Raw genomic sequence first — 43,019 nt, 5'->3', positions numbered from 1 at the left:
GGAGTTCGACCCGGTCACCGAACGCGCGTTGGGCAACCACCCGCAGGCCTACTCGCATCTGGGCCTGATCCGCTGCGCCCAACTCCTGGACCGGTAACCTCGGGGCGTCCCGCGTATCGGGGCGTCCAGTCCCGGTCCCCGTCCCCCAGGAGACTTGTGTCCGCCCCCCGCAAGGCCCTGATCGTCACCGTCGCCCTGACCCTGTCCGTCATCGGTCTGAAGTTCCTGGTGCCGTTGGTGGCCCCGATCATTCCGGCCGACCGCCCCCACGAGTTCGCCAACGGCCTGGGCATACGGCTCTTGAGCATCGGGCACGAGGGGAATCGCGTGACCTGGTACAACGAGATCCGCAACGGCACGGGTTCCGACATCACCCTGAACCTGACCTCCACCTGCCGTCACGGCCGACCACCACAGGAATCGGGCCCCTCCGGTACCTCCCTGGAAGGTGCGGAGAGCATCGTTATCCCCTGGGGGCAAACCCACGGTTGGTCGGAGTCCTGTCCCTCCCCGGACTCGGGACGCTGGTGGATGTACACGATGCGTTTGAGCGACCCGACCGGTGAACACCGCTTTCCACCGCTGACTCTGGCCGGCCGCGCCCATTGAGGGTCTGCCTGGGGGATTGGTGCTGTGGGTGGGGCGCCTGGGGTCGGGAGCCCTGGGGTTGTCGGGCGTTCCTCGGGTCTCTTGTGTGGCGCCTGAGCTGGGGAGCCCTGGGGTTGTCGGGCGGGGAAGGAGGGAGAACCCACCCCCACCCCGCCCAACAACCTCAAGGTTCTCTAGCCGAGGCGCCCTACCAACACACCCGCCACACACCCGAACGCCGGCAGGCCCTACCTAGGTTCCCGCCTTCGCCCCGCCCCGTTCGGTCCCATCCAGTCCCATCCCATCCAGTCCGGTTCCGCTTCTCCCTGTCCAACCCCCAGCCCCCAAGCTCTCAAGCCCTCACCTCAACCTGAGCGGCGCAGACGCCAGGCCAGCGGTTGCTCCTCGTCGTGGTCCGCCCCCAATTCAGCGAATCGGGAACGCACCCGCGCACCACCCAACTTGCCGCGTTCCAGATGAATGGTCCCGCCGGTGGTCTCCACCGCGTGGCGCACGATGTCCAGGCCCAGCCCGGTCGAACCACCCCCACTGCTGCCGCGTCGCAACGCCGCGGTCGGATCGCCAAAGCCCGGTCCGGCGTCCTCCACCAGCAACGAAACCCATCCCGCGTGCCCCACCACGGTCACCGCGAACGGGCTTCCGGCCGGGGTGTAGCGGAACACGTTGCCCACCAGGGCGTCCAGCACCGCGACGCCTTCCTCCCTTCCGAGGGCGACCCGAGTCGGGTGCGGTGGCAGGTCCACCTCCACCTCGCGCTCCTGGTCCTCGGCCAGCACCGACCAGAACCCCATCCGGTCGAGGACGACCTCTGACAGGTCGCACTCGGCCACTCCCGCTCCGGCCCCCGTCGCCTCACCCTCGGCTCCAACCCCGCCTTCCGTGTCCTCCTCGACCTCCCTCGGGCGCACGTTGCGGATGATCTCGTCCACGTCGCGTTCCATGACGGCCACGGCCCCGCGAATGCGTTCGCCCTCCGCGCCGGGTAGGGACTCGGTGTCCAGGCGCAGCGCCGTCAACGGGGTGCGGAGTCGGTGCGAGACGTCCGCTGCCATCTCGCGTTCCTTGGCCAGCAGGTCCTGCACCCGCTCGCCGATCGAGTTGATGGACTCTCCCAGCACCACGAGGTCGCGCGGGCCGCTCACCCTGATGCGGGCGTTCAATCGCCCGTGCCCGATCGCCACCGCGGTTCGCGCCAGTTCGCGTAGCGCCCGACGTGAGGGGGCGCTCAGCCGGTCGGTCAGCGCCACCGCGCCGATGACCACCAGCGCCGCCACCGGCACCGACCACCCCAGGCTTCGTCCGAGGGCGGCGGCCACCTCACCACCGGGCCGGAACACCTCCACCACCGCCGGTTCGCCCTCCGGTGTCCGAGTGCCCACCAGGAGGGCCCGGCCACCCTCGACCCGGACCTCCCGAACCCGCTCGGAAACGGCGCCCTCGCCGGCTCCGACGCCTCCGCCCCCGAGAGCCGCCACGTCCTCGTCCCCCGCCCGGCTGGCTCCCACCGTGTCCCCTCCGGGCAGGTGCACCGCCAGGTGTCCCTCGGCCCCGGCCGGGGTGGAGGCCACCAGTTCGCGCAATACCTCGGGTTCGGCGTCGACCGTGACCACGGCCGCCACCAGGTCCGCCTGGGTGCGCGCCTCCACCGCCGAGCGGTCGGCGGTCTCCTGCCACGCCCACAACGCGGCACCGGCCAACACTCCCGACGCCACCAGTGACGCCACCAGAGCGGCGGTCCGTGCCAGCAGTCCTCTCACCGGGGAGCCTCCAGCTTCAGCCCCACTCCGCGCACGGTGTGCAGGTACCGGGGCCGGCTCGCGCTCTCCCCGAGTTTGCGGCGCAGCCAGGACATGTGCACGTCGATGGTCTGGTCGTGGCCCACGTAGGGGTGTTCGTGCCAGACGGCCTCCACGAGTTCGCGCCGGGTCACCACCCGCCCCTGGTGTTCGGCCAGGTAGGCGAGCAGGTCGAACTCGCGCCGGGACAGCGCCAAGGTCTTCCCCGCCAGGGTCGCCCGACGTTGGGCCAGGCTGATGCACAGCTCGCCCACGGTCAGTTCGCTCTGCTCGGCAGCGTCGGCCCCGCCCCGGGAGGTACGTCGCAGCAGCGCGTTCATCCGGGCCGCCAACTGGGCGCTGGAGAAGGGTTTGACCACGTAGTCGTCGGCCCCGTCGTTGAGCAGCCGCACGATCGAGGGTTCGTCGGCGCGCGCGGTCGCCACGATCACCGGAACGTCACTGTGGCCGCGCAGCATGCGCAACGCCGAGGCCCCGTCCAGGTCGGGCAGGCCAAGGTCCAGGATGACCAGGTCGGGTTCGTGTTCGGCGGCCTGCCTGAGCGCGTCCAAGGCGGTGCCGACCGGGAACACCACGTGTCCCAGTCCGCGCAGCGCCCGCACCAGGGCGTCACGCACCATCCGGTCGTCCTCGACCAGCAACACGGTTGCCATGCGGACACGGTAACGAACGGGAAAGACCGCCGCGACGGTCCGAGACCACCTGGACCCCGAATCGAGATGAGGAGGAAGCGGAGTTGAGGCTTCCTTGGGCGGAGGTCCCATTACTGTCTTGGCAGACGGCCGGCGGTGGCCCGCGTCACATCCCATCGGCCCGGCCCTGACCCACAGGGGGCGTCGATCGGGCGCCCGTCGTTCGGAGGTGTCGTGGCGGAGATCGTGATCGAGGGCCTGGGCAAGGTCTACCCGGACGGAACCCGCGCCGTGGACGACCTCTCCCTGGAGGTCCAGGATGGGGAGTTCCTGGTGTTGGTGGGTCCCTCCGGCTGTGGCAAGACCACCGCTCTGCGCATGCTCGCCGGCCTGGAGAGCGTCTCCGAGGGCACGATCCGTATCGGCGGCCGTGTCGTCGACGACGTGCCCGCCCGTGACCGAGACGTCGCCATGGTCTTTCAGTCCTACGCCCTCTACCCGCACCTGAACGTCTACGAGAACATCGCCTTCGGGTTGCGACTGCGCAAGGTCCCCAAGGCGGAGATCGATCGTCTGGTGCGCGAGGTCGCCGAGGTCCTGCGGCTGGAGGAGCACCTCACCCGCAAACCCGGAAACCTCTCCGGCGGTCAGCGCCAGCGCGTGGCCATGGGCCGCGCCATCGTCCGTGAACCCAGGGCCTTCCTCATGGACGAGCCCCTCTCCAACCTGGACGCCAAGCTCCGCGTGCAGGTGCGCGCCCAGATCGCCCGCATCCAGCGCGATCTCGGTGTCACCACCGTCTACGTCACCCACGACCAGACCGAGGCGATGACCCTCGGCGACCGGGTCGCGGTGATGAAGCGCGGCGTCCTACAGCAGGTCGGTCCGCCCCAGGAGCTCTACGATCACCCCGACAACCTGTTCGTCGCCGGTTTCGTGGGTTCTCCCGGCATGAACCTGATGTGCGTGGAACTCACCGAGGACGACGGCCGGTTCCGCGTTCACATCGGCGATCAGACCCTCGACCTCCCCGACGCCCTGCTGCATCGCCGCCCGGCCCTGCGCGATCACGCGAACCAGAAGGTGGTCGTGGGCATCCGACCCGAGGACATGGAGGACGCCGGGATCGTCGGCGCCGCCGCGGGGGCCACCCTCACCTCCGTCGCCGACCTCGTGGAGGCCATGGGCTCCGACGTCCTGGTGCACTTTCCCCTGGACGCGCCGCCCATGGTCTCCGAGGACACCCGTGAACTCGCCCGCGACGCCGGTGTCGACGAGACCCTCCCCGCCGTCGATCACGGCGTCGTGTGCGTGGGCCGCTTCAGCCCTCGCACCCACGTGTTCGAGGGGCAGGTCATCACCGTCGCCGTGGACACCGACCGCATCCACTTCTTCGACCCGGTCACGGGCATCGCGATCGACCACTCCTAGAGGAGTATCCCCTATGCGCCCCCCAACCCCCCGCCCCTCAAACCCCCGTCCCCGCTCTCGACCCCTCACCCGCACCGCCACGGCCCTGCTCACCCTCGGCCTGACCACCACCGCCTGTAGCGACGGCGGGGGCCTCCCCGCCGACTCCGACCTGGCCGGGCAACACCTGGAGATCGTGGGCCCCTGGGCGGGCGACGAACAGCGGGCCTTCGAACGCGTCCTCGCCGTCTTCGAGGAACGAACCGGTGTCACGGTCTCCTACAGCGGCGCCGGCGACGACCTCCAGACCCTCCTACAGACCCGCATCCAGGGCGGCGACGAACCGGACGTCGCGCTCATCCCACAGGCCGGCCTCATCGAACACTTCGCCGACGAAGGGGCGCTCGTCCCCCTCACCACCGACGTCGTCGACACCCTCGATGCGAACATGGCCGGCGCCTGGACCGGGTTCGGCTCGGTGGACGGCACCCCCTACGGCGTCTACCTCAAGATCGCCGACAAATCCCTGGTCTGGTACAACGACGCGCTCTTCACCGAGATCGGCGCCGTGCCCCCTCGGACCTGGGACGAGTTCCTCGAACTCTCCAACGACCTCGCCGACATCGGCGTCAGCCCGCTGTCCATCGCCGGCGCCGACGGCTGGGTGCTCACCGACTGGTTCGAGAACGTCTACCTGCGCACCGCCGGCCCCCGGATGTACGACCGGCTCGGCCGACACGAGATCCCCTGGACCGACCCCAGCGTGGAGGTCGCCCTGGAGACCCTGGCCCAGGTCTGGGGCCAGGACCGCCTGATGTCGGGCGGCCGCGGCGGCGCGCTCCAGACCGACTTCCCCACCTCGGTGGTGGACGTCTACAGCGACGACCCCGACGCCGCCATGGTGGCGGGCGCCGACTTCATCGGCGGGGTGGTCACCGCGGGCACCAACGCCACCGTCGGCGACGACGCCCGGGTCTTCCCCTTCCCTCCCATGGAAGAGGGGGACGACTCCGTGGTCGTGGCCGGTGACGCCGCCGTGGCCATGAACGATCGCGCGGCCACCATGGAACTACTGCGTTTCCTGGCCGGCGCCGACGCCTCGGGGGAGTGGGCCGCCATCGGCGGGTTCGTCTCGCCCAACCGGCACCTGACCGCTGACGACTACGCCGACCCGGTCACCGGCCAAGTCGCCGAGCGGGTCGTCCGGGCCGGTGACGGTGTGCGCTTCGACCTGTCGGACCAACAGCCCACCGTGTTCGGTGCCACCGTCGGCGACGGCATGTGGCAGACCCTCCAGGACTTCCTACGCGACCCCTCCGACGTGGAGGGGACCATGTCGCGCCTGGAAGAGGAGGCCACCCACGCGTACGGCGAAGGATGAGCATGCCCCACGACCTCCCCCCGGACCCTGCCGACCACCGCGCCTCCCGGCCGCGCCGCGTCTTGGGTCCGGCGATCCTGTTCCTGCTGCCCGCGCTGCTGTTCCTCGCCGTGTTCCTGCTCTACCCGGCCGCGTACTCGGTGGTGCGCAGCCTCTACGACGCCTCCGGCGCACGGTTCGTCGGGCTCGACAACTACGCCCACATGTTCACCGACGACCGCACGCTCACCGCGATCCGCAACACCGGGATCTGGGTGCTGGTCGCCCCCGCCCTGGTCACCGGGCTGGGGCTGATCCTCGCCGTCCTCACCGAACGCGTGCGCTGGGCGACCGCCTTCCGGGTCCTGCTGTTCATGCCCATGGCGATCTCCCTGTTCGCCTCCGGCATCGTCTTCCGGCTCGTCTACGACGAGAACCCCGACCGTGGCGTGGTGAACGCGGCGATGGTGAGCGTGCACGACGCCTTCACCTCACCTTCGGAGTACCCCGGCGCCGAACCGCGCGAGGCCTCCCTACGCCCCGACACCGCGCTCGGCGGCTTCACCGGCGCCCACACCCACGAACCCGGTCGGGTCGTCGAACTGCCCATGGTGGGGGTGCGCCCCGGCGACCTGCCCGAACAGGCCTCCCCGGCCTCCGTCCCCGAACCCGCCGACAGCGCGGTGCGGGGCGTGGTCTGGTTGGACGTGGCCCTGGACGGCGAGCCCGGCGCCCTCGACGACGGTGAGTACGGCATGCCCCGCATGACCGTGCAGGTGGTTCAGGACGGCCGGGTGGTCGCCTCCACCACCACCGGCGACGACGGCCGCTTCACCCTGCCCGAGACACCACCCGGCGAGTACACGATCCACCTGGCCGCCGACAACTTCACCGAACCCTTCCGCGGCCTGACCTGGCTGGGTCCCGCCCTGGTCACACCGGTGCTCATCTCCTCCTGGGTGTGGATCATGACCGGGTTCGCGGTCACCTTCATCGCCGCCGGACTGGCCGCCATCCCGCGCGACGCCCTCGAAGCCGCCCGGGTCGACGGGGCCACCGAATGGCAGGTGTTCCGCAAGGTCACCCTGCCGCTCCTGGGCCCCCTGCTGCTCGTGGTGTTCGTGACCCTGACGATCAACGTGCTGAAGATCTTCGACCTGGTGTTCGTCATCGTGCCCGGATCGGTGCAATCGGACGCCGGCGTCATCGCCCTGCGCATGTGGCAGGTCTCCTTCGGCGCGGGCGGCGACCAAGGCGTGGGCAGCGCACTCGTGGTCCTGCTCATGGTCCTGGTCCTGCCGATCATGTACTTCAACATCCGCCGGTTCCGGCGGGAGCGCCCATGACCACCCCGGCCAAGAAGTCGCCCTCGGTCGTCGAGGTATCCGTCACCGGCGCCCAGCGTCGCGGCCCGGCCGCGCGTCTGGTCGGTGCCCTGGGATCGGGCGCCCTGCGATTCCTCCTGATCATCGTGGCGCTGTTCTGGATGGTCCCTCTCTTGGGCCTGTCCCTGGTGTCACTGCGCTCGGGGGCCGACAACACCAACAGCGGCTGGTGGACGGCCCTGGTCAAGCCCACCGAACTGACCCTGGCCAACTACCAGGGTCTGGTCCAGGACGGCGTCGTCCTCCGCTCGTTCCTCAACACCGTCTACATCTCGGTGCCGTCCACCCTCCTGGTCGTGGGGATCGGCGCGATGGCCGCCTACGCCCTGGTGTGGTTGGACTTCCCCGGACGCGACTGGATCATGGTCGCCGTCGTGGGCCTGCTGGTGCTGCCGGTCCAGGCGGCCCTGATCCCCATCTCCCGGCTCTACGGGGCCCTGGGCGTCTTCGGTTCCATCACCGGCGCCGTCCTGTTCCACGTGGCCTTCGGACTGCCCTTCGCGGTGTTCCTACTGCGCAACTTCTTCGTGGGCATCCCCCGCGACCTGCTCGAAGCGGCCCGTATGGACGGGGCCCGCGAGTGGCGGATCTTCCGCAAGGTGGTCCTGCCGGTGTCCCGGCCCGCCCTGGCCTCCCTCGCGGTCTTCCAGTTCCTGTGGGTGTGGAACGACATGCTCGTCGCCCTGGTGCTCACCAGTCCGGATTCGGCACCGCTGACCGTGGCGCTGCGCTCCGATCTGCGCCAGTTCGGCACCAACGTCGACGTCCTGGCCTCGGGCGCGCTCTTGTCCATGCTGGTGCCACTGCTGGTCTTCTTCGTCTTCCAACGTCACTTCGTGCAGGGCGCGTTCGCCGCCTCCCCCAGATGAGGCCGCCTCAGAAGAGGCCGCGCCGAAGTCAGGGTGGTGGTGGCTCCGGGGCGCGTTCGCCGGCCATCCACAGGCCCAGGGCGTGCCGGTCCACCAGGACCATCCCGTCGCCGGCCTCGCTCACCGCCTCCGCGGTGAACCCGTTCGAGGCGACGAACATCCCTAGGTAGCCGCGGTGGCTTCCGGCCAGCGCGCCCAGGAACGCCCGCACCTCGTTGGGTGGAACCGGTTTGCGCCAACGCTTGCACTGCACGGCCAACGCCCTACCGTCGGGGGTCTGCGCGCGCAGGTCCACTCCACCGTCTGAGGCTCCACCGACCACCGTCACCCGGGTGTACCCGTGAGTGCGCAGCAGCCGCGCCACGTACCGCTCGAACTCGATCCCCGACATCGTGTCGATCCCGGCGATCGCGGTGCGCGAGACGATCCACCGTTCCCGGGCCAGGCGCAGCCGCGACCACACCCACCAGCCCGCCGCGGTCGCCGCGAGCAGGGCCACCACACCGACGAACAGCCACACGAGTGGGCGATCGGCGTTGTCCCGCAACCACCCCAGCCCCAGCAGGAGCACCACCAGCGCCAGTGGCAGCGAACCACGCACCCACCGGACCCACCGTCGTCCGCGCACGCGCCGCCCGCGTCGACTCCGTCGTACGGTCACGTTCCTCCCAGGGGGTGGGGACAAGGGTGGCAGACATAGCGGGGCACATCCTCGCACGGGGCGCCGACATTTCCGGGGCGGGCCCCAAGGACGCGGGACCGGACCGTCCCCGCGCACTGCCACAATGGCCCAGGCGTGGTGTTCGCACACGGGGGTGCGGACCGCGAGCCACGAGACACGGGGGTGGAAGCTGTGGTCGAACGCGCGGCGCTGGATCTGGACGCGCTCGCCGTCAGCGACCGCTTCCGCCTGTTCAACTTCACCCGGCGCGACGACCACGTCACCTACCTGTGGGTCCTGCGCGCCGTGGACCGGCGCCGCGAGGTCCACCAGGTCCAGGTCGGCGCGCACGAGGTCGAGTCGACCCTACGCGAGCTCGCCGCGCACCACCCCGACGCCCCCGTCATGGACGCCCCCGGTCTGCGCCGCCGTCTCGACGAACTCGCCACCGACGGCGTCGTGCACCGGTTCGACGACGCCTCCCGCGCCGGCAGCCTGGCCGGCTACCGCAACCGCCAGTCCGTCTACCAGTTCAGCGAACTCGGCTACCGCGCCTACCGGGCCGTCGAAGGGGTCCTGGGCGCGCGCGTGGAGGATGTCAACCTCTCCCGCCTGGTCTTCTCCGACGTGCTGGAGGACCTCGGCGCCCTGTCAGAGGCCAACCGCACCGGCCGTGTCGAGGACGTCTACCGTCGCCTGTCCCGCCTGGACTCGGTCATGGAGGACATGGGGCGCCGCTCCGCCCAGTTCCACGTCACCCTGGGGGAGATCCTGCGCTCCACGGAGGCCTCGCCCGAGGTCTTCCTGCGCCACAAGAACGCCCTGCTCGTCCACATGTCCGACTTCATGGCCGAACTGGATCGCTACCTGCCCCGTCTGGACCAAGCCGTCCACGAGGTCGAGGCCACCGGCCTGATCACCCTGCTCTCCCGCGCCGCCGACGCCGACGAACGCCTGTTCATGGACCGTTCCGAACGCCTGGAGGACTGGCACCGCCGCTGGCGGGCCCTGCGCGCCTGGTTCGCCACCGAGGGCGGGACGCCCACCCGGGCCGCCGAACTCGGGCAGGCCACCCGCTCGGCCGTCTCCGGTGTGGTCGCGCTCCTGCGCCAGATCACCGAGGCCCAACGCGGCGGCGTCAACCGCTCCACCCAACTGCGCCACCTGGCCGCCTGGGTGTTCGACACCCCCGACGACGGCGCCGCCCACGCCCTCATGGGCGCCGCCTTCAACACCCGCTCCGCCCGCCACCTGGGCGTGGCCCACGAGGACGGCGACGAGTTCTCCCCCTCCGACTCCTGGCACGACGCCGCCGGGGTGGAGGTCTCGGTCACCCTGTTCCGCAACGACCGCTCGCCCTCCCCGGGCGTGCCCAAACCGGTCCGCCGGGACCGGGGCGCCCGCACCGAACTGCGCCGCCGCCAACGCGAGGACCGCGAGACCGAACGCGCCTCCGCGCGACGCCTGGTCGAGGACGGCGCGCACGAGCGCGTCCTGGACGACAGCGACACCCGCGTCCTGCTGCGCCTGGTCACCAAGGCCCTGGAATCCCGGTCCGTGGTCGCCGGACGCCTGAGTTCGGCCACCGGAGACGACGCCGGAACCCTCGTGCGGCTCGTGCCCAGCGACCAGGGCGCCACCGTGCGCACCGTCCAGGGCGACCTCCACCTGCCCGGGTTCCGCCTCGAACTCGCCACCAGGAGGGGGAAGTGATGGCCAAGGCCACCCGCCCGCGCGTTCCGGACGTGGACCTGGGCACCTACCAACAGGCCGTGCGCCGCGTCCTGACCTGCGACGTCATCACCGCCGCCCGACCGCGCCCCGGCGTGCTCGACCAGGTCCTGTTCTGGGCCGACCAGATGGCCGAGGACCTGCGCGTCCTGTTCGGCTACCGGCTCATCGCCACCACCGACCACGTGCGGCTGGTACGCGAACTCGACCTGCTCGACCCCACCCAGCGCCAGGTCTTCGCGCGCAAGGGCAAGCCCTTCGACCGTCGACGCCTGGCCTACCTGTGCCTGGTCCTGGCCTCCTTCCAACGCTCGCAGGTCGAGATCAGCCTGGGTGACCTGGTCCGCCGCTTCACCCCCTCGGCCAACGACATCCAGGGCCTGGGCTACGACCCCACCGACTCCACCCACAAGGCCGCGCTGGTCGACGTGGCCCACTGGCTGCTGGAACGCGGCGCCCTGCACCTGTCCGACGGTTCGGTGGAGGCCTGGGCGCGTGGTGGCGAACACGCCGACGCCCTGTTCGACATCGATCATGAGATCTGCGAGATCCTCTTCCGCCCCAGCCGGCCGGTCCAGCACCTGCACAGCGCCGCCGGGCTCCTCGACGACCCCCTCGGCCCGGACGCCGCCCCCGAACGCGTGGCCCGGCGCGCCCGCCGCCTGCTGGTGGAGTACCCGGTGGTCTACTACTCCGACGTCGAACCCGAGGTCGCCGCCGCCCTGCGCACCAAGGGCCTGGTCACGGAGGTGGCGCGCCTGACCGGCCTCCAACCCGAACGCCGCGCCGAGGGCGTGCTGCTGGCCGACCCCACCGGGACCTTCACCGACCGCGCCTTCCCCGGCAGGGGAGGGGCGGTGACCCGCGCGTCCGGTCTGCTCCTGGCCCAGATCGCCGACCACTTCGAGGAGTCGTGGGCCGCCCTGACCCACCTGCCGGCGCCCGGGCCGCTGCACGAGCAGGTCGACCTGGTCGGTCGGGTCGACTCCGGGGTGCCGCGGGACGCGGTCGTGGCTGAACTCGCCTGGGACCGCTCCGAGGACCTGCCACACCCGGGCGAACCCGCCCCGGCGCCCCTGGTGGAGCGCGAACGCCTGGAGGAGATGGTCGCCGACCTGTTCGAGGAGTTCGGCGCCGCCTCCTTCACCGTCGCCTGGCAGCGCGACCCCCACGGTCTGCTCGACGCGGCGCTGGACCTGCTGTCCGCCTTGTCGCTGGTGCGTCCGGTCCCGGGCGGGGTCCTGGTCACCCCGGCCGCGCTGCGCTACCGCAACATCCGCGGGGCACTGCCCGAACGCCCCGACACCGGCCTGCTGCCCTTCGGCCCCATCGAACCGACGGCCGAACCCATCGCCGAGACCATGCCCGAACCAGGAACCGAGGACACCGCACCATGATCCGCAGGAGCGACCGTTTCCGACCCGAGCGGGCGGGGATCGTCAACATCTGGGACTACCTCGACGAGGAGTTCGTCTTCGCCGACGGGCGTCTGGTGCTGCGCGGACACAACGGTTCGGGCAAGACCAAGGCGCTGGAGGTCCTGTTCCCCTTCATCCTGGACGGCTACACCGACGCCCGCCGGCTCGACCCCTTCAGCGGCCAGAACCGCACCATGAAGTCCAACCTGCTCTACCGGGGCGACGAGTCCGCCTACGGCTACGTGTGGATGGAGTTCGCCCGCGAACGCGACGAGACCGAGCACGCGGAGGCGGAGGGCGGGGACACCGAGACCGTCACCCTGATCATCGGTCTGCGCGCCCACCGGCACCGCGACGGCGTCACCCCCTCCTTCTTCGTCACCGACCAACGCCTGGGCGTGGACTTCGGGCTGCTGTCCACCGACGACCGCCCCCTCACCGAACGCCAGCTCAAGACCGCCCTGGGCGAGGACGCCCACCACAACAGCGCCGCCGACTACCGCCGCGCCGTGGACGCCCGCCTGTTCGGACTGGGCGACCGCTACGTCCAACTCCTGGACCTGCTGCTGGCCCTGCGCCGCCCCCTGCTGGCCAAGGACCTGGACCCCGAGAAGGTCTCGCACACCCTCACCGGTGGCCTGAGCCCCCTCGACGAGACCCTCGTCGACCAGGCGGCCCGCGACTTCGCCAACCTCTCCGCCGTCCAGAGCCGCTTCGCCGCAGCCAACGCCTCCCACGAGGCCGCCCGAGCCTTCGGCGACGTCTACTCCGACTACCTGGCCCTCAACGCGCGCCATCGACTGCTGCGGGTCGAGACCGCCACCGAACAGGCCGACGCCCACGCCCGCACCGTCGCCGACGCCGCGGAAGAACTCCTGCGGGCCTCCACCGACCGCGACCGGGCCCGCGCCAGGTCCGAGGAACTGGGCAAGCGCTCCGCCGAGCTGACCGCCGAACGCGACGCCCTACGACAGCACGACACCCTCCGCGACCAGCAGGCCCTCCAGGTCCGAAGGTCCGGCCAAGAGGAACGCGCCCGCCGCATCGCCACCCAGCAGAGCCGGGTGCGCGGCCAGGAGGAGGAGATCACCCGCCTGAGCGGTGAGGCGGGCCGCGTCTCCGACCGCCTCGACCGCGAACTCGCCCGTGCCGAGGAACTGCGCGTCGAACTCGTCGGCGCCGCCGAACGCTCCGGTATCGTCCACGACGCCGAGGGAGAGGTCGACACCGGCGACGACCTGCCAGAGACCGCCAAGGCCCGGGCGAGCGCCCGCCTCGACGACGTCCGAGCAGTCCGCGAACGCCTCCGCGACCAGGAACGCGCCGAGGAGGGCCGCCGCCGCGCCGAGACGGCCGCCTCCCGCTCCGAACAGACCCTCGGCGAACACGAGAGCGCCTGCGAAGCGGCCGAACACCACCTCGCCGAACGTCGCCGAGCGGTCGCCGGCGACCTGGACGCCTGGGCACGGCGCTGGGACGTCACCGGAACGGAGGGCCCCCAGACCCTGCGCGCCGCCCTGGACACCTACGGCGAACCCGGCACCCCCACCCTCGCCCAGGTCTTCGACGAACAGGTGCACGAACACCGGCTGGAGACGGCCGCCCACGTGCACACCCTGGAGGCCGAGCGCGAGAGCCTGGGTCGTGCACTCTTCGAGGCCAGGCGCGAACGCGACCACGTGGCCGCCGAACGCGACGACGCCCCACCCGCCGACCCGCTGCGCCCCGCACCCCGCACCGATCGGCCCGGCGCACCGCTGTGGCGGCTGGTCCGCTTCCGCGAGGACCTGCCCGCCGAACAGGGCGCCGCCATCGAGGGCGCCCTGCACGCCGCCGGGCTGCTCACCGCCTGGATCCACCCCGACCCCGACCTCACCCGGCAGGCCCTGGACGCGACCGAGGCCGACGCCCACCTGCTGCCCACCGGCGCGGCCCCGACCGGTCCGACCCTGGCCGACGTCCTGGTCCCCGAGACCCAGGAACACGTACCCACCGACGTCATCGCCGCCGTCCTGGCCGCCCTCCCCCTCACCGACGAAGATGCCACGGTCGGCGTGGACACCCGAGCCCGCTTCCGCCTGGGGCCACTGGTCGGCGCCCACCCCAAGCCCGTCGCCGAGTTCATCGGGGCCACCAACCGCGCCCAACGGCGCGGTGAACGCCTCTCCGCCTGCGACACCCGCATCGGCGAACTCACCCGTGAGTGCGCCGAACTCGACGACCGGCTCCTCCGGGCCGGCGAACGACTCCAGGACTTCGCCCACGCCCGCGTCGACCTGCCCGAGGCCACCGACGTCGCCAAGGCCGTGCGCGCCCTCGAACACCACTCCACCCTCCTGGCCTCCGTGCGCGGAGGCCGCGCCGAGGCCCGCCGTGAACTCGACGCCGCCATCGCCCAGGTGGAGGCCGAACGCCGCAAGGTCCGCGCCGTGGCCGCCGAACGCGCCATGCCCACTCGTGCCGAGGACGTCGACGCCGTCGCCGCCGCGCTCGACGCCTTCGCCGAGACCGCCCGCGCCCTGCACGGCGCCCGCGCCGACATCGCTGAGTACACCCGCGACCTCGACGAACGCCGCGACACCGTCACCCGGCTCACCGAAGCCCTCCAAGGCGACCGCGCCGAACTCGACCGAGGCCGGGCCGACCACGAACGCGAGACGGCCGAACTGGCCACGCTGGAGGCCGCCATCGACGCCCCGGCCCGCGAACTCCTCGACCGGCTCGAACACACCGAGTCCGAACTGCGCGAGGTCGGCGAACGACACCGCGACGCCGAGAAGGAGGCCTCCGACGCCCACGACCTGGCCGTTCGATCCGAAACACTGCGCGACAGCGGCGGCCGGTCGCTGACCGACGCCCTGGCCACACTCCTCGAACACACCGCCGCCCTCTCCGCGCTCACCCGACCCGCCGTGCGCGCGGTCCTGGACGTGGACACCTCTCGCACGTGGCCCGCCCCCGACCAGTGGCCGGCACCCGAGAAGGCGGCCGAACGCCTGCTCACCGGCGAGGTCGACTCGGTCCGTGACACCCTGCCCGGCGACGCCGCCGCGTTGATGGACGCCTTCACCGAACGCGTCGGCACCGCCAAGGTCACCGACGGCGAGCTCAAGAGCGCCGGAACCCGCATGTCCCAGGCCCTGCGCACCTTCCAGGAAGCGCTCGGCGGTGACGCCGAGGGCTACCGGGTCGACCACGAGGTCGGCGCCAGCGGCCTGGTCACCGTCCACGTCAACGACGAGAACGGACGCACCCCCGTCTCCGCCTTCACTCGCGCCGTGGCCGCACGCGTACAGGAACAGGGCGCGCTCCTGCGCGAGGAGGAACAGGGACTCCTGGAGGACGAACTGCTCGGGGGCATCGCCCAACAGATCCACGAACGCGTCCGCACCGCCAAACAATTGGTGCGCGCCATGGACCGCGACACCCGCGCCCGCCCCATGTCGTCGGGTACCCGGGTGGGCATCCGCTGGTCCCGCTCCGACGGACTCGGCGATCACCAGCGCAAGGCCGCCGAACTGGTCGGCCGCGACGGTGACGGCCTCGGCCCCCGCGGACTGGGAGAGCTGCGCGGCGTCCTGCGCCAGATGATCCGCGACTACCACGCCGCCCATCCCCGGGCCGGCCACAAACAGGTGCTGTCCGCCGTACTGGACTACCGCACCTGGTACCGGTTCGAGCTGCGCCTGGCCGTACCCGGCAAGGACGAGGTCACCCTCACCAAGAACAAGCACGAACAGATGTCCGGCGGCGAGAAGTCCGCCGCCATCCACCTGCCCCTGTTCGCCGCCGCCAACGCCCTCTACACCTCGGCCACCCCCACCTGCCCGCGCGTGGTCGCCCTCGACGAGGCCTTCGCCGGCATCGACGACCGCTACAAACCCGAACTCATGGGCCTTACCGTCACCTTCGACCTCGACATGTTCATGACCGGCCACGACCTGTGGGTGCACTACGACAGCGTCCCCATGGCCGCGCACTACGACATGCACCACGACAAGGCGAGCGGCACCGTCTCCGCACTGCTCATGCTCTGGGACGGCGAACAGACCCTGGACGCCGACGCCGGGTTCGCCGGCAACGAGGAACTCGCCGCGGAACTGCTCGGCATCACCCCGACCCGACACGTGCCCCGCTCCACCGCCGGAACCCTCCTGGCCGAGGCGGAGGCCGCCACATGAGGCCGGGCACGCTCCGACCGACCCTGGTGCTTCCACGCCCATCACCAGGGGAGTAACGTGCTGCCGGCCGGAAGGAAGCCCTCCGGACACCACGTGGGAAGAAGTACACGATGACGATCATCAAGCGGGTCGCCGACTTCGTCGGCAGGTGGTTCGCGCTCCTGGTCCTGCTGGGGGCCGTGGTGGGCCTGGCCGCACCGGCCCAGGCCTCCCTCATCGCCCCGCACGTGTCCCTGCTGCTCGGCGTCATCATGTTCGGCATGGGGCTGACGATGCGCCCGGCCGACTTCGCCATCGTCGCCAAACACCCGCGAGCCGTCGTGCTCGGTGTACTCGCCCAGTACACGATCATGCCGCTGCTGGGCTGGGGCATCGCCCACCTGCTGAACCTGCCGCCACAACTGGTGATCGGCATGATCCTGGTGGGGGCGTCCCCCGGCGGGACCGCCTCCAACGTCATCGTCTACCTGGCCCGCGGCAACGTCGCCCTGTCCGTGGCCATGACGTCGATCTCCACCATGCTCGCGCCGTTCGTCACCCCGCTCGTGGTGCTGGCCCTGGCCGGATCCACCCTGGACGTGTCCATCGCCGACATGTTCGTCTCCATCCTCCAGGTCGTCCTACTCCCGGTGGTGGCCGGCCTACTGCTGCGCACCTTCGCCGACCGCGCCGTGTCCAAGGTCCTGCCGGTACTGCCACTGGTGTCGGTCACCGGCATCGTGTTCGTCGTCGCCGGCATCGTGGGCGCCAACGCCGACGCGGTCCTGAGCACCGGACTCCTCCTGGGCCTGGCGGTCATCCTGCACAACACCCTGGGCCTGGGACTGGGCTACCTCGTGGGCGCGCTCGGCAAGCTGCCCGACACCTCCCGCCGCGCCCTGAGCGTGGAGGTGGGCATGCAGAACTCCGGGCTCGCCGCGACCCTGGGCGCCACCCACTTCGAGCCGCTCGCCGCCCTGCCCGGCGCCCTGTTCTCGGTCTGGCACAACCTGTCCGGCGCGCTGGTGGCCACCTACTGGGCGCGCAAGGAACCCAAGGACACCGACGAGCCGACCGAACCCGAACACGCCTGACCTCGTCGCTTGCCCGATCTCGGGCCCTCATGCCAGGCTCTGGCTCCGATCGTCCCCCGACCAGGAACGGAAAGAACCAAGGTGGGCAAGAAGAAGAGCAAGCGCAAGCCCGGCAAGGGGCGCACTGAAATCCATCGCGGCCCCACCCGCGACCCGGGTGCGACCGGAAACGTGGGCTGCTACTTCATCTTCGCGGCGATGCTGGTCATCGGTCTGATCGTGGTGCTCATGGAGGTCTTCGGCTGAAGTAGGAGGTCCTACCCCCGCGTCCGCCACGACACACGCCCGACCCCTGACCTCAACCGGACACGGGACGATCACGCGAAGTAGCCATGCGCTCACCCTTCCCCTGCCAGTCTGGGCACATGTTCGAGCGATTCCGTCTCTTCGCCCCGTGCTCCGGGCTCCTGTTGTTCACGCTGCTGTCCACCCCCGTCGTGTTGGTCGAACGCACCATCACTTGGGCGACCCTCCCGACCCCGCCCGGCCTCACCGCCCCGGCCACCTGCCCGGGCGTCCACCCGCGCATCCCCCGACCCCGCAAACCCCCGCACTGCCGCCACTGAACCCGGGAGAGAGCATGAAACCCAGAAGACCCATGCCCACCTGACCCCCAGGTGGGCCCGGACAGCCCGCTGACCCCCGTCAGTGACTGACGGGGGTACCAACTCGGGAGTCTGCCGGAGACACTCGGGGCTCTACGGACCGGATCGGCCCCGCCGCGATCGGGGCCCGTGGAGCCCCCGAACCCCGGGAGCCCCACACGTCCCGTCCCCCATTGGCTCACCAGGAAGGGGCGGGAACTACCCCGAGAATCCCAAGCAACCCGCGGGCCCGGTATCCCAAGGGTTTAGGACAGAAAACTTCCAAAAACCCAGAACCCGCCCCTGAACTGCGAAAACAAACCTTGGCCCGCGTTCCGGCGCGGGCCCTCAACCGCCCGACAGCGGCTCCGGCACCTCCACGCTGCTCATCCACCGAGCCAGGGCGTCCCGATCCACCAACACCATGTGCCCCTCGCCCTGCGTCGCGGCGGCCTCGGTGAAACCGGATGAGGACACGAAGACCCCCTCGTAGCCCTCGTAACCGCTGTGCAGTACACCGATGAACGCACGCACGTCGTTGGGCGGCACCGGGTGGTTCCACCGCTTGCACTGCACCACGACCTCCCGGCCGTCCGGAGCGCGCCCCACCACGTCCGCCCCGCCGTCGTCGGCGCCGCCCACCACGGTCACCGCCGTGTAGCCGCTCACCCGCATCAGCATGGCGACGTGCTCCTCGAACTCCACGCCCGTCATCAGGTCGACCTCGGACAGATCGACCCGCTCCAGGGCCCGGCGTTCCCTCGCCCGAAGCCACCGCCCGCGTATCCACCAGACCAGGAACGCGCCCACCAACGCGCCCGCCACCCACAACATCGGACGCGCCGCGCTCTGCGCCACCCACGCGCCCACCATCAGGGCCACGACCAGGGCGAGGATCACCGCGTGCCGGTGGCGCCACACCAGTCGCCACTCTCGGGGGCCGCGGCTCGCTTGGGTCTCGTCGTCTGGGGAGATGTCCGTCATGGAGGGCACCTTCCCGCTGTTCGGTCGACCTCACCGATCACCAACAGACACCGCTGTGTCCCTCACCACCACGCACCCCGAAAACCCTTGCCCTATATGGTCGCAATAAGGCTTGATGTCCTTTTCATCAGACGAGGGAGGCCGATCCATGAGCGAGCACCGCCGGATCCTGGACCGTGTGTACGCCCTGAAGAACCCCCAAGAGGCCGAGAGCGCCTACGACGAGTGGGCCGCCACCTACGAACACGACACCACCGAGGGCATGGGTTACGCCGCGCCCACCCTCGCCGCCGAACGCCTTCGCTCGCTGCTGGCCGACCGACCCGAGGCCGAGATCCTCGACGCGGGCTGCGGCACCGGCCTGGTCGGCGCTGCCCTGTCCGGCCACGGCTTCGAGGTCATCGACGGCTTCGACCTCTCCACGGCCATGCTCGACAAGGCCCGGGCCAAGGGCCTCTACCGCGACCTCGCCAAGGCCGACCTCACGCAACGCCTGCCCGCCGAGGACGACGCCTACGACGCGGTCATCTGCGTGGGCACCCTCACCGAAGGACACGTGGGCCCCGAGGCCTTCGACGAACTCGTGCGCGTCGCGCGCCCCGGCGCCCCCATCGTCGTCACCGTCCTGGATCGCATCTGGGAGCCCTCCGGCTACAAGGCCAAGGCCGAGGCCCTCGAAGAGGCCGGCCTCGCCCACCTGGAGGAGTCCACCCCGCAGAGCGTCTACCACGTCAAGGAGAACATCACCTGCAACCTGGTGGTCCTCCGCGCCCGCTGACCCCCGCCCTGCCCGCCGCCCACCAGGGCGGCGGGCCGTAACGGTCACTCAGTCGTCCAGGAACGGGTGCCCGAACTGCTCCAGGCGTGTCCGCGCCCGTCCCAACTCCTCCTCGGTGAACAACGGGGCGAACCTCGGTTGCAACACCAACGCCTCCACCGTCAGGTCCAGCCGACCCTTGTCCCACAGGTTCGCGAAGCCGTCCGAGACCGCGGGCGCCGCCAACAACTTGCGGGCCGTGCCGAGCGGCCCCAGATCCGACAGCATGCTCAGCAACGCCGAGGGCGTGTACCCCGCCTCGTTCTTGGAGCGCTCGTACAGACCCAGTATTTCCTTGCCGAAGTCGGTCGTCTCCGGGGCGGAGTCCTCCTCGGTCCACCCCTCGTCCAACCAGGAGGTCACCACCGGCATCTCCGTGGACGACTCACCGGAGGACTCCCGCCCCGCCCGCTCGACGTATCCCCACAGGGAGTCCACCGAGGTGAACACCTCGTACCCCAGCTCCTGCAACCGGGGCAGGTCGGCCTGGTCGGGATCCAGCTCCAACACCACCGGCTTGCCCAACCCCCGCTGCAACCCCTCCGGCCAGAACGCCTCCGCCTCGGCGATGACCTCGCCCCGCACCGGATCGCTGATCACCGTGTCCAGCTCGGGCTCGGCGTAACCCTCCTCCCGCAGGGCGTCCACCAGCTCGCGGATCCGCGCAGCCCGCGGGTCCACCGGCGCCTCGGGGGCCACCGTGAGGGGGGTCAGCTCGGTTGCCTCCTCGGCGACCGAGCCGTCGAGCAACTCCTCCAGGAAGGTGTTGGCCGCCTCCGCCAGCAGGGTCCGACGCGCCGCCAGAAAGTCCTGGTAGCGTTCGGGCCGCCACAGCTCCGGATCGCCGGGGATCCACTGTGAGGCCAACACCCCGGGATGCTCGGCCTCGGCCCGGACCAAGAACTCCCACGGCTCCGACCCGTACGCCCTCAGGTCCTCCTCCGAGTTCAGGAAGCAGAAGTTGGCGATGGAATCGGCCTTGCCGTCGGTGCCGCGCAACAGTTGCGTGGAGAACAGCGTGAACCGCCGCAACTGTGGCTCTTCACCGAGGGCCTCGGCCGTCAACGCCCGGCCCGTGACCAGGTCGCGCGCGTTCGAGGCCCGCACCAGCAGGTAGAGCAGCGGGTAGAAACGGCCGCCCTGGGTCCCCTCGAAGTCGTGCGGCTTGATCCGCAACGAACCGCTCCGGGCCCGTTTCAACGCGTTGATCAGCCCGTCCACCCCGCTCCGGGCGGCGGTCTCGTAGTCGCGTTGCAGGGTGGTCTCGGTCGTCGCGGTGTAGCGCGCCCACAGCGCCGACTGCATGTACCAGTACAGGACCTTGTCCTGGTGGGCACGGTCGTCGAAGGCGCCCCCGTTCTCCTCCAACAACCGGACCGCCACGGCGATCGAGGAGCGGCTCTTGAGGACACGGTCGTGGTCCAGCCCCAACCGGCCCCGAACCGCCTCCAGGAACGTGTCCGTGTGCTCGATCGACTTCTCCAGCGCGGAGCGGAACTCCTCGGCCCCCACCTTGCCCAGGTGATCGAACTGGGCCCGCCCCGTGGCCACCGCGTTGATCACGCGCAACAACCAGTCCAACGAGAACCGGTAACCGTCCTGCTGCCACCGGTCGATGGCGTCGCGCATCATGCGGCGCGCCTCCGGCCACTGGGCGCACACCTTGGCCAGCGCCAGGTCGCCCTTGGACAGCTTGGTGCCACCGGAGTTGACCCGGTTGAAGATCTCCACGACCTCTTCGATGTCCTTGTCGACACCGGTGATCTTCTCCTGGTGGAACTCCCTACCGGTCACCTGGTGCAGCTGGTTCAACCGGCTCAGGTAGACGGTGGTGCGGTCCGGGTGGGCCTCCTTCAACGACTCGAAGAAGTGGATGGGTCCCTGCGCGAACAGCTCGGTCACGCTCACCCACCGCGGATCTCCCGACATCTTGGTGGGCGCGTAGAACGCGAAGTCCTCCTCCTCGACGTTGAAGTACAGGCCGGTGAACGCCTTGGCGTCACCGTCGAAGAACCCCGGCGGGTCGCCCATGATCACCCCGTACAACGAGGTGATCCGCTGCTGTCCGTCCAACAACATGAGATACGGGCCATGGTTCGCCGAACCCCCGCGCGCCGACAGGTCCGGATCGGAGGTCTCCCACATGAGCAGACTGCCCACGGGATGTCCGCGGTAGATGGAACGCATCAGACCGCGCACCTGGTCCCGGTTCCAGACGTAACCTCGCTGGAACTCCGGCAACAACACGGTGCCTGTGTCGATCTGGTCGAGGAGCATGGACAGTTTCGCCATGGGCCGGTCTTTCTCGTCAGGGGTCGTCGTCAGGGTGCGGGGTTGTGGGGTGGGCAGGGAGTACGCGTGACGAAGAGGGGCGCCGTCAGCGCAGGATCTCGTCGATGAACGGGCTGGGCCGCCCGTACCAGCTCACGCTCAACTGTTCACGGGCCCGGGTACAGGCCACGAAGAGCAGGCTGCGTTCGCGCAGCAGATCGCGCTCGTGCGCGCCGGAGTCCTCTTCCTCGGGGGTCACGCTCCGCGACGGCGGCAGTCGGCCCTCCGAGACACCCACCACCGCCAGGCAGCGGAACTCCAGCCCCTTCATCCGATGCATGGTGCCCACCGAGACCGCGTCCTGGGCCGCCTGTCCCCGTGCCAGCGGTACCGCCGGGATACCGGCCTCCTCCAACGCCGTCACCACCTGCTCCACCGAACGGTTGGAGCGGGCCGCCACCCCGATCTCCCCGGACAGCACCCCGGCCTCGGTCCACTCGCGGAGGGTGCGCACCAGGTGAGCCAACTCGGCCCGCTCGTCGGTCAGTCCGGTCAGCACCGGATCGGAACCGCGCATCTCGGATCGACAGTCCGCCACCGAGTCCAGACCGCCGTCCATGTCGTCGACCTTCTCGCCCCGCATCAACCCCAGACTCCAGCCCAGGATCTGAGCGGTGGTGCGGTAGTTGATGCGCAGCCTGGTGGAACGGCCCCGGATGTTCACCCCGACCTCGGCCAGGCTCACCCGAGGACCGTAGATCCTCTGGTGGGTGTCGCCGGCGATGAACAGGTCGTCGTCGCCCTCGGCGACGGCGGAGCGCAAAAGCCGCCACTGCCCCGGATGCAGATCCTGCGACTCGTCCACCACCACGTGCTCGAAGGGCCGGCACTCGCGCTCACCGAGAAGTCGGGCGGCCTCCTCCACGATCGTCTCGTAGGTCCACAACCCCTGCTCGCGCAGCAGATCCTGGAACCCGGAGACCGCCTGCCACACCTGCGCGCGCTGTAGTGTGCCCAACCCACGGCCCCGACCGCCACGTTTGGCGGACAGGTACTCGGGCGCCGATCCCACCCGGCGGGCCAGGACCACCTGTCGCCACTCCTCACTCAGGAACGCGGGGGACAGGTCCACCTCCAACCCCTTGAGGACCTGTTCCCACAGTTGCCGTTCCCGCTGGGGCTGCAACAGGGTGGGCTGCCCGTGCTCCTCCCGGAAGATGCGGTGCGAGAGCCGGTCCACGTGCTCCACCCTGATTCGGGAGAGCACCTCGTCGGCGTCCCCGGCACCGTCGTGTTCGGCGAGCACACGCAGGCTCGCCTCCAACGAGTCGGCCAGGGTCGAGGTGAACGTGGTCAGCAGGACCCGCCCCCCGGCCCGGGCGAGCCGGTGGGCCCGGTGCAGGGCCACCACGGTCTTTCCGGTCCCGGGGCCGCCGCTGACCCGGGCCGGGCCACGGTAGGCGGCCTCCACCACCGAACGCTGCACCGGATGGAGGTAGATCCGCCACAGGTCGAAGGGGTGCTCCAACGCCGCCAACAGCTCGTCGGGCCCCTCCACCAACAACACCCGGTCGGTGCTGCGCTCCACCGCCGCGTCCAGGTCATCGGGGTCGACCCCCTCCACGATGGCGGTGCCGAGCTCGGCCCAGACCTCCTCCGGTGACAGCCCGCTGGCCAGGCCGAACAACACGTCCCACTGCACCGGGGGCAGCAACGTTCGCGCGGCCTCCAACTGGAAGGTACCGGTGAACGTGCGCACCAAGACCAAGGTGTGCTCGTCGATCCCCAACCGGGTCAAGTCCGCGTCGTTGACGTGGTCGAACAACAACCCGGTGGCCTGCTCGGCCATACGCCGCATGTGCGGCAGGCTGTCATCCAGGGCCGCCACGTCCCGGATCTCGATCCCGCCGGTGGCCATGTTCACCGTCGCCGTGCGGCGCTTGGCCCAGGTGTAGGCCTCGTCGTGGGGGAGCACCCTGAGCAGGATGTAGGTGTCGCCGTTCTCCGGCGCCAACACCACCCCGCGATAGAACTGGTCGATCCGGATGGTGCGGAACCGGTCGTCGCGGGCTCCGGTGATCTTCTCCAGATGCAACCCGGCATGGGTGGCCTGCTCGAACTTGGCGAACACCTCACCCACCCGAGCGCGCACGGGCTTCTCGAGTTCGGCGAACTCCTTGAGCAGGTCCAGGTGAAGGGCGAGTCGAGCCACGAGGCCGTCCTAGCGGTTCAGGGGTACGAAACGGCGGGGTGCCGTGCGAGGGCGGGGCGCTCTCAATTTAACGGCTATTCGGTACGGCCGCCGGGTTCGCGCACCTCGGGTTGTGCACTCGTTATCGGCCCTCCCTGGGGCCGCGAACGCGCGGAGCGTCCGGAACGCTCACCCGGAGAAGACCCGCGACAACGCCGCCCCGTACATGCGCTGGGGACTGGGCAACGACGGCGGGTGCAGCACCCCGGGGATCGGCTCCAGGCCCCCGGCGAACGCGATGAGTCGCTCGTACACCTCCACGGCGCCGCTCGGCCGGTCCTCGGGGCGCTTCTCCAACAGCGCCGAGACCACCGCGGCCAGTTCCACCGGAACGTCCGGCCGCTTCGCGCGCACACCCGTCGGCTCTTCCCCGACCTGCTTCGAGGCCACCGCGAACGAGGTCGCAGCGGTGAACACCCGCTCTCCGGTGAGCATCTCGTACAGGGTGCAGCCCAGCGAGTACAGGTCGCCGAGCGCGGTCGTGTCACCCGCCAACAGCTGTTCGGGCGCCATGTACGCGGGTGTCCCCGGGGTGTGTCCGTCCCTGGTGATCTGGGACATGTCGGTGCGCCCGAGGGCCACCGCCAACCCGAAGTCCAGGACCTTGACCGTGCCGTCCGGTTCCAACATCAGGTTGCCCGGCTTCAGGTCCCGGTGCACCAACGAGGCACGGTGCGCCACCGCCAGCACCGCGCAGGCCTGGGCGGCGATCCCACTGGCCCACCCCACCGACAACCGTTCCTGCTCGGCGAGCAGGTCGGACACGCTCACACCGTGGACGCGTTGCATCACCAGGTAGGGGCGCGCCTCGTCCTCCGGACTCATGTCGAACACCGCGGGCACACCGGGATGCTGTAGCTCGGCGGTGATGCGGGCCTCCCGGGAGAAGCGGCGCACCAGCTCAGCCCGCTCATCGGAGTCGGCGTCACCGGGGAAGCGGATGAACTTGACCGCTACCTCCCGCCCGAGACGGATGTCGCGGCCCTCCCAGACCTCGCCCATACCACCACGGGCCAACGGCGTTGGGCTGAGCCTGTAACGCCCGTCCAACAGCCGCGCCTGGCGCGTCGCCCCGGTCATGTCCGACCCATCTCCCACCACTGGATTTCCCGAGCCCCCGACGCTATCGCAGCCTGAGAACCATCGGCCCGGCGACTGAGCGTGGACGGCGATCCACTGGTTGGTTCCGGCCAGGGGGACAGTCGGCGAACAAGTGCGGGAAGTGGCCTTCCACCTGCTCAAGATCGGTGAAGCGATCGCGGGCGATGGCACGGACGTTTGCGGATCGGGACACGTTCACAGCCAGGGCGCGGGGTGCTGTTCTCCGGTTTCGGGGTCGGTCATGAGCGTGGCCGGTTCGAAACGCTCCTGCTTGACGATGTTCTGGTTCTCATCGAGTTCGCGATGGATGATCTTGTTCCCCAATGCGTCGTAGATGGTTTCCCGAAGCAGTCGCCCCTGCTCGTCCCACTCGTGCCAAGGGCCAACGAGCCCGTATGGATGACGGCAAACACCTTGAGCGATCACACCCCCCTGAGCTGACCAGCGGAACACACTCCCTTCTTGACGACCGTCGACCATCGTCCGAACTTCAACAGTCCCATCAACGTTTCCATAGAAAACATCCCCTGTGTAAGCATTCTTATGCAAACCGTATTTTCCCCTGGTTTCATCGAAATCAAGATGTTCAACTGAAACTGTCATGGCAAACTGGCCAGGCTCGATCTCCCCAGGAGGATAGACCTTTGGAATTCGCTTCCATGCATTGGTTTGACCATAGCCATTTTCCTGATGCTGAACCTCGGGGCCAACCCTTGAAGTGGTCAAGCTCCCGAAGGAGTCCCACTTTTTTACTGTGTGAATTCTTTGCGAGTCATCGAATATTGTTTCTGACAGAAGCTCTCCATCTTCTCCCCAAGTGTAGCTTCCGCCAAGAACCGGCTGGTTGACAGCAACATGCGAAAAGGAATCAAGCATGCCATCTGATGTGCGTGTGTACTCCGGGCCCCTGGCAATGCCGGAAATGTAAGTTCTATAGTTAACGAACCCCGAGTCAAGCTCTACGGCATACCCCGTAAAACCTTCACCTTGATAGCTCGCCTGAAATTCATCAATGAAGTCCATTTCTTCTTCACTAATAGCTCTCAGTATGTCAGCTCCTATCATGCGGCATATTCGGTGGATCTTGGTAAACAGGAGACACTAGGTTCGGGTCATTTTTATCATGAGTCATTCTCCCGGAGAATGGGTCGTGGGCATCGGAGAGTACGTAGTTGCAGTTGGCGCAGAAATGAGGTGCCCCGAGACCGTCAAGGCCAAGATCGACCAGTTCGTCGCCGACGCCGGCGTGGACGAGCTGATGGTCTCGTCGATGATCTTCGACAAGAAGGCCCGCATGTACTCCTATGAGGCGCTCGCCGACCTGTACGCCCTGGGGGCGGTCAAAGAGGGCTGACGGGACACAAGACCCTGGTCGGGGGAACTGGGTCAAGGGTGGCGGAACCGGGTCAGGCAGGACCTGGACCGTCTCCCCCGGCCACCGGGGTGTGGGGCGAGGTCGCGAGGGCCTCGCCCCACACTTATGTCCAAGGCTTGAGGGTGAGCAGGTTTCTGCCCGTACAGCGGCCGATCACGCAGAGGCCGCTCACGTGGGGAACTCGCCGTACCAGGACCTGCGCACGAGATGCCTGGGCAGATACCCGGATTCGACCTCGAGGCTGAAGTCAGGATCCACCTCCGCGGTGTCATAGGCCAGACACGCGAGGGCCAGAAGACCCAGGTGAAAGACCCCATCGATCTCGTTGATACGGTCCTCGGTCGTCCAGAACTCGGCATGCGACACCAACCCCTCCGCCAGCGCCTCATTGAGCCTTTTTCATCCTGCTTCTCGGAGTTGAAGGACGAGTACGGCTCGGGTGATCTCTCCGGCCCGGTGCGGGCAGCATCGCAACCGGCGTAGGACGTCCCAGTTCTTGAGCTGGGCGAAGGCCCGCTCCCCGGGGCTGCGGAGCTTGGCGTGCTCAGAGTTGGCGTCCTTCTTCCACTGCGGCTTGCCCTGGCCCTTGAACGGGCAGAACACCACCTGTGACAGGCCCACGTACCCCTTGTCGCCCAGGCCGAGCAGCCTTGCGGCCTTGATGCGTTCGGCGATCTTCCACACCCGGGCGGCTCTGGTGTCGTGCACCGATCCGAGCAGTGACCACGACGTCCACAGGGGCTCCCCGTTGGGTGCGGCCACCACCTGGATGTTCATGCCGTGGCGTTTGTGCTTACCGGAATAGAACGGGCGGTCGGCCGCCACACGGTCGCAGGCGATCAGGGTGCCATCCACGATCACGTACCCCCATCCCTTGCGGCGTGCGCGGTGTAGGCCCTGTTCCAGGGTGGGTGCCTGCTGGGCGAGCAGGGCCGTGGTTTCGCGCACGTAGCGCCAGGCGGTCGTGATTCCTACCTCGAAACCGGCTGCGACCTGGGTGAACGTCTCGCCTTTGTACAGGTGGACCAGGACCAGCAGAGCCTGTTGCGCGGGGTCCAGGCGACGCCATCGGGAACCGGTGTTCTTGCGGTGGGCGCGGATGGTGCGGGCGGCCAGGTTCAAGGTCCGGCGTGACAACGGCAGGCAGGAACGGTACAACAGCATGTGGAGCCTCTGGTGCTGGGTTTTCTTGGTCGTTAACTCCTCTACCAGGGGCTTCTTGCTGTTCAGGAGGGGTTTTGGATGGTCGGTGCAGAGGCGTGACCTGCACCTTCAGGTTGAAAAGGGCTCATTGAACCCGTCACTGTCCCGCTGCACCAAATACCGGAAGGCGTTCAACTGGGGGAAGATCAGCTTGTCGAGGCTCTCCGCGCTACCGATCTCGGACTGCTCAGGCGCAGACAGCTCCATCGCCTTGAGCAGGTTCTCCCCCAGATCCGGGCCGCCCAGAACAAAGTCTTGAAGAGCGGCGATCCAGTAGTAGACGTAGGGGTTGTAGCGGGTTCCCTCCGACTCCCCGTACTCACGAAGCACCTCCACCGGGATCTCACAGAGCTCTCGGTACCGCTTCTGCTCACGACAGATGACGGCCAGGAAGAACGCGGTGGTCCAGTTACCCGCGTTGGCGGAGTAGTCGGGCCCCGTCGCCTTGGTCTTACGCACCTTGTCGTTGATCATCAACTCCAAGGGCTCATCTTCAGGTGAGGTCATGATCTTAAAAAGCGCGTAGTGCATTTGCATATCGATCACCCACGCTTCCCAGGTGTCCAACTCGGCCACCTCGGGGTCCGCCACGGTTTTGTAGGTAGTGGCGACATGAAAAGACCCGACCATGACATCAATCCTGCCAGGGTACTCTTCTAGGACTGGCGGATACTTTTCTCGATTCTCGCGCGCTCTATCCATCAGAGCAGGCTCTTCACGATGACTGAGATCATGCGCAGGGATGGAATACATACAACGCATGCCCTCAAATAGATCAATATTTCATCCCGACCGCTGCAGGCAACCCATCAAAGCCAAGGGGCCGGGTACCGTTCTCCAGTTTCGGGATCGGCCATGAGCGTGGTAGGACCAAAGTGTTCCTGCGCAACGATGTTCTGGCCCTCATCGAGTTCACGGTGGATGATCTTGTTGCCCAAAGCATCGTAGATGATCTCTCGAAGCAGCTGCCCTTGCTCGTCCCATTCATGCCAAGGGCCAATTTTTCCATAAAGACCCTGACGAAGCCCCTGCATTATGAGCTTTCCCCCTGAAGACCATTTAACAAATGGGCCATCTTCCACCCCTTCCGCAAAGGTAAACAACTCCACCCCCCATCATCACCCAAAGAAATAGCCTCACCCGAATATGGGACACCTTGATGAGTCACCTGCCCCCCGAACTCTAGATCCCTACTTGCAGGAACTTCGGTATATCCATTCAAGCCTGGCTTGTCAGGGTGGGGCGGTATCTGACGCCAAGCCTCAGACCCCTCTGTCATTTATTCACTCAGCAATACCCCAAACTTGCTCCAGGATCGACTTAGAATTGTAACTCTCGAAGAGAAATCAACAACCCTTTCCTCCCGAAGGCCTCCATTTGAGTACCATGTAAAACTGGGGCCTAGCTCTAGGTTTCCGACACAGTTAGAGTATTCAAGCAGATTTCCATTTTCTCCCAAGAGAAAGGCCGGACCCAGGGCATACCCACGAACAAATGTCTGCACATCGAAATTTCTACCGTCCCGTTCAACAGACTGCCCCGTCATGGCGCTTCCAGGCAAACGCGCCGTCACGTCATCCAGGAAATCAATTTCTTCCGAACTGATTCGCCTCATCGACTGTTAGAATTATTCATAAGCATCGGAGCAACGGGTGTATAAATGCAGGCCGATGATCACCGCGAGGCCTTCTGGGAGTTTGGGCAGCGGAGCACAGTAGCGGCTCTGCAGCATGCGCCGGGTCCTCAGGTGTGCGAAAGCCCGCTCGACCGCAGCCCGGACACTATCGATCACGGTCTAGCGGAGAAACTAGGTCATGCTTCATCGATCTCCGACTGCAACCAGTCTGGAGTGAACTCCTCACTCCTAGGAAAAATCCTCATCTCGTCAAGATAATCATCCCCCCCTGGAGAAAAAGCAAATGGCGGATACTCATCGTAGTTAAACCTGGACTTGAACCTCCCTTCACTCCAAAGCCTGAGCTCCCAAGAGAACCATGACCCCTCATTCTCCTTATACATCCCCGCCCTGAGCTCCATACACTTCATCATAAAATTTGCAGGCAATTCAACCTGAACAACCTCACCACCTTCCTTCTCAACGTCAATATTTTGCATTCCATAGATGCCCATGAACATAACAACGAACCGTGCATATCTCCAATTCTCAGGAAAATGTTCCGACAATTCGGAAGAGATTCTTGAGATCGCCTCCATCTCTTCCATTGGCCCCATGTGACCTTTTCTTGAACCATACATATTTTCTCCTATTTAATATTTGGATGATTCTTGTACTGAACTACACCTTGAGGGACCCCATTGATCGAATAATGGAGCACCACGGCAACTGGCGGCGCGTCCAAGATTCTTGCAAGGCTTCCATTCTTGTTTCTCACTTCGAACTCTGGGAGGCTAGGGTCGTAGATTTGGCTTACCCTAGCACGGATGTCAGGCGGAGGCGGACTCAGCTCATAAGCTTTCTCCCAAAGTTTAACTCGAGCAAGGTACTCGTCTCGAGAACGCCCGCTGGCGAAATCCTTAGCTCGCTCATAGAGGCGATCAAAATCTCCCTTCAGAATATGATCCATCCCTCCCTCGAAATTCCTATAAGATTCTGACACCCTCCACTCTGCGGCAGAATGCTGATTGACTCTCTGTAGCATCGCCACCTGATTCAGACGCTCAGGAATTCCTCCAAATTCACCAATCCCGACAACATGACCCCCATTCCATGTGACAGATTCATACTGCGGGGCCTCAGTTAGACCAGGATACTTATCTGGGTTTCTAGAAAAGTCTTCCTTTAGCATTTTATTGTACGCATCAAAATAATCTTTTGCTGCCTTTTTTACTGAATCCTCTTCACCTTTCATTCGAGGCGCCTTCGCATTGGTAAACTGGCCTTCGGACTCCAGATTCCTGCTACGCAAGTTCGTCTCGTAGGTATAATCTGAATTGGGCGTTTTGATTTGGTATTCTACATTAGGCCTAGGATCCTTGAACTCTGGATGCTTCTGGGAAAAATCCTTCACGCTGATTTCGATTCTCCCGATTTCTCCGTCCCCGTCGGTGACGTATATGCCTCTATCATTCCCCTTGACATCTTCGACCACGTATTTTGTGTTCGGGGAGAGCGGATCTCCATCACCAAATCTTTCGCGCAATCCAGGAGAAAACCCGGAATCTTTCTTCTCAATATTCTTCTTGGTTAGTTCACTTTCAGGGAGAAGTGGTCTCGCACCATCGTTAACACCTGGCCCAGCAAGCCCTCGCTCCACGATCGACTGGGTCTTTTTCCAATCGACTGAAAGGGGTTCTTGCGAATGGAAGGCTGACCTTCCGAATCCAGCCTGTGTGCTATTTGGTGTCTGTGAAGTACCTCCCGTGCTCTGATTTCCAGTATGGTTTCCGTCAGAGCTAGGGCCTCCTCCCGGGTTGCTGACTTCGAAACGTCCGACCTGACTGGTCTCTGAGGAACGACTCCGCGCGGGTGATGACCCGTCACCATCCTGATTGCGGACAACGGGGTTGTTGTCGCGCATGTCGGTGTTGCGGCTTCCAGGCGCATCGGCGATCTCGTTACCGAAGGGCCGACCGCCTCCGAACTCGTTACTGCCGGAGAGCCACATCGGTTCCGGGAAGGTCGAGGTGTTCCTGAACGCGGACGCCCTCAGGGTGTCCGGCGAGTGACCAGCACCCACTGTCGCCAGGGCCTTGCCCGCGTTCGGGTCGCGGTTCTGATCGTTGTCTTCGACCCTGCTGAGGGAGTCGTCCGTGGACTGCGATGAAGCCCCGGAAGCCTCCCGCACCTCCGGTGAGAAAGGAATCTCGGGTCGGGAGCTTGCGCGGTCCCGGTCCACTGTGGCCAGGTCCCTTTGGGCTGCGGGGTCGGACTTGGTCTTGTTGTCGATCTCGGCGAGGTCGGGGTGATTGAGGATGTCGTCACCGACCAACGCATCGCCCACTGTGGGGTCCTGCGCCGGACGCTGGTTCGAGCGCTGGTCGGCCTCCGCGTTCGCCTGCACGGGGCGAGCGCCACCAGAGCGGCCCCCATCCGCTTCCCCGATATCTCCTGCAACGGAAACCTTTACATCACCCGCCGCAGCCATATGGTTCCCGCTCGCGTCGGCTGTAGCGGAGCCCTGGGCTGGACGCCGGATCGAACGCTGGTCGGTCTCTCCAACGGTGTGCGCCGAACCACCGGCACTACCGGAGACTTCCCCAGCGGGCTGTGGCGGGGCGGCACCGGCCGGCTCGACCCCGTGCTGCCCCGACGGCATCAGACGGTTGACCATGGCCTTGAAATCGGCCAACTGGCTCGGGCCGAACCCGGTGGCGTCCAGCGCCCTGCCGGCCAGGTTGATCAGCGGTGAGCCCGAACCACCGAACTGCGGCACATGGGACACATCGGGCACATCGATGTCCACACCCGACCCACCACCACGACCCGAGCCGCCCATCCCGTCCATGATGGACATCCCACGCCAGGCCATCAACGGCACACCCACCACCGCACCCACACCGGTGGCCGTCAGCGCCGCACCACCCACCAGGCCGATGACGTTCAACGCCGCCGTCCCGATCACATAACCGGGCCGATCCCCCCACTCCTCCCACGGCACCACCGAATGCGCCAGGTCCTTCCAGGCCTCGCCCACACCCTCCCCGCCGTTCCACCCAAGCGAGTCGGACTCGGCGTCATACATCCCCACCAACGAGGCCGCCGAGGTCAGGTTGTCCCAGTGGTACTCCTTGAGCGCATCCCCCCACGAGGCTTGGAACCAGCCCTCCGAGGAGTGCGCGCCCACCATCGCGCCCACACCCTGCACCGCGTCCACACCGAAGTCCCACACCGAGTGGCCCACGTCCACCCACCACCCGTGGTCGGTCTGGGCACTCTCATGCCCCCACGCCTCGGCCAACTCCGACAGGTCCTGCTCGAACCCGTGGTAGAACACGTTCGGGTCGAGCTCGGCATCTCCCTCGGGCTGTTGCTCGAACTGGGTGCGACCGGAAATCCCGGCATTGATCGCGTTGGCGCAGGTGTTCTCGACCTCGGTGTAGTCGGTGATGATCTTTCCGCCCTGCTCGATCAGGGCCGCGTTCTCCTCCACCAACGGACTATCGTTACCGACGATCCGGTCCCAGGTGTCTTCGGCCTTGCGCCAGTCATCGCCCTTGGCCAGGATGCGAGAACGCAGGTCATAAGCCTCCACCCGCAGGTTGGACCAGCGGGTCTTGATGTCGGCCACGTCCTCGGCGAAGTTCTCCAACGCCCGGGCCGCCCGGTCCAACTCCTCACCCACGGTGTCGCCGTCGGTGGCCACCGGGTCCAGGACCGAGAACAGCGTCTCGGCCTCCGGAGCGGAATAGTGAGCACTCAACCCGGCCCAAGAGCCGGTGATGTCGTTACCGGTGTCGGCGATCGAGGTGCCCAACTCACGCAACCCCGAGGCCATGGCCTCGACATAGCCCACCGACACCGACGGTTCGGGGAAGGTCAACGGGTTGATGATGCCATCGCCGTCCTCCAAAGACAGTTTCTGTGTCTCGACATCCACAGGGGGTGCGGGGGTGGCCGCGCCCGCACCCGGGTCCGCGATCGGCACAACGAACTCCAAAACAAGACAGGGGAAAAGGGGGAAGAGGAAAAACCAGGGATCAGCGGGTCAGACAGGCCGGCCCGCACCGGGACCGCCCACAGGACCGGACGGGGCGTTGGGGTCAGGGACATCGCCGGCCTGGGCCTGGGCTTCGGCGGCCATGTCCTGATCTCCCTCGACATAGGCGGTGGTGGCCTCACCCGCGCCCTGGAGGGCCGAAGCGGTCAGCGAGAGCATGTCGCCCAACATGGCGAAGTTGTGCTCGGCGAATTCACCGATCGCGATCCCGATGGGGGCGCTGTTGATGTGGGAGTTGACGGCGGTGATCCGCGTTTCCAACTGACTCATGTGCCCGAGCAGCCCCGAGCCGCCACCCTCCTCACCCAGATGTTCGGCCGTTTCGGAGAGCACCGAACCGACCTGGACCGGATCGATGGACCACTCACTCATGCCCGTCCTCCCCGAGTCGGAGCACGGAACGCCTGGGGACGGAACATCTCGTCGGAGTCGACCTCATCGCTCGCCCAGTCGATCGCCTGCCCGGAAGCGTTGGGCGATGCGAAGTCGTGGACCGAGATGGTGTGCCACATCCGGTCCAGACAGGCCAGGGTCCGGTGGAAGTCGGAGGCGCCTCGGGTACGCACCCGTTCGGCGGCGGCAGCGGTACGCGTCGAATGTGGTCGGGAGTGCCGTTCCTGCTGCTCCTGGTGATCCGGGTTCGGTGGGGCGTCCTTGATCGACCCAGCTTCTTCGGCCTTTTCGTAGATGAACGCGAACCTCACGGGCCTGCCTTCCCACCGATCTACCGCATTGACCACCTGCTGGTGGCATTAGTGACGATTCTGGCGGGTTTTTCCTGGTGGCGCACTCGTCGTTCTTCGGTGGACCGAAGCACGAAGACATGAATTCGTCCCATCACTCCAGGTCACGTCGATCCGAAGAAGGGTATGGCCGGATGCGGACACGCTGAGGTGAGAAAGGCCACCGGTCCTTGCCCTTCTGGGCCCTTCTGGTGCAGAGGAGGGGCCCATGCGGTGGCAGGGACCGATCCCGTTCAAACCGATCCCGTTCAACGGATCGAATGGGCTCTCGACGTCCGCGCGTGTCAGGGTGAAACCGCCCCGACCGTGCGGTGGCGGGTAAGTCGGGATCCTCAGCGGCCGGAGCGAGCCCTCCACGGTTTCTGGAGCTGGAAGGGTGCCGCCCAGCAGCTTCTCGAACACTCGTGGTCCTTCTCCGGAACGGCGGTCCGGCTTTCCCTGTCCCTCTCAGGCGTCCTCGCCCGGCGCTCCCGGTGCCAACGCTCCCGAGGTCAACCCTTCCCTGGTCAACGCCGCCGCCTGGTCCGCCAGTGCCGACAGCTCCCGGGCCCGCTCCTCGAACTCGGCCAACGCCCTGAACGCCGCCCCGTACCGTCGCTGCTCCTCGGCCTCCAGCTTCGGCACCCGCGCCGCCCGCGCGTCGGTCCGGTACGTCCCACTCGCGCTCGTGGATCGCCGGGTGTTGGCCGTTGCGGTCAGGAACCCCGCCAGGAAGTCCGAGTCCAACCGCTCGTCCACCGCGCGCGGCCGCTCCCCGTCCAACCTGACGAGCCCCGCGTCCACCAGGTCACCGAGCCGCACCTGCTGCCCCGACCGATCCGGCGACCCGGCCGCCACGCTCGGCAACAACCCCGCCAGTTCACCGGTGACCCGATCCAGGTCGGCGCGCACCCGGGCCAGCGTTTGGGGGATCTCCGCAAGGTCCGGCGCCACGTGCCGGGCCGGGGACAGGTCGACCTCCTCGTCCAACAGATCGATGAGCGCCACCTCCGCACCCGGCCGTTCGGGTGCCTTCCAGGGCTGGTCCGGTTCGATGTCGCTGTCGCCCAGGTCCCACATGCGCACCGCCGTGGCCGCGTCCTCCCCGCCCAAGGGTCTGCGCAGCAACCACAGATGCACCGGCTGGGCGTGCGAGGAGGCCAACCCCGCGGGCAACGCGAACACGTCCGTGAGCACCCCCCGACGCACCAGTTCGGCGCGGATCCGTCGTCCCGTCCGCCGGTAGGCGCAGGAGGTGGACAGCACCATGGCCGTCTGCCCGCCCGGCGCGGTGTGCGCGTAGGCGTGCTGCAACCACGCCAGCTCACCCTCGGCCTTGGGCGGCAACGCCAGTTCCCACCGGGGGTCCATCAACAGTTCCTCGCGCCCCCAGTCCGTGGTGGCCGGCGGTGGATCGCACACCACCAGCTCGGCCCGTTCCCCAGGCCAGTGATCGTCGCGCAGTGAGTCCCCGGCGGCGAACTCGACATCGGTGAGCCCTTCCAACCGTGCCCGGGCCGCCGCGAAGCGCACCGCGTCGGGGTCGGTGTCCTGCCCCCGATGTCGCGCGCCGTCGGCGCCCACCGCCAACAGCAACGCCCCGCTCCCGCACGCCGGGTCGAACACGCTGGTCGCGTCATCACGGGTCAGGGTCGTGATCGCCCGGACCAACCGGCCGGTGGAGGTGGCGGCGGTCCCCGCGCGCTCGCTTGAGTTGAGGAAGCGTTCGGCCAGCACCCGCGCCACCTCGGCCGGGGAGGTCTCGGCCGCCAATCGGTCGGCCTGCTCGACGGCGCTCGCGCTCAACTCTCCCGGGCCTCGCCCTTCCAGGTATTCGGCGAGGTCGGCCAGTCCGGTCAGCACGTTGCCGGGGTGGTCGCCGCGCAGGGTGTGCCACAGCCGCACCTCGGGGGTCTCCTGGGTGCCCTTGTTCTGGCCCTCCAGCCAGACCCTGACCGCTTCCAGGAGGAAGAGCGGGCTGGAGGAGGTGCCGCCGCTGGGGGAGGGGAAGTCGTCGTGACGACGGCGCCAGTTGGACACGGCGGCGCGGGTCACCCCGGCCAGTCGGGCGATGTCGGCGGCGGTGACCTGCTGTTCGTCGGTGTCGGCGTGGGCGCGGGATTCCATGGAGGTCACAGTACACGGACGCCGTAGAAGCTCCCAGGTTCCTCCTGTTGGCCGCGTTAACACATCGTGGCATCGGCACTGGAGCTCCGCCGGTGGCCCACTCGTCCCGCACCGACCCCGCCGATCACCAAGTGAACGGAACCCCCCATCACGAATCGAGTGCCCGTGTCATCCGGTGGTGTGACGAGTGCGTCCGTAGGTGTAGGCGCAAAGGTGGCAAGACGATACGGCCGCTTCGACCCTTCTGTCGGAGCCGGTTTTTCGACGATCATGGGTTGTCGGAACACCACCCACTATGTATGTTTGCTATGTAAACAGTATTCATGATGAGGCGTGAAGGTTCTCGTGTATACGGCGTGAGCGTGACGGCAACCCCTGGAAGGATGGGGGAGGGCGCACCCACGGAGCGCACGGACACGCGGGTCGAGAGTGTGAGGACAGCGATGCAACGGCAGATCGTGGCGGACCGATTCCGTCTCAAGGGCATCATCGACCGCGGCAACATGGGCGAGGTCCATCGCGCGCAGGACACCCGCCCCGCCCAAGAGCCCGGATCCACCGAAGACGCCCCCACCACCGACATCGCCCTCAAACTCATCCTGCGCCGACGTTCCGGTGCCCCCGTCGACCCCCAGGACAAGTCCGTCAAGCGCTTCCTGCGTGAAGTCAAGATCATGGAGCGCCTCACCCACCCGCGCATCCCCGCCGTGATCGACGGCGGCGTGGACACCACAGACGGTGACCACCTGCCCTACCTGGCCATGGAACTCCTCGACGGCCGTACCCTGCGCGACCTCACCGACGATCGCCCCCAACTCCCCGTCTCCTGGGTCGCGGCCATCGGCGCCCAGATCGCCGACGCCCTCTACGCCGCCCACGCCCAGGGCGTCGTCCACCGCGACCTCAAGCCCGCCAACGTCATGCTCACCCGCGGCGGCACCGTCAAGGTCTTGGACTTCGGCATGGGCCTGATCGTCGATGATCCGAACCTGACCAAGCTCACCAGCACCGACACCACCGTCGGCACCGCCCGCTACATGGCCCCCGAACAGTTCGCGGGCGCCAAGGTCACCCGCGCCGCCGACCTCTACGCTCTGGGCTGTGTCCTCTACGAACTCCTCACCGGAGCCCCGCCCTTCGACGGCGTCACCAACTTCGACCTCGGTTACAAGCACAACAACCACGAGGTCCCACCCCTGGGCCTGCTGCGCGGTGACATTCCCGCCGCGCTCAACCGCCTCATCGAGCAGCTCCTGAAGAAGCAGCCCAAGGACCGTCCCGCCAATGCCGCCGAGGTCCGCCAGGCCCTCCTGCCCCTGGTCACCGACGAGGGCGAGGTCTCAGGCTGGGTCGACTTCGACCCCCGAGAGAGCCTGCCCGTGATCGAACCGGCGCCCCTGCTGGAGGACACCGCCGGAAGCCGCCCCCACGGCGCACCCCTGGGCGTGATGGACGTGTTCACCCTCCACGACCAGCTCATCGACGAGTACCGCGCCTTCACCGAGGGCGGCGTCGTCATCCGCGACGAACGTATCGCCGACCACCTGCGCGGTGACCTGGACGACAAGTCCCAGTGGCCCGACCCCTGGCTGTCCCTCAACCCCTTCTTCGACTCCGGCGGCACCGTCTCCGAACTCATCAGCGAAGGTCTGCTGCACGCCGAGACCGCCCGCATCTTCCAGGCCGGCAAGAGGGAGGGCAGCACCGTCTGTGACGGCAAGCCCCTCACCTTCCATCGCCACCAGCGCCAGGCCATCGAGGCGGCTCGCACCGGGGAGTCCTACGTGCTCACCACCGGTACCGGCTCTGGTAAGTCCCTGTCCTACATCGTCCCCATCGTCGACCGCGTCCTGCGCGAACGCGAGCGCGACAAGGCCCAGGGTCGCACCCGCAAAAACGTGCGCGCCATCATCGTCTACCCGATGAACGCGCTGGCCAACAGCCAGGTCAAGGAACTGGAGAAGTTCCTCGTCGACGGCTACGGATCGGGTCGCGAACCGGTGACCTTCGCCCGCTACACCGGCCAGGAGAGCGACGACAAGCGCCAGGAGATCCGCAAGGATCCACCGGACATCCTGCTCACCAACTACGTGATGCTCGAACTCATGCTCACCCGTCCGGTCGAGCGCCAACACCTGATCAAGATGGCCAGCGGCCTGGACTTCCTGGTCTTCGACGAGCTCCACACCTACCGAGGCCGCCAGGGCGCCGACGTGGCCATGCTCATCCGCCGCGTCCGCCAGGCGTGCGAGGCCCCCAACGTCCAGTGCGTGGGCACCTCCGCCACCATGTCCTCCGAAGGCACCGCCCAAGACCAGCGCGACACCGTCGCCCGCGTGGCCACCAAGATCTTCGGCACCCCCGTGCGCCCGGACAACATCATCACCGAGACCCTGGTGCGCGCCACCGCCGACGGTGAGGTCACCGTCCCCGCCGAGCGCCTGCGCGACCAGGACGCGCCTCGCTCCTACAACGACCTGTACCGCGACCCCCTGGCCCGCTGGATCGAGTCCACCTTCGGCCTGACCACGGACGAGGGCGGCCGACTCGTCCGGCAACGACCCACCACCGTGGAGACGGCCGCCAAGGAACTGGCCCGCGACACCGGCGTTCCCGTCCAGCAATGCGTGCAGGCCATCCGCCGCACCCTGGAAGCCGGAGCCGAGGCCTTCCACCCCGGAAACCGGCGCCCCCTCTTCGCGTTCCGCCTGCACCAGTTCCTGTCCAAGGGCGACACGGTCCACGCCACCCTGGAGGACCCCGAGACCCGCTACCTCACCCGCGACTACCAACTGGAGCGCCCCGGCCACGACGGCCACGTCCTGCTGCCGCTGGCCTTCTGCCGTGACTGCGGCCAGGAGTACCTGACCGTCTGGCGGGTGGAGAAACCCACCGGGACCGTCTACCAGGCCCGTCGCGACACCATCGCAGGCTCCGACCAGGCCTCTGAGGGCTACCTGTTCGTCTCCTCCGACCACCCCTGGCCCCAGACCCTGGAGGAGGTCCTCAAGGACGAGCGCCTGCCCGAGTCCTGGGTGGAGCAGGACGAGGACCACCTGCCCACCGTGCGCAAGAACCGCCGGGGCCAGGTGCCGCAGTCGGTCATCGTCGACGTCACCGGTGTCGAGGGCCAGGGCGAACTGCATGCCGCCTTCGTCCCGGCTCCCTTCCGCTTCTGTCTGCACTGCGGTGTCAGCTACGAGACCAAGCGCGGCAACAACGACTTCGCCCAGCTGGCCAGCCTGGGCCAGGAGGGTCGTTCCTCGGCCACCTCCCTGGTCTCGGGCACCGTCGTGCGCGCGCTCAAGTCGCTGCCCGCCGACGCCCTGCCCAAGGAGGCCCGCAAGCTCCTCACCTTCGTCGACAACCGCCAGGACGCCTCACTCCAGGCCGGCCACTTCAACGACTTCGTCCAGGTCGTCGAATTGCGCGGCGGTCTGTTCCGGGCTCTGCGGGAGGCCGGCGAAGAAGGCCTCAGCCACGAATCCCTGGCCTCCAGCGTCGCCCACGCCCTCAGCCTGGATCCGTCCGAGTACACCAAGTCCGGCAACGTCGCCCCGCGCCTGGCCAAACTCGCCGCCACCACCCTGCGCGAGGTCATCGCCTTCCGCCTCTACCTGGACCTGGAACGCGGCTGGCGCGTCACCATGCCCAACCTCGAACAGACCGGTCTGCTGCGCGTGGACTACGCAGACCTGGACTGGGTGGCCGCCAACGAGGACCTGTGGGTCGAGGCCACCCCCGAACTGCGCGCCGCCGACCCCGACCTGCGCGAACGTATCCTGCGCGTACTCATGGACGAGATGCGCCGGGGCCTGGCCATCGATACCCCCTACTTCCGCGACGAGGCCTTCGACTCGCTCCAGACCGCCAGTGAGACCCGCCTGGCCGACGCCTGGGTGCTGTCCAAGAACGACCGCCCCCGCTCCACCATCGCCTACCCCCGACCCTCCAAGGGCGGCGCTCGAAGCGGCGGCCTGTTCCTGTCCGGACGCGGCAAGTTCGCCAAGTACCTGGCCCGCGCCCACAAGGAGTCCTTCGGCGACCTCAACGCCGACGACCTCCAGAAGGTCATCGCCGACCTGTTCAAGGCTCTCCACGCGGGTGGACTGGTCAACGAGGCCGCCGAGGCGCCCCGAGGCCCCCGCTTCCACCGCCGCGACGACAAGGCCGAGACCGGCTACCAGGTCGACGCCGGCTGCTTGGTCTGGCTGGCCGGCGACGGCGTCCAAGGCGCCCAGGACCCGGTCAGCCGCACCTACGCCGGCGGCGAGGGCCCGGCCGTCAACACCTTCTTCCGCGACCTGTACCGGGGCACCGCCAGGTCCCTGACCGGCCTGGTCGCCCGCGAACACACCGCCCAGGTCACCCCCGAGGAGCGGGAGAACCGCGAACGCCTGTTCAGCGACGCCGAACTCAAGCTCCTGTACTGCTCGCCCACCATGGAACTGGGGGTGGACATCAAGGAACTCAACGCCGTCATGATGCGCAACGTCCCACCCACCCCCGCCAACTACGCCCAGCGCAGCGGCCGCGCCGGCCGTGGCGGCCAACCCGCCCTGGTCATCACCTACTGCGCCACCGGCAACAGCCACGACCAGTACTACTTCCGCCGCTCCCACCTGATGGTCTCCGGTGTGGTGCAGGCCCCCCGCCTGGACCTGACCAACGAGGACCTGGCCATCGCCCACCTCCAGGCCATCTGGCTGGCCGAGACCGACCTGCTGCTGGGACGGGCCGTGCCCGAGGTCATCGGCATCGACTACGACGAACAGCAGCGTGTCCCCGACCCGGTCTTGGACCTGCACGACCACGTCAAGGAGGCCATCTCCGACGAGGCGGCCCAACGCAAGGCCATCGCCGCCGCCCGCGAGGTCTTCACCGACGTCATGGACGACCTGCGCGAGATGCCCTGGTGGGACGACGACTGGCTCGAACGCATCATCCGCACCGCCCCCAAACGCTTCGAGCAGGCCTTTGACCGGTGGCGCAAGCTCTTTCGCGCCGCCCTGGTCGACCAGGCCGAACAGAACCGGCGCGTGCTCGACCACAGCCTCAGCGAACGCGACCGCGCCCAGGCCACCAGCCGCCGCCGCGAAGCCGAGACCCAGATCCTGCTGCTCAAGAACGAGAGCCAGGACGGCCGGTCCATGATGAGCGACTTCAACCCCTACCGCTACCTGGCCAGCCAGGGCTTCCTGCCCGGCTACTCCTTCCCGCGCCTGCCCCTGGCCGCCTACATCCCCACCCGCCGCAACCGCTTCGACGAGGGCGACTTCCTCCAACGCCCCCGCTTCGTGGCGGTGCGCGAGTTCGGCCCCGGCGCCCTCATCTACCACGAGGGCTCCCGCTACCAGGTCACCCGCGTCCAACTGCCGCCCGAGGCCGCCGGTGAACTCTCCACCGGCCGCGCCGTGCGCTGCGGCCACTGCGGCTACCACCACCCCGTCCAGCGCAACGCCGACCGCTGCGAGTTGTGCGACCACCCCCTGGGCGGCGCCACCACCGGCCTGCTGCACCTGCACACCGTCTACACCACCAAACGCGAGAAGATCTCCTCCGACGAAGAAGAACGCCGCCGCGCCGGCTTCCGGCTCATCACCTCCTACCGGTTCCAGGACCTGGGCGATCGCCTGGGCCGCCAGGACGCCGTCATCGACGACGAGCAGGGCTCCTTCGCCACCCTGCACTACGGCGACTCCGCCGACGTGCGCATCACCAACCTGGGCCGGCTGCGCGCCAAGTCCGACGAACCCGACGGTTTCTGGCTCGACCCGGTCACCGGCAAGTGGCTCAACGAACAGGACGCCAAGAAGGCCATCGGCGACCAGATGGAACTCCCCTTGGTGGAGGAGACCGGCCAAGAGCGCGCCACCCGCAAACGCGTCATCCCCTACGTGGCCGACCGTCGCAACATCGCCGTGCTGCGCCTGCACGAAGCACTGCCCCAGGAAGCCGCGCTCAGCCTCATGTACGCCCTGGAACGCGGCATCGAGGCCGCCTTCGAGCTGGAGGACGCCGAACTCACCAGCGAACTCCTGCCCCCCGACGACGGCCCGCGCGACCGCGTGCTCTTCACCGAGGCCGCCGAGGGCGGGGCCGGCGTACTGCGCCAACTCCAGTCGGTACCGAAGAATCTGGCCAAGGCCGCCCGCAAGGCCCTGGAGATCTGTCATGTGGACCCCGACACCGGCGTCGACACCGACAAGGCCTGCACCCGAGGCTGCTACGACTGCCTGCTCACCTACGGCAACCAGTTCCACCACCAGCTCATCGATCGCCGACTCATCCGCACCCTGCTGCTGCGCCTGGCCGACTCCAAGACCCTGCCCACCGGTCAGGGCGTCTCGCGCACCGACCAGATGAAGACGCTCAACTTCGCCTCCCAGACCGACCTGGAACGCCGCTTCGTCTCCTTCCTCAAGGAACACGGCCACCGCATGCCCGATGAGCCCCAGGTCCTGATCGAGGAGGTCTCCGCCCGCCCCGACTTCGTCTACCGGCTCCCCGGCGCCCAGGTCGCGGTGTTCGTCGACGGCCCCGTGCACGCCGACCCGCACGTGGCCCAGCGCGACGCCGAGGCCGCCGAACGGCTCGAAGACGCCGGCTGGGAGGTCGTGCGCGTGGCCCACGACGAGGACTGGGCCACCGCCGTGGGCCGCCACGAGTACGCCTTCGGCCCCGGCAGCCGCCCCTGACCCCGCACCCCCGTGATCGTGCTATCGGTAGCCATATCGGCGCCTTCTTCGCTACCGGTAGCACGATCACGAAGAACGAACCG

Annotated in this window: 31 protein-coding genes; 14 read left to right on the top strand and 17 right to left on the bottom strand. The window is 67.8% G+C overall.

The features are described 5' to 3' along the window. The first annotated feature begins 156 nt into the window (after positions 1-156). The gene (locus ACWGSK_RS20875; protein ID WP_452456513.1) at positions 157-609 is read left to right on the top strand and encodes a hypothetical protein; all 453 of its coding nucleotides are present in this window, start codon (positions 157-159) and stop codon (positions 607-609) included. Between the two features lie 344 nt (positions 610-953). Here ACWGSK_RS20875 and ACWGSK_RS20870 read toward each other — a convergent pair whose 3' ends face one another. Then, positions 954-2,366 carry a sensor histidine kinase gene (locus ACWGSK_RS20870; RefSeq protein WP_358507968.1) on the bottom strand — a complete coding sequence of 471 codons (1,413 nt, stop codon included), beginning with the start codon at positions 2,364-2,366 and terminating at the stop codon, positions 954-956. Then, positions 2,363-3,058 (bottom strand): response regulator transcription factor, encoded by a 696-nt coding sequence (locus ACWGSK_RS20865; protein WP_452456512.1) that lies wholly within the window; start codon positions 3,056-3,058, stop codon positions 2,363-2,365. Before ACWGSK_RS20865 ends, ACWGSK_RS20870 begins: the two co-directional genes overlap by 4 nt. Positions 3,059-3,271: 213 nt before the next feature. Here ACWGSK_RS20865 and ACWGSK_RS20860 point away from each other — a divergent pair, with 213 nt between their 5' ends. Genes ACWGSK_RS20860 through ACWGSK_RS20845 form a run of 4 tightly spaced genes read left to right on the top strand, consistent with a single transcriptional unit; the run spans position 3,272 to position 8,061 of the window. After that, positions 3,272-4,468 carry an ABC transporter ATP-binding protein gene (locus ACWGSK_RS20860; RefSeq protein ID WP_452456511.1) on the top strand — a complete coding sequence of 399 codons (1,197 nt, stop codon included), beginning with the start codon at positions 3,272-3,274 and terminating at the stop codon, positions 4,466-4,468. 13 nt (positions 4,469-4,481) lie between these two features. Continuing rightward, a complete protein-coding gene (locus ACWGSK_RS20855) occupies positions 4,482-5,828 on the top strand; it encodes an ABC transporter substrate-binding protein (RefSeq protein WP_358507962.1) in 1,347 nt (448 codons plus the stop codon). Between the two features lie 2 nt (positions 5,829-5,830). Continuing rightward, positions 5,831-7,153, top strand: coding sequence for an ABC transporter permease subunit (locus tag ACWGSK_RS20850; RefSeq protein ID WP_358507961.1), 1,323 nt, complete (start codon positions 5,831-5,833; stop codon positions 7,151-7,153). Next, entirely contained in the window at positions 7,150-8,061 is a 912-nt protein-coding gene (locus ACWGSK_RS20845; RefSeq protein ID WP_358507959.1) for a carbohydrate ABC transporter permease, read from the top strand. Before ACWGSK_RS20850 ends, ACWGSK_RS20845 begins: the two co-directional genes overlap by 4 nt. Positions 8,062-8,089: 28 nt before the next feature. Here ACWGSK_RS20845 and ACWGSK_RS20840 read toward each other — a convergent pair whose 3' ends face one another. Next, a complete protein-coding gene (locus tag ACWGSK_RS20840; RefSeq protein WP_358507976.1) occupies positions 8,090-8,662 on the bottom strand; it encodes a restriction endonuclease in 573 nt (190 codons plus the stop codon). A gap of 252 nt (positions 8,663-8,914) precedes the next feature. Here ACWGSK_RS20840 and ACWGSK_RS20835 point away from each other — a divergent pair, with 252 nt between their 5' ends. From ACWGSK_RS20835 to ACWGSK_RS20810, 6 genes are all read left to right on the top strand, one after another. Further along, positions 8,915-10,435 carry a TIGR02677 family protein gene (locus ACWGSK_RS20835; RefSeq protein WP_452456510.1) on the top strand — a complete coding sequence of 507 codons (1,521 nt, stop codon included), beginning with the start codon at positions 8,915-8,917 and terminating at the stop codon, positions 10,433-10,435. Then, positions 10,435-11,850, top strand: coding sequence for a DUF2398 family protein (locus tag ACWGSK_RS20830; RefSeq protein WP_452456509.1), 1,416 nt, complete (start codon positions 10,435-10,437; stop codon positions 11,848-11,850). The genes ACWGSK_RS20835 and ACWGSK_RS20830 overlap by 1 nt, the downstream gene beginning before the upstream one ends. Then, the gene (locus tag ACWGSK_RS20825; RefSeq protein ID WP_358507953.1) at positions 11,847-16,052 is read left to right on the top strand and encodes a TIGR02680 family protein; all 4,206 of its coding nucleotides are present in this window, start codon (positions 11,847-11,849) and stop codon (positions 16,050-16,052) included. Before ACWGSK_RS20830 ends, ACWGSK_RS20825 begins: the two co-directional genes overlap by 4 nt. Before the next feature lie 110 nt (positions 16,053-16,162). Next, on the top strand, positions 16,163-17,125 hold the full coding sequence (locus ACWGSK_RS20820; protein ID WP_358507952.1) for a bile acid:sodium symporter family protein: 963 nt from the start codon (positions 16,163-16,165) through the stop codon (positions 17,123-17,125). A gap of 81 nt (positions 17,126-17,206) precedes the next feature. Continuing rightward, positions 17,207-17,371 carry a hypothetical protein gene (locus ACWGSK_RS20815; RefSeq protein WP_358507951.1) on the top strand — a complete coding sequence of 55 codons (165 nt, stop codon included), beginning with the start codon at positions 17,207-17,209 and terminating at the stop codon, positions 17,369-17,371. A gap of 119 nt (positions 17,372-17,490) precedes the next feature. Beyond that, positions 17,491-17,691, top strand: coding sequence for a hypothetical protein (locus ACWGSK_RS20810; protein ID WP_358507949.1), 201 nt, complete (start codon positions 17,491-17,493; stop codon positions 17,689-17,691). A gap of 366 nt (positions 17,692-18,057) precedes the next feature. On the opposite strand, the gene ACWGSK_RS20805 is transcribed toward ACWGSK_RS20810, so the two are convergent. Further along, positions 18,058-18,693, bottom strand: a complete 636-nt coding sequence (locus ACWGSK_RS20805) for a restriction endonuclease (RefSeq protein WP_452456508.1) — start codon at positions 18,691-18,693, stop codon at positions 18,058-18,060. Positions 18,694-18,841: 148 nt separating this feature from the next. Here ACWGSK_RS20805 and ACWGSK_RS20800 point away from each other — a divergent pair, with 148 nt between their 5' ends. Continuing rightward, positions 18,842-19,471: a class I SAM-dependent DNA methyltransferase gene (locus tag ACWGSK_RS20800; protein WP_452456507.1), complete on the top strand. Its 630-nt coding sequence runs from the start codon at positions 18,842-18,844 to the stop codon at positions 19,469-19,471. Positions 19,472-19,519: 48 nt separating this feature from the next. Here ACWGSK_RS20800 and ACWGSK_RS20795 read toward each other — a convergent pair whose 3' ends face one another. The 4 genes from ACWGSK_RS20795 to ACWGSK_RS20780 form a co-directional block, all read right to left on the bottom strand. Continuing rightward, entirely contained in the window at positions 19,520-21,802 is a 2,283-nt protein-coding gene (locus ACWGSK_RS20795; RefSeq protein WP_452456506.1) for a GmrSD restriction endonuclease domain-containing protein, read from the bottom strand. Positions 21,803-21,887: 85 nt separating this feature from the next. Next, positions 21,888-23,993 carry a UvrD-helicase domain-containing protein gene (locus ACWGSK_RS20790; protein WP_452456505.1) on the bottom strand — a complete coding sequence of 702 codons (2,106 nt, stop codon included), beginning with the start codon at positions 23,991-23,993 and terminating at the stop codon, positions 21,888-21,890. 168 nt (positions 23,994-24,161) lie between these two features. Then, positions 24,162-25,112, bottom strand: coding sequence for a serine/threonine-protein kinase (locus ACWGSK_RS20785; protein ID WP_452456504.1), 951 nt, complete (start codon positions 25,110-25,112; stop codon positions 24,162-24,164). A 216-nt stretch (positions 25,113-25,328) separates the two neighbouring features. Then, complete coding sequence (locus tag ACWGSK_RS20780; protein WP_452456503.1) at positions 25,329-26,198, bottom strand: hypothetical protein; 870 nt, start codon at positions 26,196-26,198, stop codon at positions 25,329-25,331. A 124-nt stretch (positions 26,199-26,322) separates the two neighbouring features. Here ACWGSK_RS20780 and ACWGSK_RS20775 point away from each other — a divergent pair, with 124 nt between their 5' ends. Continuing rightward, the gene (locus ACWGSK_RS20775; protein ID WP_452456502.1) at positions 26,323-26,487 is read left to right on the top strand and encodes a hypothetical protein; all 165 of its coding nucleotides are present in this window, start codon (positions 26,323-26,325) and stop codon (positions 26,485-26,487) included. A gap of 189 nt (positions 26,488-26,676) precedes the next feature. Here the strand turns inward: ACWGSK_RS20775 and ACWGSK_RS20770 are convergent, their stop codons facing one another. The 9 genes from ACWGSK_RS20770 to ACWGSK_RS20730 all read right to left on the bottom strand — a co-directional run bounded on the left by ACWGSK_RS20770 (position 26,677) and on the right by ACWGSK_RS20730 (position 36,238). Then, a complete protein-coding gene (locus ACWGSK_RS20770; RefSeq protein WP_452456517.1) occupies positions 26,677-26,889 on the bottom strand; it encodes an Imm49 family immunity protein in 213 nt (70 codons plus the stop codon). Positions 26,890-26,907: 18 nt separating this feature from the next. Continuing rightward, a complete protein-coding gene (locus ACWGSK_RS20765; protein ID WP_452456501.1) occupies positions 26,908-27,672 on the bottom strand; it encodes a transposase family protein in 765 nt (254 codons plus the stop codon). A 108-nt stretch (positions 27,673-27,780) separates the two neighbouring features. Beyond that, positions 27,781-28,341 carry an immunity 49 family protein gene (locus ACWGSK_RS20760; protein ID WP_452456516.1) on the bottom strand — a complete coding sequence of 187 codons (561 nt, stop codon included), beginning with the start codon at positions 28,339-28,341 and terminating at the stop codon, positions 27,781-27,783. A 179-nt stretch (positions 28,342-28,520) separates the two neighbouring features. Continuing rightward, positions 28,521-28,820, bottom strand: a complete 300-nt coding sequence (locus ACWGSK_RS20755; RefSeq protein ID WP_452456500.1) for a hypothetical protein — start codon at positions 28,818-28,820, stop codon at positions 28,521-28,523. 703 nt (positions 28,821-29,523) lie between these two features. Then, on the bottom strand, positions 29,524-29,934 hold the full coding sequence (locus tag ACWGSK_RS20750; RefSeq protein WP_452456499.1) for a hypothetical protein: 411 nt from the start codon (positions 29,932-29,934) through the stop codon (positions 29,524-29,526). Between the two features lie 41 nt (positions 29,935-29,975). Beyond that, positions 29,976-33,317, bottom strand: coding sequence for a hypothetical protein (locus ACWGSK_RS20745; RefSeq protein WP_452456498.1), 3,342 nt, complete (start codon positions 33,315-33,317; stop codon positions 29,976-29,978). A gap of 60 nt (positions 33,318-33,377) precedes the next feature. Beyond that, complete coding sequence (locus ACWGSK_RS20740; RefSeq protein ID WP_358504138.1) at positions 33,378-33,761, bottom strand: DUF6507 family protein; 384 nt, start codon at positions 33,759-33,761, stop codon at positions 33,378-33,380. Beyond that, a complete protein-coding gene (locus tag ACWGSK_RS20735; protein ID WP_452456497.1) occupies positions 33,758-34,093 on the bottom strand; it encodes a hypothetical protein in 336 nt (111 codons plus the stop codon). The genes ACWGSK_RS20740 and ACWGSK_RS20735 overlap by 4 nt, the downstream gene beginning before the upstream one ends. A gap of 486 nt (positions 34,094-34,579) precedes the next feature. Then, entirely contained in the window at positions 34,580-36,238 is a 1,659-nt protein-coding gene (locus tag ACWGSK_RS20730) for an HsdM family class I SAM-dependent methyltransferase (RefSeq protein ID WP_452456496.1), read from the bottom strand. A gap of 443 nt (positions 36,239-36,681) precedes the next feature. Between ACWGSK_RS20730 and ACWGSK_RS20725 the strand changes: the two genes are divergently transcribed. Beyond that, a complete protein-coding gene (locus ACWGSK_RS20725) occupies positions 36,682-42,936 on the top strand; it encodes a protein kinase domain-containing protein (protein ID WP_452456495.1) in 6,255 nt (2,084 codons plus the stop codon). The last annotated feature ends 83 nt before the right edge of the window (positions 42,937-43,019 follow it).

It is taken from the genome of Nocardiopsis sp. NPDC055551 (assembly GCF_053619415.1).
This window is presented reverse-complemented; position numbering and strand designations above follow the sequence as displayed.

What these genes read in the sequence shown, in the direction of transcription:
- ACWGSK_RS20855 (WP_358507962.1), top strand. Translation starts at nt 4,482, where the DNA reads ATGCGCCCCCCAACCCCCCGCCCCTCAAACCCCCGTCCCCGCTCTCGA.
- ACWGSK_RS20775 (WP_452456502.1), top strand. Translation starts at nt 26,323, where the DNA reads ATGAGGTGCCCCGAGACCGTCAAGGCCAAGATCGACCAGTTCGTCGCC.
- ACWGSK_RS20845 (WP_358507959.1), top strand. Translation starts at nt 7,150, where the DNA reads ATGACCACCCCGGCCAAGAAGTCGCCCTCGGTCGTCGAGGTATCCGTC.
- ACWGSK_RS20765 (WP_452456501.1), bottom strand. Translation starts at nt 27,672, where the DNA reads ATGCTGTTGTACCGTTCCTGCCTGCCGTTGTCACGCCGGACCTTGAAC.
- ACWGSK_RS20820 (WP_358507952.1), top strand. Translation starts at nt 16,163, where the DNA reads ATGACGATCATCAAGCGGGTCGCCGACTTCGTCGGCAGGTGGTTCGCG.
- ACWGSK_RS20810 (WP_358507949.1), top strand. Translation starts at nt 17,491, where the DNA reads ATGTTCGAGCGATTCCGTCTCTTCGCCCCGTGCTCCGGGCTCCTGTTG.
- ACWGSK_RS20725 (WP_452456495.1), top strand. Translation starts at nt 36,682, where the DNA reads ATGCAACGGCAGATCGTGGCGGACCGATTCCGTCTCAAGGGCATCATC.
- ACWGSK_RS20760 (WP_452456516.1), bottom strand. Translation starts at nt 28,341, where the DNA reads ATGGTCGGGTCTTTTCATGTCGCCACTACCTACAAAACCGTGGCGGAC.
- ACWGSK_RS20780 (WP_452456503.1), bottom strand. Translation starts at nt 26,198, where the DNA reads ATGATAGGAGCTGACATACTGAGAGCTATTAGTGAAGAAGAAATGGAC.
- ACWGSK_RS20730 (WP_452456496.1), bottom strand. Translation starts at nt 36,238, where the DNA reads ATGGAATCCCGCGCCCACGCCGACACCGACGAACAGCAGGTCACCGCC.
- ACWGSK_RS20750 (WP_452456499.1), bottom strand. Translation starts at nt 29,934, where the DNA reads ATGGAAGAGATGGAGGCGATCTCAAGAATCTCTTCCGAATTGTCGGAA.
- ACWGSK_RS20850 (WP_358507961.1), top strand. Translation starts at nt 5,831, where the DNA reads ATGCCCCACGACCTCCCCCCGGACCCTGCCGACCACCGCGCCTCCCGG.
- ACWGSK_RS20800 (WP_452456507.1), top strand. Translation starts at nt 18,842, where the DNA reads ATGAGCGAGCACCGCCGGATCCTGGACCGTGTGTACGCCCTGAAGAAC.
- ACWGSK_RS20825 (WP_358507953.1), top strand. Translation starts at nt 11,847, where the DNA reads ATGATCCGCAGGAGCGACCGTTTCCGACCCGAGCGGGCGGGGATCGTC.
- ACWGSK_RS20785 (WP_452456504.1), bottom strand. Translation starts at nt 25,112, where the DNA reads ATGACCGGGGCGACGCGCCAGGCGCGGCTGTTGGACGGGCGTTACAGG.
- ACWGSK_RS20830 (WP_452456509.1), top strand. Translation starts at nt 10,435, where the DNA reads ATGGCCAAGGCCACCCGCCCGCGCGTTCCGGACGTGGACCTGGGCACC.
- ACWGSK_RS20865 (WP_452456512.1), bottom strand. Translation starts at nt 3,058, where the DNA reads ATGGCAACCGTGTTGCTGGTCGAGGACGACCGGATGGTGCGTGACGCC.
- ACWGSK_RS20805 (WP_452456508.1), bottom strand. Translation starts at nt 18,693, where the DNA reads ATGACGGACATCTCCCCAGACGACGAGACCCAAGCGAGCCGCGGCCCC.
- ACWGSK_RS20795 (WP_452456506.1), bottom strand. Translation starts at nt 21,802, where the DNA reads ATGGCGAAACTGTCCATGCTCCTCGACCAGATCGACACAGGCACCGTG.
- ACWGSK_RS20740 (WP_358504138.1), bottom strand. Translation starts at nt 33,761, where the DNA reads ATGAGTGAGTGGTCCATCGATCCGGTCCAGGTCGGTTCGGTGCTCTCC.